Here is a 54,122-nt window from a genome sequence, read left to right as displayed (position 1 = left end):
TGCCCGATGCCGTGGCGGCCGCCCGGCGCATCCTCGACCGGCAGGACGGTCCGACCGTCTTTGTCGGCCACTCCTTTTCGGGAATGATCCTCACCGAAGCAGGTGTACATCCGAACGTCTCTTCACTGGTTTATGTCGCTGCCCGAGCACCGGATGCAGGTGAGGACTATGCAGCTTTGGCAAAAACCTACCCGACACCACCGGCAACCGCGGGCATTGTCTTCGACGGCGACGAAGGACGGCTGACGGAGGAAGCGTTCCTGCGCGATTTCGGGGGCGACCTTCCCGAGGCCAGGGCGAGGGTTCTCTATGCCGTTCAACAACCATTCCAAAAGGCGTTGCTCACCGGCAAAACCTCAAACGCTGCTTGGCGTTCCAAGCCAAGCTACTACGCCGTTTCGACGCAAGACGGAACGATAAATCCAGACCTGCAGCGTTTCATGGCCAGACGCATGGGCGCTAAAGCCATCGAACTCGAATCCAGCCATCTGTCGCTCATTTCACATCCGAACGAGATCACCAAGCTCATTCTGGAAGCTGCCGGGCAATCATGACATTGGAACCCCTGAAGCCCCGCAAGCCGATATTTCGAGCCTAATCGCTGCCGGCAAGGCCAGGGGAGCTCGCTATGAGCCGGTCGAGGCGTAACCTCCGCCGGCTGCTGCAATGCCGCAGCCATCAGGCTTGGATTATTCCTTCGCCGGCCCGCCCCGCCGCTCCAGCGCCGTCTTGCGGATGGTCTCCGCGATCTCCGGACTACTGGTCGACAACATCTGGAAATCCACGGCGTAGAGCGACAGCAGCGATACCACGGTTGCTGCGCTGACCGTCGCTGAGCGAGGTTCGCCACTGATCAGCGCCATCTCGCCAAAGAAGTTTCCGGCACCGAGTTCCACTGGATGGTCGGGTGTCGCCACGGTGACCCGTCCCTCGACAATGAAGAACATCTGATCGCCAACATCGCCCTTGCGGCAGATCACGGCACCTGCGGGGACAATGCGCGGTCGCAACGCCCGAACGATCTCGATCAGTGCAGCGGAACCAAGCTTCTGGAACAGGGGTACCGCAGCGACCAATTGCCAGTTACGAACGAAGTCTTGGCGGCGAACCTCTTCGTAAAAGCCGGTGGCGAGGATGCCGGCCCAAAGTGCAAAAATACCAATCCCGCTCATCATCACCAATCCGGCCAGAACTCGACCTGCAAGGCTCTGCGGGATCTCGTCACCGTAGCCGGTCGTCGACAGCGTCACGACCGCCCACCACATCGCCTGCGGAATGCTGCCGAACCTATCGGGTTGGACGTCTCGCTCGATGATATAACCGGCCAACGCAGCGCCAAAAAGAACGATGCCGAACACCGATGTCACGCCAAGCAGATTGCGCGATTCATTCGCGATCACCTTTGCCAGCAGCCTGAAGAAGGTCGAGTCGCGCAACGGCTTGAAAAGCCAAATGGCGCAATAGAGGTTTCGATCAGGGGACCCGACGAACAAGAATGCAGCAGCCGGAACCAGAACCGCGAGCAAATCGATCACGAGGGCCGGCATCCCGCCCGACAAGCGGTGTCGCCGTGAAAGCAATGTGCCGCTCAATTGGAGGAGATAGGCCAGCCAAATTGCCGCAAGTAGCAGCTCAAAGACAAGCCTCTCCTGTCCAGTAAGGCCGTGCGTCGTTAGTGTAGCAACGACCAAGAGACCGATTGTAGCGAACAGCGCGTTGAGCGGCGTCGAAATCTTTGAGAACGGCATTGCCGACATTACATACTCCCAACCGCCCGGCATTCGTCGACAATAGATACCTTCGGGCCACACGCAAGGGAACGGGGGACTGATGGAGGTGCCGCCCGAGGATCCCGTGACTCTCTAGGACGTCATCGAAAACCGAAGGTCGGCGAACGCCTTCAGACCGTTCTGATCGGCACTTACGTCGGGCTGGCCGCCACGCGCGTAAACGCGCCATCTTCGAGCTCAGTACATTGACAGGCCAAATCAGATCGGCCTGAACTCGACGAATTCGCACTGCATGTGATCCGACCGCGTCTTCTTCCAGCCATACAGCTTGTAACCTGCTAAGCGTTCAACGAAATCCTTGGGCCGTATGGTTTTTCGTGGGCCTTCAGGCCGAGGCCGTGCCCTTGAGCCTGCTTCCTCTATATCGATCAGCTCTTCAATTGTCATACGCGATCCCCACGATGTAGGCGACGACTATCGCGCCAACTGCCGCGCCCGCATTCTATACCCGTACTATGTACAAAATTCTGGCCGCAAACTATCATTATGACCAATTAAATGAACAAAACTTGACTTCACCCCAGCGCCATGGCATGATGTCCAAAATTCTGGACGGGAGAAACTCTCATGTCCACTCAAATGAACAAAGTAGATCATAACAGTGCCCCGTCAGAGAAGCTACTCCAGAGTCACGCACCAGGCGCTCGCCATGCTCGGCAAACTGATCCGCGTCGGGCGCGCTGAGCGCGGCCTGACCGCGCAGGAACTGGCCGACCGTGCTGGTATCAGCCGGACGACATTGACCAGCATCGAAAAAGGTGCGCCCGGTCCTGAGATCGGCATCGTCTTTGAAGTCGCGTCCCTCGTGGGCATGCGCCTGTTCGACTATGACGAGCGCACTCTCCAAATGCACAATACCCGTCTCGATGAAAAACTGACCCTGCTGCCCAAGAGTGTCCGCCACACGGTGAAGGAGGTCGATGATGACTTCTAAGGCGGACGCCACGGAAGCCTTTGTCTGGATGTGGCTGCCGGGGGCGACGGAACCGGTGGTGGCGGGCCGCCTCGACCAGAATGGCGAGCGCCTGCTCTTCACCTATGGCGCCAGTTACCGCCGCCGCAAGAACGCCATTTCCGTCTATGAGCCGGAGTTACCGCTTCAGGAAGGCATTATCGCGCCCATCAACGGCCTGTCGATGGCGAGCTGCATTCGCGACGGCTCGCCCGATGCCTGGGGCCGCCGGGTCATCATCAACAGGCTGACGGGCAAGAAGCCCGACGCTGCCGGCGCGCCGGAGATCAGCGAACTTACCTATCTGCTCCAGTCCGGCTCCGACCGGATTGGCGCTCTCGATTTTCAGGCCTCGGCAACAGAGTATGTCCCCCGCCATGCCGCGCAGGCATCGCTCGACGAACTCATGGAAGCGGCCGCCCTCATCGAAAAAGGCGTCCCCCTGACCCCGGCGCTCGAACTGGCCCTCAACCATGGCACCTCGATTGGCGGCGCGCGCCCCAAGGCGCTGATTAATGACGGGACAAAGAAATTCATCGCTAAATTCTCGGCAACCAACGACACCTACAGCGTGGTGAAGGCCGAATTCATCGCGATGAAGCTGGCAGCCGCCTGCGGGCTTAACGCGGCGTCCGTGGCGATGACCCGCGCCGCGCAAAAGGACGTGCTGCTGATCGAGCGCTTTGACCGCACGCACACAAAGGATGGCTGGAGGAGGCGCGCCATGGTCTCGGCCCTGACCATGCTGGGCCTTGATGAGATGATGGCGCGCTATGCCTCTTACGAAGACCTGGCCGAGCTGATCCGTCGCCACTTCACGGCACCCAAGGATACGCTCAAGGAACTCTACGGGCGGATTTGCTTCAACGTGCTGTGCGGCAACACCGACGACCATGCCCGCAATCATGCCGCCTTCTGGGACGGCCGGATGCTCACTCTGACGCCGGCCTATGATATCTGCCCGCAGGGACGCACGGGTAACGAAGCCACGCAGGCCATGCTGATCAAGGGCGGTGGCCGCGCCAGCACGCTCGCCACCTTGCTAGCTGGCGCGCCGGATTATCACCTGAAAGAGGCGGAAGCCGCCACGCTGATTGAAAACCAGGTCACGATGATTGCCGCAAGCTGGCCAGCGGTCTGCGCGGAAGCCGAACTGAGCCACGTCGACCGCAAGCTGTTCGCCGGACGTCAGTTTCTCAATAGCTACGCCTTTGAGGGGCTCGAAGGTCAAAAGGCGCTGCGGGATGCCTTTCGTGCCGCACGGGATGCGCTGATCGCGAGCGGAGGCGCTTGACGATGACAGCGCGACAGCAGCTCAAGAGACGCGATTGGCCGTCGGCCTTTCTCCGCTCTCTTGGCCATGCGTCATGGGCTGCGGAGCAGACTGAGGCGGGAGCGTGTGCCGAGGGGCCGCCGCCGCGGTCGCTTCAATTGCCGTTCTCGTTCCGCTCACACGGCCTCCAATGTTAATCGCGTTCCGGTGTGACATTCCCGCTTTTTAAGTCAGTGTTAGCAGGCTCGGCCACAAACAATCAGTTGCCCCAGCCAATTTGGAACCGATCAAATCGAACCTCGCTCAACGGCTGGTTGGAGACGCCTAGCCTTACCGAACGAAGAACGAGACGAAGCTCGGGGGAATAGTATTGTTCAAAAATAATCGGAGGCAATCCGGTCAGTTCGAGACGGCTGTTGACGGCCCAAACCTTGTAGGAACAAGATGCAATAGTTTCCTCTCCCCAGCCGTCGAACCTAATAATAGTAGCGCCCGAAACGGATTTTTTGCCATTGATGAAAAGCGTCGTCTCGGATTGCCAGTTCTTCTTCTGTGGTAGATCGTCTAACGCAATCGCATTCGCGTATTTCAGCTCATGCGTCCCGCTGGCACTAACTCTCTTTTCGACGAGCAAGGGATGCAAATATACAGCCGACACCGGCTGCAGTGAGCGGTTACGCTCCACTAGCTTTTGTTCGGTGAGACCCGGACCGTCCGGCTTGTAGAACACGGAATAGAAAGGCACTTCCCTGGTAAGCAGCACGCCCTGTTTGGTTTCGTTAGCGCTCAAGCAATTGCCAGAGGCAGGCGCCGCCAATGTTATTCCAAGCAACAGCGACAAACTTCTCAGCAAGATCGACATTCAAGATATCTCTCATCCAAATCTGCTACCGTGACGCTTGGGCGAAAATCCACTCTCTTGCGCATGCCGTCCCATCCTCATCGCCGACTTCATCAAGATTGCGGCAGGTAGGTGTTTTCCTCCATCCACTCGCGAACGATGAACCTGATCGTGTCATTGCGCGTTAGCCCGAGTTCGATGGTAGCATGGCCAGCGGCTATCCCGTTGCAATCGACCAGTTCAAGGAACTATGCCCGACGAGGATGCGCTAAGGTCTTGATTCACGGGGGTCCGGCGTCGCTGTTAACCAGGCGTGCTTTTTCGTCTAGTCAATTCTTACAGCTCTGAGAATGGACGACCTCGAAAGAGGGCACCATGCAAAAACTTTTCTTGATACTGTTTGGCGTAGTGGCCATGAGCGGAACTGGGACCCCCCACTCGATGAAACATCTTTTCGCAGCGGCTCTTTCCGCCCTTGTGATTTCCATGGTATCGACAGCCTTTGCTCAGTCGATGTCCGGCGTATCAGTTGGTGGCGATCGACAGCAACTTGATAGCATAGGCAGACAAGATCATATCTCCCGAGGACTGCGGAAGAGCGGTAGTAAACAGCTTGACCTGTGTCACCGCATCGACAGGATCTGGCTTCGGCGGTTCCTTGCCGTCCAGGCGGAAGCCGATGTCCTTGAAGTGCCAATGGCCATGGATCAGGAGGTCGCGATAGCCGATGTTTCGCCCGCGAACCCTGTCGTCGCCTCGTCCTTCTTATGATCCTTGTTCTCGTCGCTTGCGTTCCGGTATGCAGCGTTTCCCTAGATGTCGTCTGCCCATACCGCCGCTCTGACAAATGTGTTGCGGTCGACATCCTTGGGCTGATGGTCCGGACTGTCCGGGATAGCCGCGACCCATTGCGGATAGCCCAGATTCAATCGGACGAGCCTGTTGGCTTCAGCGCGAGCCGCGGGCGTGAGCTGTTCGTAGGCGAGGGCGGCAACCTTCATGTGCCCTTCGTCATACCAGGCGAGGGCCGTGCCGCACACCACAACATGGCGGCCGAAAAACAAGCGAGACGCGAGGTCATTTGCAGATCTCCTCAATGATTGTCAGCAGCCGTTTTCCAAGTGGAGCCGTTTCCTGAAGGCTCGGCGACGCCCCACGGCCGCTCCACTCTGGTCTAAGGCCAAGCTCTCTCCCAATCTCGCGAACTGAAGTTTTCGCCCTTGGGAGTCGCCGCTTATTATCGAATGTGATCCATATATTCGATCCAAAAAACGGCTCGATCAGTCCATTCCAATTCTCTCTTGATCGTCTACCGGGCGATGACCGGTCTCCCTTGCCCAAATTGTCCGCAGGTGGCCGCATCGCCTTTTGTTCTTATCGCAATGAGAGTCAACAGATCTTACGGAATTCCAACAACTGCCGACCAGGCTGCCCGCGCTACCAATCCGCACCAATATCGACTATACTTTCGTCGACTGAATATCTTGGCTTGTTCGTCGTCGCTCCTTCAGGAGAAGGGGCGCGTCGAAAAGTGAGTTTGCAGCAATTCGCCAGATCTCATCATCCCACCCGCTATGTGCCGTGGGTCAGCGAGGGGTGCTCGGATGAAACCGAAACGACGTCCCTTCCTCAAGCTTGCAGTCGCGCTGGCGATGAGCTTTCCTGCCATCGCCGCCGCGCAGCAGACGTCGGCCAAGACGCCACGAATCGGCCTCCTTGCCTGGTGGCCCTGCGACATACCGGGCTATATGGGTGGGTCCGGTGAGTTTGGAGTGTTTATAACTGGCCTTGGCGAACTCGGGTACGAATTGGGCAAGACCATCAGCTTCGAGTGCCGAAGCGCCGGCAAGCACAACAATGGCTTGGCCGCGGCGGCGACAGAACTGGTGCGGCTCCCCGTCGACATGATCGTCACGATGTCGCATCCGGCGGGACAGGCTGCCCACGAGGCGACCAATACAATTCCGATCGTGTCGATCCTAAGTGGTGATCCGATGGCGACTGGGTTCGTTGGTAGCCTTGCAAAACCGGGCGGAAATGCCACGGGCATCAGCTACTACGCCACGGAACTCGCCGCCAAACGCCTGGAGCTTTTGATGGAAGCCATACCGGGGCTCACCACAGTCGGCGTGCTGGCGAACCCGGTGGTCTCCGATCTGAATTTCGAACGGGACACCAAGAATGCGGCCGATCGGCTCGGCATTGCTGTGAGCATCCAGCACGTCGGCGAGCCGGACGATCTCGATGCTGCAGTCGACCGGATGGAAGCCGCGGGCGCGCAGGCCCTTTTCGTGCTGCCCGACATGATGCTGGCAGACCAGTCTAAGCGAATTGCCGCCTTGGCGATCGAGCATCGTCTGCCGACTATGGCCTGGGGTCCATGGTATGTCGCAGACGGCTGCCTGATGGCCTATTCGGCGAGATACGACGAGATGCAACATCGGCTCGCCTTTTATGTCGATCGTATATTGAAAGGCACTAAACCAGGCGACCTGCCGATCGAGCAGCCGACGACGTTCGACTTGTCAATCAATTTGAAAACAGCGAATGCCCTCGGGATCGAGCTGCCGCAGAGCGTTTTGCTGATGGCTGAAGAAGTCATCGAGTGAGGATGGTGTGTGGCGTTCGCTCCCGCTACAAGCCGCTCCGATGCGCCGATCGCTGTTCCGGAAGTACTTCCTGGCCTTGTTCGCCGCGGTCATTGTCCCCGTAACTGCCAGCGGCATCAGCGACGCGTGGTTCGGCTATCGCGACCAGCGTGCCATGCTCAGCGCCCTATTGCGGGTGGAGACCAAATCGGCGGCCGGCAAAATCCAGAGCTTTCTCGACGGCATCAAGGATCAACTGGGTTGGACGGTGCAGCAGTCCTGGGCCCAGGAGGAGGGACAGCATCGGCTCGATGCATTGCGGGTGATGCGACGAGTTCCAGCGATCGTCAGCATCACCCTTGTTGACGATGTCGGCATCGAACGGCTGTATGTCTCCCGCATCGACTTGAACAGGAGGGAAGGCGGATCGGATCGCTCCGGCGATCCTGCTGTGGTGGGAGTTCGTTCGAATGGTACATGGTATGGGCCAGTCACCTTTCACGATGGCTCCGAACCGTTCATGACCATGGCCACGGCTGGAAACCGCAAGGCAGGTGGCATCGTCGTCGCGGAGATCAACCTGAAGCTTGTCTGGACAGTCGTTTCGGAAATTCGCGTCGGTAGTAGTGGCCGGGCGTTTGTTCTCGATCAGACCGGCCGCCTCATCGCCCATCCCGATATCAGCAAGGTGTTGCAGGGTACTGACAAGAACACAGCGACGGCCCTCACCAGATTGCGGGACGAGATCGCCTCCACAGGCGGAGAGGCGACCACGGCCCGCAACGCCGAGAATGAACCGGTCGTGACTGCCATGGCAGCAATCCCAGGCGTCGGTTGGACGGTGTTCGTCGAGCAGGCACAAGCAGAGGCTTTCGCACCGCTGTATGCTTCATTGTGGCGGACGGTTGGCCTGCTGCTCGCCGCCACCATCTTCGCATCGGCGCTTGCTTTCTGGCTTGCCAGGCGCATGACCGGACCAATCCGCCTGCTGGAGGAAGGCACCGAAAAAATCGGTGCTGGACAGTTTGAGCACCGGATAGACATCGCCACCGGCGACGAACTCGAACGGCTGGCGGTCCGGTTCAATGAAATGGCGCAAGAACTCGCCATATCTCGAGATCGTTCAGAGCGGATCGCGCGGCTGAAGCGTTTTCTCGCACCTCAGGTCGCGGAACTCGTCGAAAAGTCCGGCGACGAGAGCGTTCTCGCCGGCCAGCGCGCGGAAGTCGTCGCTGTATTCTGCGATTTACGTGGCTTCACCGCGTTTTCGGCGCACGCCGAACCCGAGGAGATCATGCACGTCTTGGGCGAGTACTATAAGGCGCTCGGCGCGATCATTACACGCTACGAGGCCACGCTGACCAACTTCGCGGCAGACGGTTTGATGGTGCTCGTCAACGCCCCGGTACCGTGCACAGACCCGGCGCTTCGTGCGGTTAAGATGGCGATCGACATGCAGGATGACGTTCAGCGTCTGATCGCCGAGTGGCGACTGCACGGCCACGCGATCGGCTTCGGCATTGGACTGGCGATGGGATGGGCGACAGTCGGCCGAATTGGTTACGAAGCCCGTGTTGACTACACCGCGATCGGACATGTCGTGAACCTGGCATCACGACTCTGTTCGTCCGCCGATGATCGGCAAATCCTCGTGGATCACGCCGTGGCGCAATCCGTGCTTGGAAAAATTTTATTGGTCGCTCTCGGCCCGCGGCAGCTCAAAGGTTTCGACGAGCAAATACCTGCTTGGAAGGTCGGAACGAGAAGCGGAAGATCAAATGGCGTGCATGAACCGATTGAGGGGTTGAACGGGTAGGGGACCTCAAAACGCCAGTTTCCGTCAGCGGAGGATAGCGAGCCGTTTGTCAATCGTGCCGCGTAATTTGACAGCGAGAAATGGTGCAGTCGGTCCAGAAAATGGTTCAATCAGTCCAAAAAAATGGATCTCCCTGATTGACTTCGACGCCGGCCTTCGACCGACCGGAACTTGCCAGCACGCCCTGCGTTGTCACGCGACGAAGAGGAATGCCAGTGTCCGTTCCATTCGAACCCATAGTCCCGCCGCCAGTGCCCCCGCTCGATAATCCACCACCTGAGCCCGAGCCCATACCCGGCGAGGAACCGCTCCCCGATCTCGGACCGGACGAGGGCGCCGTCGTCTACGACGCGATCATCGAGGAGATCGGCAATCTCCGAGCTGCTTATGAGCGCGATCCAGATCCTGCCGAAGATCATCCGGAAGCAGAGTCTGATGAGCCATCGAACGACTGGCCGGGAGCTTCGCGCTGATAGGCAGGAAATAAAAAAGGCCGGGGCGAAACCGCACCGACCTTTCCAACATCGCTCTTCACACCAGTGCCAGTACATCCGTGGTCAAAAGCAGATAAGCGACTTCGGCAGTCGCGAACGCTCTCTTGGAGCACTCACCAGCAACGCCGATGGGCTGAAAATAGTCGAGCACAGTGTCCGTTTCAAGGCCTGCCATACGAAGCGGCCCGGAGATTATTGCTGTAGAACGGCTGACCCCCCGGCAATCGGCATCCTTAGCGAAGCAACCCGTCGCGTCCGAACTCCTCCCCGCCCGCCAATTTCGCGCGAGGAGCCTCGTCGGGTTTGGCGACGGCATTCGCCTTGACGGTACAACGAACGCGTCAGCTTCACCTTATATGCCGCCCGCCGTCGGTTCTCGGCGGCCGCCGCCGCATCCTCCTCGCGCCATTCTTTCGACGACGCCCCGATCGAGCAGGGCTTCCACCACGCGCGGGTCGAAGACATGGAAGGACATGGAAGGTGATCTTTCGCGCGCGACCGCGCAGTTTCACCGTTCGCGTGCCAGCACTCGGCAGGCGGCCGTCCTTCAGCCAGCGATGACGCTCGCTCGTCTTGATCGAAAGGATATCCTGGATCTCGCGCGGGATTACCGGCGGGGTTTCGATGTCCTCCGGTACCTTGACGACGACGGCCGACGCGGCATGGAATTCGGCCTTCGAACCGGCCGGCATCGACAGCGTGAGTTCTCCTTTATCGATATCGAGCGACTTCTTCGAAGCGACCGGGAGTCGTGCACGTAGTTCGAGCAGAATTCCCTTCGCGCGGATCGAAGATCCTAGGGTCGCTGCTGGTGGCAGCACCCACGTCTTTACCAGCTCGACATCGTTCTTTTCGTGTTTCGGCATGGCGCCTGGATGGGATCCCCTGCGTTCCACATCAATAATCACGATATTCGTAGGATCAGCCAGCCGCGACCGATCCCTTTTCGCTGCTCACCCGAGTTCCTGGGCAAGCCCGATGAGAAGACCTTCGGGTCCGCGGATGTAGCAGAGCTTGTAGGCGTCCTCGTACCGGACGACATCGCCGACAAGCTGAGCGCCGCGCGTGCGCAGCCTCTCAAGAGTCTCTTCAACGTCGTCGACTGTGAACATGGCTCGCAGATAACCAAGGGCGTTCACCGGGGCATTCCCATGATCCGCGACGACATCCGGCCTGAGGAAGCGCGAAAGCTCCAGCCGGCTGTGTCCGTCCGGCGTGCGCATCATGGCGATCTCGACGTGCTGATCGCCAAGACCAGTGACACGACCAGCCCATTCGCCCTCGATCGTCGCGCGGCCCTCGAGTTCGAGGCCTAACTCCTGAAAAAAGTCCATCGCCACTCCGAGGTCTTTGACGACGATCCCGATGTTGTCCATACGCTTAAGCGCCATGCTCTCCATCCTCCGGTTTTCGTTCCGATTTGCTTCTAGGACGTGGATGAGCCATCGGTCGCGACATCGCTATCGAAATCTTTAGGCAAAATTTGCGAGTGGTGTCACACCCGCTTCCAGTTCAAGATCCTTACGCAGACCTGGCAGCAGAGCTCCATGCAACGTCGCGAGCTCGCTCGATCGTGCCTATCATTCCATTCGCAAAAGCCCAGCGTGCCTTGCTGATTAAACTCCGTGCATGGATCGTTCAGGAAGATCAGGACGCAATTGGTCAGCCCGGTGGTTCCAGCTCGCCATTGCCGTTTCGAACCAAAGCGCCAAATCGGTCAAGTGGCGAGCGCTCTGCGGACTTTTCATCCGAAGCTCAGCCAAAAGGAACGCAGCATGGATGCAAACACCGGGCTCATCGGGGATAAGGTTGCCGCAGAACGTAGCCAGGAGGAGGCAGCCGTCGTTCCGCGCGCGATAGAGAACCACGGCGTCATCGGCGATTTGGCAACGATCGCGCTTGTCGCTACCGATGGTACGCTCGACTTTCTGTGTTGGCCCGATTTCGACAGTCCGACAATTTTTGCCGCGCTGCTCGACCCGGAACGTGGTGGCATGTTTCAGATCGCTCCGGAGCTTTCCGACGCTCGCGTGACGCAGCAGTATCTTCCGGATACGAACGTCCTCCTGACACGTTGGATGGGCGACAAGGCAAGCGGCGAACTTACTGATTTCATGTACGTGAAAAACAGCCGTAGCGACGGCTCGAGCATGGTCGTACGGCGCTTTCGTGCGACACGCGGGAGTTTGAAGGTGCGTATGTCGTGCACTCCTCGGTTCGAATATGCGACGAGACAGCTCTCCGCGGAGTTGGAAGAGGGCGCTGTAATCTGGCGGCAGGCGAACGGCGAGGTTCTGCGGCTTTTGGCTAATGTGCCACTCGCCGAGATCGATGGCACTGTTGTCGCAGAGATTACCCTCCAAGCTGGAGAAGGCATCGATTTCATTCTCGACGACGGTGACGCGGCAGAAGCGACTCCGGAGGAAATGGAAGATCAGACGGTCGCCTTCTGGCAGAACTGGGCGCGACAGTCGACCTATCGCGGACGCTGGCGCGAAATGGTCAATCGCTCTGCACTGGCATTGAAGCTCATGACCTCGCGCAAGCACGGGTCGATCGTCGCCGCCGCGACATTTGGCTTGCCGGAAACCCCCGGTGGCAGCCGTAACTGGGACTACCGCGCCACCTGGATACGCGACGCCTCCTTCACAGTGTATGCGTTGATGAGGCTTGGCTATCGCGACGAGGCGATGGCATTCAACGACTGGATCGGAGAGCGCGCGTCGGCATGTGACGCCGGCGGACGACTGAAGGTCATGTATGCGATCGACGGAGGCGAAGTAGCCGACGAGATTAGCCTCGAACATCTGCGCGGCTACGGCGGCGCGACGCCTGTCCGCGTGGGTAACAGGGCTGCTGAACAGTTCCAGCTCGACATCTACGGCGAGCTTCTCGACTCCATCTATCTGAGCAATAAATACGGCCACGCAATCTCGCACGATCACTGGGAAGGAGTGCGAAAGGTTGTGGAATTTGTCTGCGACCACTGGGAGGATCCTGACGCCGGGATTTGGGAGATGCGCCGCGAGCCGCAGGAGTTCCTCCATTCCAGGCTCATGTGCTGGGTGGCGGTCGATCGGGGAATACGTCTCGCGACCAAGCGATCCCTCGCGGCGCCTTTTTCCAAGTGGCACGACGTCAGGAACGATATTTACGAGGACATTTGGAAAAACTTCTGGAATGAGGAGAAGGGGCACTTTGTGCAGACAAAGGGAGGCGACACGCTCGACGCCTCGCTGCTGCTCATGCCGCTGGTGAGGTTTGTCAGTGCCACGGACCCGAGGTGGCTGTCGACGTTGACGGCGATCGGCGACCAACTAGCGGACGACGGTGTCGTGCACCGATATCGAAGTAACGACGGCCTTGACGGGGAGGAGGGCGCCTTCTCAGCCTGCTCATTCTGGTATGCAGAGTGTCTCGCACGAGCGGGGGACACCAAGAAGGCTCGCAGGGTCTTCGAGTCGGTTCTGAACTATGCCAACCATCTCGGACTATATGCCGAGGAGTTTGATACCAAGGCGCAGCTCGCTGGCAATTTCCCGCAAGCCTTTACGCATCTCGCTCTCATCAGCGCAGCGTTCTATCTGGATCGTGAGCTCGACGATCGCAATAGCCAGGAATGGCGGCCGTAGAGCCGACGAACACCGCTCCGTATCCGAGTGGGGGGCCGCCTTCCGATGGTACCAACTCAACAGGAGGAACTTCCCGATGAGAAACACCAGCCGAGGCCGCGCCCAAGATCGAGCCCGTGTCGCAGGAGGACAGGATCCCGAGGTCCGGTACGAGGCGGACAAGAGCGGGGCTCGAAGTCGAAGGTCAAGGAGACCGTCAAAAAAGTCGGCAACAGCCGCAAGAAGGTCGAAGCTAGCTTGGAAAAGTAGAGACGAGTTCACATTCCAGGAACTCGTTGCTGATGAAAGGCGGGACCGAACTCCCGAGATCGATAATCCGCGACCGTCGAGCTAGGGAAGCCGTCTGCCGCGCTCGACCATTCGTCCAAACTTCAACAGCAGGCGCTCAAGGTCCGGCTCCTCTACACGGCGGGCGGCCTCAATCGGCGTCAGCCACACGGAATCTCGCTCTGCCATTTCTGGAAAGCGCTTTCGGCTACGGCGGACCTCCAGTAGGAAGACGGCAACGACTGGTCGTGCTCCACTTCCGTCCTGCATCAGCTTGTCATAGATGAACTCGCCGAAGGGCTTCTTCTTCGCCCTCCCGATCATGCCGGCTTCCTCCCAAGCCTCACGTTCGGCGACCTTGCGCGGCTTCAGACCCGAAATCGGCCAGCCCTTCGGGATCATCCAACGCCTGGTCTCCCGTGTCGTGATGAGAAGCACTCGTGGCCCCCTGGGTGTGTTTCGGAAACACAATGCGCCATACTGCTGGATCGGCTTCGGATAGACGTCAATCTCATTCATCTGGTCTGCTCATGTTCATCGACGTTCTCGACCGTGCCGGCTAGACCGAGGTTCCTTCGCTTAAGGTTCATGGCGTCCTCATGTCAGCGCCAGAAGCGCTTCGTGTCGATGACCTCATCGACTGAGGACTGCGCCATGCGGATCAACGCATTCTTGTCATCGTGGGAAACTACAGATTCCCGAGCAGGGTGGTCGGCCAGTCCGTGCTGCTGGAGCACGTCCGGTCCCGTTGCCAGATCGTTCAATGCTCCAAGATGGTCCTGCAGCTCCTCCATCGCTGCAATGAATTTTCGGTGCCGGCGAGTGCCGCGCTTGTCGTCGAACAGGGATCCGAAAAATTCAGCCGCGTAGCGAAGCTTCTTAGCGTCCTTGCGAACCTGGTGACGATGCTCGTCGTCGGTCTCGGCCAGCGCACTGCCGTACTTTTTCAGCTTCTTACGCATCTTATCGAGGGCCCTCGCGGCAAACTCCGAAGCCGATGTGTCCTCGGAAGTTGCGCTGCCGCCAGCGCGATCGAGGTCACATTGAAGCCACTCGTTGAAATCGAGCATCAGCGCCCGCGCTCTCGCCGATTCCAGAGCCTCGACAGCGTCGCTGTAGGCCTTGTTGCGGGCATCCTTGAGCTTGGCCCGAAGGTCGGAGTCTTTCGCTTTCATCAACAGGACGTCGAGATTACGCGCTTCGCCCATGACGCCAGCGAGCCAGCGAAGCTCCTCTTGGATCCTTTTCGGCTCGTCGCCCATCAGGAGCGGCCTAAACAGGGAGAACGCAGAGCGGAGACGGCGCAGAGCTACCCGCGCCTGATGAAGGGCTTCCGAATTTCGTCGCTGGCGAAGGATCTCTTCGTTGAGACGAAACTGCCGAAAGCAGGACGCGGCGATCTCTCGAAAGGCGGCAGATGCCTTCGTGTTTCGGTCGAGATCGAGGTGTTCTGCCTTGAACATGAATTGCTGCCTGTCCAGAAGCGCGAGGCCCCGTTCGGACTTGGACTGAATGCCGAACCGGAAAGGCGCGATCGCGTCGATCTTGCGAATGAAGATGAACAGGTCCTTCGGATCGCCGTCCTTCAGTTCGACTTCGATTTCCTGAACTGGCGAGCGCCGGTTGCCAGACACTACGTCTCCCCGATCGACGACCACCTCCAGCCGAGTGCCGTTCAACTCGATGTTCCAGACGCGGCGCTCAATGAACACGGTGAAAGCGGCTTCCACCTCAAGTTCCGGTCCGAACTCGCTTATGAGAGGGCTCGTATGGTCGAGGACGGGTTCATTGCCTTCAATGGGAGTCTCCCATTCTGAACGGACAAACAGTGATTTCGCCGGTCCCGATGTCTTCACAGTCTGGATGTGGGAAGCGCCGGTAGAGCGGATACGCAGAGAGAACCCCTTCTGCGACAGCCGACGATCGCCCGTCTCGAAGTAGGTCGAAGACTGCTGCAGTGCCTCGTCAGGATCTCCGAGAAGATCGGAACCCAAAAGGCTCTCAAGGGCTTCGTTGGAGAGGTCGAGTTTGATTTCGATTTCTGATGGCAAGGCAGGCTCCACTCTGATTGGACGCTCATTAACGCTGGAGGTCTTGTCATAGTTCGGTCGCGTCACGACCTGATGAAGCAAACTGGACTCTTCAACGTTGCCCGGCTAGCTTGCGCGGGCTTCGAAACCGGAGGCGGACGATGCTCAACGAAAACGCCCAGACGGAACTTGCGAAAACCGTGTCTGGTCGCGATGTCGCGCAGGCTGGTGCTCTCTGCTACCGTCGGAACGAAAACGGTGGAGTTGAAATCCTTTTTGTGGGCAGCCGACGCAACGGTCGATGGGGCATTCCGAAGGGGCACGTCGAAGGTGGTGAGGTCAGCAGCGCCGCGGCGCTGAGAGAGGCGTTCGAAGAGGCCGGGGTCGCAGGCGTCGTCGACAAGACCGTGTTCGGTACGTTTTCCTATCGGAAGGACAACAGTCCCAACCAATACCACGTGGCCGTTCATCTTCTTAAGGTCTCGAGGATCGCGGACAAGTTTCCGGAGAAGGATGTCCGAAAGACACGGTGGTTCCCCTTGGAGACCGCGTTGCGGGAAGCGGCGCAGCCGGGTTTGCGGATGCTACTCGCATGCATCACGTCCACCAACATCTGACTGCGGAGAGTTCGATGGGCGCGTACGGTGTGAGGGGGGAGGCCTGGAATTTGACCTCGCGCATCGCCAAGCCAATCCATGATAAGGCGATGCCAGTCCTGCTGCTGACAAATGAAGAGACGTTTGGATGCGAGCACCCTGGGAGGTGGCGAAGGAACTCGCCCGTCCGCTTCCGAACGACAAACTGATAGTGACATCGAGGAAGCGCCATGGCCCGAACATCGTGACGAAGTCTGGGGAGCCGGTCTCACAGCCGAGATTGCTGTAAACGGACAGCCGGGACTGAAAGGCACCGATCAGTGTTTGAACTTGCTACGGAGCGATTGCGCGTGCGCGTATATACCGTGATCTCTTGGGCCGTTGTTTCCCTTTTCGCAATCGTCGTTTTTGCGTCGCTGCCTAAAAGCATGGGACGTCAATGGACTTCGGAATTACCGTCGCAATTCGAGATATACCAGCGCCAAGCCTACGGTTCGAGGCAGCTACCAAATGGGGCTGGAACCTGTGGGGCAGTAATTTACCAACTGTCCGAGGCGCAAACCCAAAAAATCAGACGCGACGGCGTCGCAGCATTTCCGTCTGATCTGACAGGGCCTGATGGATTGAAGTACGGGAGATGGGCAAGTACGCCAATGCCACAAGATATTTACGAGCGCTATGTTTTGAACGCCGCCTATCCAGTCGGACTAAACTGCAGCCGCGGAACTTGGCAAAAGGAATGGCGTGCTGCCGCTGAGAAAGCGGGAAACTACTATTCGACTAATGGCAAAGCTTTGATCCTGCTGTGGGCCTCAGAATTGCAATACAATCCGATATATCTGGCAGCGGTAGGATATTTCTATAATCCGTAGAGGTATCGCCCAGAACGGCACCAGCCACCATCTGGCCTCCTCGGCGATCTGCCTGCCGGAACGCATCCTAATCGCTGGCGTCCGACGACGACCTCGCCTTGGCGGAAGCGAGTCTCCAGTTCCTTGCGGTTCGAAGCATACCACTCGCGATCGGGCCGGCAGTCATCGAGACCTGGCAGCAAGGCGAACTAGACAGCCGTCTGCTGCAGACGCAGCGTCCAGCCCAGCGGAGATTCGTGAGCTGCCGAGAGCCGAATGGTGGAACTCTGACCGTGGAGTTATCCGGTGGCTGAAGGTAATGGCCCTCTGATGTGCCTATGGAAAAGAACGGACTTATGTAGATCCTATGAGGAGGGTGGATAGCGATCAGCGCTGTGGCAAAGTGAGGTCGCCAAACACAAACACCCTACCTTGGAGGCAAGCATGCCCGTTGCAGCTCACCGATCTGAAACGCCGACCGCTATACTGATCTTGGCGCAATCTTCGTCTCATTGGAACTCAGTCAATCGAAATGGCTAATCACCTCGCGGTCGCCGGGTGGCGGCGAGAAGATGTCTAAGCATACGGTGGCGGCCGGCGACATCGCCGGTATGTTGGCGCGTTTCGCCGAACTCAAGAGGACGGCGCGGGCGCGAACCGAGCGGTCCTTTCCGATCATTGTCATCCAGGAGGCTGGGCTCGACGGCTTCTGGGTCCATCGCTGGTCCGGGCATTGCTCGCCTATCAGCGGGGCGAGCCGCGGGTGTGTGCGATGGTCCGGGTGCCGACGCCCGGAAGAGGACCGTCGCCGCCTTTCGCGTGAGCGCCAGGCCTTGACGAACGAGCGGATACGGCACGTCAACCGCATCAAGGGCTTGCTGTTCAGCCAAGGCGTATCCGACTACGAACCGCTGCGCCGCGATCGCCGCCCGCTGCTGTTTGTCGGATCAGTGTGCATCCGGCCCGACCGCGGCACCGGCACCCGTGGCACTGACAGTCAAGCTGGCAAACGCGATCTCACCATCGGTAATGTAATGGTTGACCTTTCCGGTGTTCAAACGTGAGCCAGATTGGTGCCGCGCGACCTCCCCGATTACTTGCTTTGTCCTCAGTTCATTGACTATGTAGTCGCGCTCGGCGTTCGTATCGGAATCGGTCTTATGTGTGACTTGGAATGTCAGCCAGGTCAGAGAAAGCCCAGTATCTCTGGTGCCCGCCCCAACCCATAGGACCCGCTCCTCGGGCGATGGCCTGTCGGTATCCAACCAGAAGCTCGCCGCGCTCATGTCGTCCTCGGAATGGGCGAGACTAAGGGCCCAGAAACGGATGTGATGGCGCTTGCGGGGGCTATCGTCGATGGGCTCCTGGAATCCTATGTCCTGCCGTCGTCCAAAGAGATAGAAGGTGCTGAAAGGTGCGGTGGGATAGGCAGAGTTCATCAGGAAAGCGCGTATCATTCGCAACGAGCTTGCGATCCCCAAATGGTCGGCCGTGGACCAGCCCGCCGTTGCAAAGGCCTCGCGGAGTTGTTGAAGATTGCCGATGAGGGCGAAATTTATAGGATCGCCGGGCAGGCCATCGGCCGTGATCGTGTATCTGGGGATCAGCCCCCGATGAAGAACCTTCAGGGACAGTCGGACCACGTTCGGAAGAATGACGTAAGCAGCCAGGCCATATGTGAGGCACACCGCAACGAGCCATGGAAACCTCTGGTCCGAAGTATCGAAAACGACGAAGACGATGAGCCAAACGCTGAGTACGCCGAGACAGAAAACCAGAAACCTCCGGAAAAGGCGCGTCAGCAATCTCAAGACACAGTCTCCTCGTCTGGCGTCTGATGGGCTGGCATTCGCCCTCGCTGTTCGTCGCCGGGATCTTAGCACCCGAGAATATGCAATGGTAGCGCCGCCGTCGCTCATTGTGGGCCATATCGAGCGAGCCCCCATCACACGCTAGCGGAACCATGTGGCACTTGCCCCATAACGCCGTTCTTTTGTGCGCAGGGGAGGCGAACGTGTCAAATCCCTGGAAGGCGGGGACACCGTCTCCCAGGAATGTTATTCCGGCATTATGGAGCAGTTGCCACAAACCTGATTGAAGGCTCATGGCACCTTGAGGTGGGATAGGCAAATTTAAGGTGATGGTTCTCGGCGACGTGTGTTGACGACTAGGCAGGGTCGATCATGCTGACCACTCTGGCGACAATTTCGTCGGTGGTGGAGGCGTCCAGCGTGTCGACATGTTTGGCCGTCCGCGTGACAAGTTCGTCGATCGTCATGTCCTCGAGATAGGTCGTGTCATAATTTTTAGAGAAGTCTTTTAGATCGACACGAGCCGCCGTCATCCACTTCCGATCGAAGTCCGAAGTTCCTCCAATGACGAAGTGATGGCGGGCGTCTCGTTGCAGGCGTCGGGCCATCTCCGCCGTCTTCGCGATATCGAATGACGTGAATGCCCCGATCACATCCTTCGGCATGCCCATCTGCTCCGCAGTGGCGTTGCCGAACCCGGCGGCGACGACGCTGGCCGTCGGCGCGATCATGCCCCGGTGGTCGACGATGAAGCGCGCCGACTCTTCGCCGAGCGCGATGATGACGTCCGGACTGCGTGCGGCGTATTTCTCGGCGAGGTATTGTGCCATACGCGCGACATGAGCCGGTTCCGAAAATCGTCACAGATCGAGGAACTCCGAAAAGATGTCGATCCTTCCCGCCCGAGCTTGAAGCAGTTCGGCCCGCGTCGCTTCACCGGCGACGTTCGTCGCAGCTATTCTTTCGTCATAGGGGTACAGTAACGGAATGCGGGGAACGTGATCGCGGAGGCAGCATTGCCTATGGCAACAGTTGCGAACACAAGCAACGTCAGCCCGACCGCCGTTGAGGCAAACTGGCGCAATCGCTTTTCCCAATTGCGGCCCTACTTCATGGGCTCTTCCCCAGACCCCGTAGTGCACGCATCTCGGGCGTATTCTTAGGAATTTCTTCCGGTTTGTGATTCCCCAAAGGGCAATATCCCCGAGCCGCAACATTGCGTAGATTTGGGCGAGGCAGACGCTCTTCGCAGCAGGGACACCGGGATCACAAGCAGCCTAACCTGTACCGAACCGATTTCAATGCCAGGAGGAACTGGACGTGTCATCAATGATAGCTAAGACCACGGCCATGCTGTTTGCCTGCGGGCTGGCATGGAGCCCATTTGCCCCTGCCCATGCAGCCGAGACCACGAGCAAAAAGCCGAATATCCTTGTTATCTGGGGTGACGATATCGGGATTCACAACATCAGCGCCTACAACCTCGGCATGATGCGATACAGGACGCCGAATATTGATCGTATCGCCAAGGAGGGCGCTCTCTTCACCGACGCCTATTCGCAGCAAAGTTGCACGGCCGGGCGAGCATCATTCATTACCGGCGAGCACCCTTTCCGCACAGGTTTGCTGACCATCGGTATGCCGGGCTCGCCACAAGGCATCCCGGAATGGGCCCCGACAATTGCCGACCTGTTGAAAAACGAGGGATACGTCAACGGTCAATTCGGCAAGAACCATCTCGGGGATCAGAACACGCATTTGCCAACGGTCCACGGTTTCGACGAGTTCCTCGGCAACCTCTATCACCTGAATGCCGAGGAAGAACCGGAAACCTACTATTATCCGAAAGACCCGGCATTCAAAGCGGCATATGGCCCGCGCGGGGTGCTGCACACGTTCGCGTCGACAAAAGACGACCCAAACGTCGATCAAAGATTCGGCCGGGTGGGCAAGCAGACGATTGAGGACACCGGTCCGCTCACCAGCAAACGCATGGAGACAGTCGACGACGAAATCTATGGTGCCGAGCAGAAGTTCGTAGCGCAGTCCGTCAAGGACGATAAGCCGTTCTTTGTCTGGCTCAACACCACGCGCATGCACGTCTGGACTCGTTTGAAACCGTCTTCGGTCGGTCGTACAGGTATCGGACTCTATCCAGACGGTATGGTCGAGCACGATGACATGGTCGGAGAGGTACTGAAACAGCTTGACGAACTTGGCATCGCCGACAACACGATTGTGGTTTATGGCACCGACAATGGAGCCGAGACGGGCACGTGGCCTGATGGAGGAACAACACCGTTCCACGGTGAAAAGGGCACGACATGGGAAGGCGGCTTTCGTGTTCCGATGATCGTTCGCTGGCCGGGCGTCATTAAACCCGGCACCGTCAACAACGAAATCTTTTCCCAGGAGGACTGGCTCCCGACCCTGCTGGCCGCGGCGGGTGAGCCGAATATCGTCGACAAGCTGAAGGAAGGCTACGCCGCCAACGGCAAGACCCTCAAAGTCCATCTCGACGGCTACAATTTTCTGCCTTTCTTCAAGGGCGACACCGACAAGCCTCCACGCCACGAAATCTTCTATTTTGGTCAGGGCGGTGAGCTGAACGCGGTGCGCTGGGATGATTGGAAGGTGTCATTCGCTGCCGTCAATGGAAACATTGCAACCGGCGTGCGCGATGTGACGGGTTGGCCAGAGATCGTCAACCTGCGGGCCGATCCTTATGAGAAAGCGCCGCGCGAATCTGGCATGTACATTCGCTGGTACGCAGACAACATATGGCTTTTTGTGCCCATTCAGCAAACCCTGGGAGCTTTTCTCGGTACGTTGCCACAGTTTCCGTTCCAGCAAGGCAGCAGCCTGAACGCGGCCAACATCAACTACAATTCACTGCAGGCGATGGACGCCATGAAGAAGTTGCAGCAGTTGGGGACGCTATCGTCGCCCCAAAACTAAGGCACCGGCGCTCTCTGGTCGCCGTCCGCGATGGGCTTCACGCCGCAGCAGATCGACGGGTTCTTCAAGGCGGGGCTTCTCTCTGACGGTCAGGGCAAAAGATAGCCGGAATGTATGCCGTAGCGAATTGCAATCAAAAAGGCGCCGCCAATCAAGACGGCGAGCATAAGCGCTTTACGTGTTTCACTCTGTAGCAATTTTACTCTCCACAAAAACGGGGAAGTAGGCATTCCTCGGATTTTGGCAACGAACTCCTGCCGAAAATTCACAACCCGGAGCGTCCGCCTCACGATGCTTGCTCTGCTCTACATCATCTATCTCCCAGTCAACATAGCGCTCGTCCTGCTCGCCCCCGCCCAATCGCCATTCCTGGCGGCATGGTCAATGAAGCACGCCCAGTTCTTCCCGGCCGCTGGCGGTGGTTCTCGACGCTGACGCCGATCTGGACGGCTATATCCCGCAGTAGGTCGCGGGCTTCGACCCTGCCGCCAACGGCTTCAAACTCTGGTAGCAACGGACGCGTTGGACGTGGCGGAATCCATGCAACGGCTGGCAATCCGAAGCGTTGGGCGTCGAGGACATTGCTTCCGCCTTCACCGTCAAGCGCGACGTCCCGCTGCTGTTTGGTTTCCATCTCAAGCTCTGGCTTGGCTGGAACCCGGAGAAGCGGAAATGCAAAACATAGTCGGGCACGATCTGGACGATAAACAAAACCGCGAGCGCGTCGCTCTCGATTATAAGAAGACGCAATGCCCTGCCGCACGCGTCGTAAAGGAAGCTGTGAGCGAGACGGGCACATCTGACGGTCGCCCTACCCGGATCTACACGGTTTATGTGAAATGCTAGGGTGTCTGGAGTGAACGCGGCGTTTTAAGGCCGCACTGCAGCATGTAAGGAAAATAGTTGCCGCCCCGTATCTCGACGGCAGCATCCCACCGTGGTTGTCGATCGTCCTCCTGCTGCTTTCCGTCCCGGCTCAGGTAATCCTCGACGAGCAGGCAAGGCAGATCCATCTGCTCGACATGACTGTAACCGTCAGCAGCAACGTCGATGGTCAGATCCGCGAAGAAATCAAAACCCTCAAGGACACCGTCGAAAAGAACCACGAAGCGGTCGCCCCCACTCTTGAGGAGTGGAAAAAAATGAAGACTCTCGGCTACGGGATTTCAGGGCTCATTGCCTTTGCCGGCCTCACGATCGGCGGGGTTGTCGCCTATATGAGCGATGGCGCGGTAGCGGCGTTACGGCATTGGCTGAAGATCAATTGAGATATGCCAATGCCAAAAAAGACCCCGCTTCGGAGCGGGGCTAAGGTTGAGGTGGGTCGCATAGCGAAGTGTAACGAATCTCCGCACGGCCCGAAGGTTTTACGATCAACGGAGCATATTGTTCCCGTGCCGACAGATTTTCTTTAATCAGTCGCACCATTAGTTCCGCCTCTTCGGGCTCCACGTCCTGGCGCACGTTGCCAACTAACTTGATCAGGTGATATTGCCTAACCTCTTGCTGCCATCTGTATTGGATACACTGAGCGATGCCGGAAGTGATCACAACCTGTCGGCTCACGCGAGATACTGTTGGGCTGCTTGAAAACATTGCGGAAGAGGTTTTCGACCAGGAAATTAACGCCCAGCGGCTTGCGACCTATTTGAAGTCGTCAGGGCACCTGATGATCATTGCGGTTTGCGAAAAGCAGGTTATCGGCCAGATCGCGGCCTACGTTCACAGCCACCCCGATCGAGCGTCGGATGTCTACATCGACAATCTTGGCGTGGCTCCGCCTTTCCAGCGGCGTGGTGTTGCGCGACGCCTCCTCGACGAGGTCTTGGCGTGGGGCAAAACGTTGGAATGTGACCAAGCGTGGATCGTTACAGACACCGAGAACAATGCCGCTCGCGCCCTCTACGAAGGTCGGGGCGCCGCAGCCGAGCCGATTGTGATGTTCTCCTATAAACTCTGACGTGCCGCCGCATTCGCTTTCCACACCACATCGGCAAGGCACACCTCCACCACGAACAAAAATCATTCGATCTGCTGATTGACGGGCGCATCACACCAATCATTTCGCTGCTTTGGGCTCCAGGTCCACGCGAAGCCCTCCTTGAACAGCTTCATGCCGATCTCTTCCCCATTCGCTCGATAGATGTTGACGAGCGGCCGGTGTGAAGGCGTTCGGTCCACCGAGCCACTCGCGACGATCCGCAACCCCTTTTCAGCCAAAAGCTCTTTCAGTCTTCCCTTGGCGATCTGTCCTAGCTTCCGTTCCCTGATGCACTTTGCGTGCGATCCGATCTCCGGCGTATCAATGCCCGAGACGAACGGAACACCTTCCCCAGCAGTCGCATATTCTGCCCATCGCATTTCGCCGTCGACGACGCTCAGCGATGCGCAGATGATGAGTCCAGCAATCATCACAATATCTACTCGTTCATGGCCATGATTGGCTCGCCCCTCGGAATGCTCCTCATCATTTCAAGCAGCTCTTCTATATATTCTCTTGCCTGCTCACAGCCTCCTATGAGCGCGCTTCGTTGGTCTCGATCGTCGATCGCGTGGGCCGCCATCTCGATTATGGCCGCATTTCCCGCTGTCGCATGGGGCAGCGCGGGTCGACGACCGGCGGGTGGTGAGCGGCATCGTCTATGTGATCCGGAACGGCCTGCAGTGGAAGCATGTGCCGTTTATCCGAGCTAGTCGAACTTGCAATTACGAGATGAGGTGTTGAATGGCCCTTCCGACGAGCCGCAGCTCGTCGAACTGCGTCACGAATTCACAAGATATGACAAAGAAACCAGAGAAGAACAAACCTGGAAAGCGCTCCTCAACCGCTAGCACAGACAGCATCGATAGCTTCTGAAGAGGGCGCGCAACGAGAAGGGCTGTGCACACGCCTACAAAAGCGCCACCCAGGATGTCGGTCGCATAATGATACCCAGCATAGATGCGCGGCAGGCAAATCACGAACGTCGACCGGGCTAGCTGAACGACCCTGCAATGGGTGGATTCGCCAACATGCTAGACAAAAGGACGTGAACGATTCGATGTCGGTTCCGTCCCCAAAATTTACATCACTAATCTAATTTGGATTTCGACCGAATGCAGAAGTTCGCCCTTAAAGTAACCCGCACCCAAAACTTTCCTGAATGGTACCAGTCGGTCGTCCGGGATGCTGACATGGCCGAACTTTCCCCAGTGCGGGGCTGCATGGTCATTAAGCCATGGGGGTACGGTATTTGGGAGCTTTTGCAGCGCCAGCTTGATGACCGTATCAAGGCATTTGGATTTGAGAACTGCTACTTCCCCCTGTTTATTCCCATGAGCTTTATCGCCAAGGAGGCCGAACACGTTGAAGGGTTCGCCAAGGAAATGGCGGTGGTCACTCACCACAGGCTGAGGAACATCGATGGCAAGCTAGAGCTTGATCCCGACGCCAGGCTCGGAGACCCGCTTATAGTTCGGCCGACATCCGAGACAATTATTGGGGATTCCTTCCAAAGATGGATTCAGAGCTATCGGGACCTCCCGCTACGCATCAACCAATGGGCAAATGTTGTCCGTTGGGAAATGAGAACACGCCTGTTCCTTCGGACGGCCGAGTTCCTTTGGCAGGAAGGCCATTCCGCTCATGCCGATGAAGCGGAGGCGCGGGAAAGCACGCGCGACGCGCTAGAACTGTATCGCGCCTTTGCCGAAAACGTCCTCGCGATTCCTGTGGTCGCTGGCGAGAAGCCGGAGCACGAGCGTTTCCCCGGGGCTGATAATACCTATTCCATCGAAGCGATGATGCAGGATGGCAAGGCGCTTCAAGCTGGCACCGCCCATTATCTGGGAACCCATTTCGCCACCGCGCAGAACATCAAGTTCCAGAACAAGGATGGCGGCGACAGCTATTGCCATACCTCAAGTTGGGGGCTCTCGACGAGGATGATTGGCGGCATCATTATGGCCCATGGTGATGATGATGGCCTCCGGTGCCCTCCGGCAGTTGCGCCCCGTCAGGTGGTCATCGTGCCCATCCATCGCGATAAGCCGGAAGACGCGGCGGTTCTCACGTTCTGTGACGAGATTCTGCGGGGCCTTCGGTCGGAAACGTGCTTCGGCATGCCCGTCCGTGCATTTGTAGACAAAAAGCTCACCAAGAGCGCCGATAAGCGTTGGAACTGGGTCAAACGTGGTGCCCCGATTATTTGCGAAATCGGGCCGCGGGACGCCGCTGGTCATGTCGTGAGCTTCATGCGCCGTGACAAGCTCCGCGACGGTGGCGCGATGACATCCGAAACCGTGTCGTTGGCCGAGTTCATCGCCGCCGTGCCGTCCCTTCTCGTGGATATTCAGCAAGCTCTTTTTGACGAGGCGAAAGCTCGGCTTCATACCAATATCCGAACCGATATCGACAGCTTCGAGGCACTTAAATCCTATTTTGGCGAAGCATCCGACGATGACGACGATTCCAGCGAGGCGAAAGGATGGGTACGCTGCTCGTGGTCCAAACCTACGGGCGACGACCTCACAAAGATAGTGGATCTCCTGAAAAAGCTGAAACTCACAATCCGCAATGCGCCGCTCGACCAGCCCGCATCGTTCAAGCGATGCCTGTTCACCGGACAGGCAGGGGTAGAGGAGATAATTGTAGCGCGCGCGTATTAGCGTCAACCAAACCAGCTCTACGATGGACCCGCCGGGCGCTCACGAAGCATCCGACACCGGCAACCGTGATGACAAAGCCCATCGGCCACGGCGTCCCATCGGCAAGAGTTCCTGCGATCGCCGATCCGATGACGCCGCTACCGCACTGGATCGCACCCATCAGCGCGGATACCGCGCCGGCTCGCGTCGGGAAGTCTGCAAGCGCTCCGGAGATTGCATTTGCCGAGATGAGACCGTTCATCCCGGTGAAGAACCGCGTTGGCAAAAGAACAGAGCTTCGGCAAGTAGCTCTGAATTCATAGATTTCTTGCAGCGGGCAAAACCGGATGGGGTTCAGCGAAGCGAGCGAATGGATCGGGATGGCGGCTGGTCGAGGACTTTTTGTTGTGGTCTAGTCCTCGTTGACATGGCACCCAAATGTGCATCGCAAATCGACATGTAGGCAGAGCAAATCTGGCAAGTAAAGTTTCAACGAGATGGTTGGGCGAGCGTTCGATGAACGAGGACATGATCTCCGACATGGGAGGTTCTGATTTGAACGAAACTATCCAGCTGTGGGAGTGGCGCGAGAAGATCGCAAATCTCTATTACGAGATACGTTTCAGCCCAGATGCGGCTGCTGCCTGGCGGCTTTGGTGCGATACGCGTTCGACCATGTTTCGCGACCATCCTCAGTCGCCAATTGAACCGGCGGACCGCACGACGTTCAAAGGACCGACGACCTTTCCTTACGATCCCTCGTTGCGCATGACGGTACAGCTTGCCCCAGTAACGTTGGAACAGATAACCGTCGCAACAGGGGTGGATGGCGACCTGTCGATGCATGCGTTCGGCCGTACAAGCGGGCTGGAGGCCAGATTGGGTGGCGAATTGACCCTTTACTGGATTGAGGGGTACGGCGGTGGCGTGTTCCTGCCGTTTGCCGACGCGACCTCCGGGACCGAGACGTATGGCGGTGGTCGATATCTCCTCGACACCATCAAGGGAGCAGATCTCGGGATTGTCAGGCCAGACAGCACACTAGTGCTGGATTTCAACTTCTCCTATTTTCCTTCGTGCGCCTATTCGCCCCGCTATGTCTGCCCATTAGCGCCATCTGACAATCGACTGAAAGGCGCGGTAAGAGCCGGGGAACGGCTTCCTATCTCAAAACGATAGGTGCCGGGGACAGAAGCCTGGATCTTCGTAGTCGGCCATTCAAAGGTCGCGAGGAGCGCTGGTCATATCGCTCAACGTCGCTGAACATCATCGTTTTTGTTGAAGCGCAATTTGCCTACGCCCTCTGGTGAGCCGTGCTGCCGTGACAAAACTCGAAACAACAGTCAGTTGTCTGAATCGCAAAAGCTCGGAAGTGCGAAATGCCGTCGTTTTGATGACGGACAAATTTAATGGAGCTGAAATACCCATGCCTCCGGTCCCTTCGACGTAGCGATCATTCAGGGGCACCAAGGTCCTCCGGCACGGTTATGAGGTATTTCGGGTCCAGCTTCCCGCCTTTGACGAGCATACGCTTGCCGCTGCCAAGGCTGATCTCCTCGCGGTTTATCTGCCTCAGCCAGGGCGGCGCATGGCGATCGGCAAAGAAGAAGAACAGCCGCTTGACCTTTACGTTCCGGCAATCCGCAAGCAGCGTCTGCAGACGCCGCGGGCTTAAGGTATTCAGACTTTGGACCATCATGTCGACGAGGTGAAAGCTCTCGTGACCGGGTAGCTCGCCGAGGATTTCGAGTAACGCACGCTCCGGCGTCGAAGCCACAAGCGGCCAATCCGATGGCCCGGGCAATTCCCGCAGCGTGCCGGCCTGCAACCCGTCCTTCTCGGCCGCAAGAGTTGTGAACAGCACCTGCGACCTGTGAAATCGGAAGGACTCTTTCAATGGAAGTTTGGAGAGCCAGCCCGGAGGCGATTCCCTTCCATATAGGTGGATCGTTGACGGGCCAGTCGGGGACAAATAATGGCTGAAACCCTGAAGGTCCAGCGCGGTACGCCCGCCGACCGTAAGGGCGTGTCCCATAAGCCTCTGGAGAGAAACGACGGTTTTCTGCCAGTCGAGTTCGCCGAGTGGGCGCTTATATGTTCCCCTCACGGGCTGAACCAGCCATCCGGCGGATACGTACTGGCTGCGCAGGCTCGTAGAATAGCCATGCCGCTCCATCCAAGCCGCATCGGCCAGCAGGCCCTCTGGGAGGGTCCGTTCGAGTTGGTTTAGCTTTCCGACTTTTTGCTCAGCCATACTTAGTAAAATAGCATAGCCTCAAACCGACACAAGGTTTGAATTATTTGTGAAAAGCGTAGCCATGCTTAGCAAAAATAGCTGCCACCACCTGCGCAAATGATGACGACAAGGCGAAGGGTGGGGGCGCCACGGGCGGAACTGCCGGCCAACAACCGGATAAACGCCGAGAACATAGTCCGGCCGCGCAAACCAAGCGGAGACGGCCGTACCTCGTTAGGCCGGGAAAGGGTTTCGCCACGCATCGAGTTGCTCAAGCCGTTCGTACCACGCCTCGATATGGCGAAACTCGGCAAGTGGAATCTCAGCGGAACTCGCATAAGGAAGGGCAGCGGCCAATGCGAAATCTGCAACAGTCAGTGTCTTCCCCACCGCGACGCTGTTCGCGGCCAAATGGTCGTCGAGCACGCGAGCATGGAGTCGAAAACTCGTCTTCGCATCTTCGATCGCGGCGACGTCAGGCTCCCCGCCGAACAACGGTTTGATCAAGGTTTCAAACCACAGCGTTGCACCGTGCCGGGTGAAATGACTGGCGTCCCAGCTCAGCCACCGGAGGACGTCGATCTGCCTGTGGTCGTGCGGCCAGAAATCCGAGGCAACACTGTCAGATAGCCGACACATGATGGCATTCGCTTCCCACAAAGTTCCGGCGTCATCCTGTAGCACAGGGACCTTCCCGTTCGGGTTGAGAGCCAGGAATTCCGCCGTACGCTGCTCCCCGCTTGCGAGGTCAATCCTTATGAACTCGACGTCGGCTTTAAGAAAACGGGCAGCGGCGCAGGCCTTGCGAGGATTGAGCGTCTCGCAATAGTAAAGCTTCATCGCCGCCTTACTCATGATCCGACCTTTCGGATTGAGCCCCCAGAAAAACGCCCAGTCGCTCGAAGCTTTGCGACCAACCACCTTCATGACCCTTAAGTGATGATGCGCTTTCAAATCCACTTTGCCGAAACGTCATTTCCGTTCCTCCGTCGCTTTCCTTTAACGTGATGGTGACGACGGTTTCCGGGCTCGTTTCGCCGGTTCCGATCTCCCAGGCATGTGTGAAGACAAGCCTGTGCGGAGGCTCGACCTCAAGGTATTTTCCGCCAACCCAGTGCTCCTCTCCATCTGGCGCTATCAGACAGGCGCGGTGCCTGCCGCCGGGCCAGACTTCGAGCTGGTCGCCCACTGCCTTGAAACCGTGAGGACCGCTCCATTGGGCTAGCGCTTTCGGGTCGGTCCATGCCCTGAAAACGAGATCGCATGGGGCATTGAACCTTCGTACAAAAACCAGATCGCGGGCACTGTCAGTATCAGTCTTCGGATTTGTCATCTTCGTATCCTTGTACCTTGGACAAATAGCCATCGAGACGATCGAAGCTCTGATCCCAGAAGCGTCTGTAATCGCCAATCCAATCGGAGATTTTCTTCAACGCGTCCGGCTGAAGTTCGCGGGGACGCGAAGTCGCTTCACGGCCGGAGCGGATCAATCCGGCCTGTTCCAGGACCTTGAGATGCTTTGAAATGGCAGGCTGGGACAATTCGAAGGGATCTGCGAGTTCGGCCACGGTCGCCTTGCCGTGAGCAAGCCGCTGAAGGATTGCTCTCCTTGTTGGGTCTGAGAGTGCGGAGAAAATCGAATCGAGGCTGCTATCCATATATCACCATTCAGCTATATAGCCGCATAGATATATTGATCGTTGCGAGATGTCAAAGGCAGTTTTTACGAATCCCCTTCGATGAAAGCGCTGCCGATGTCTTGTGCGAACGGGCGATGTTGTTCTACGCAGAGGGGCGAGGCCAGCGTTACATACACGATCACCTCATCCGGACATTTTCAGGTCTGATGGCCACGAGGGTCAACGCTCCGTCGTTGGCTCTAAGCCACTGAGTAATTCGTTCTCTGAGTGCCACGCGGCCTGGTCAGGTGAGGGGCGGTGTAAAGCGATGACGTACATCTCTTCCTCAAGGATACCCTCATGGTGATCGGATGAATGGCTCTCAATTGCGTTTCCTTGACTACGGCGAATGGCAGTCCTAGGGCGGACTCTTCTGGACGCACAACGGCATGCGGCGATTTGACGGCGGTATTGGACAAGGGGCTCGGCCGGAATCTGGCCTGGGTGCTAAGGCGACCTGAACATGTACGACATCATGCTTCTTTTCCTTGCTGGCCTGTTAGCAGGCAGCATGAATGCGTTGGCGGGCGGCGGGTCGTTCGTATCCCTGCCTGCGCTGATATCGGTCGGAGTGCCGTCGGTAGCCGCAAACGCGACAAGCACCTTAGCCTTGTTTCCCGGCGGCATGGCGAGCTCGTGGGTCTATCGTGACGGGGTTAAGAGTGTGTGCGGCGTCAATGTCATGCCCATTGCCATCGTGACGGTGATGGGTGGTGTAGCCGGAAGCATTCTGTTGCTGCTAACCCCATCGAGGATTTTCGATGGTATCCTGCCATGGCTTTTGCTGGTGGCGACATTGATGCTGGCTGCAGGTCCGAGGCTTAGCGCCCAGTTGCAGACGCAGGCACGTTCGAGTGTTCTCGCGTTCGCAACGGTTCAGTTCTTTCTCGGTCTTTATGGCGGCTATTTTGGCGGCGCGGTGGGTCTCATGATGCTTGCGGCATGGAGCGCGCTCGGGGGCGGGGACATCAAGAGCCTGAATCCGACAAGAATGGTGATGGTCACTGCGGCTAACGCGGTCGCCGTCGTCGTCTTCGTACTTGCCGGGGCAATCGTATGGCAGGAGTGCATTCCCATGACGATTGGAGCCGTTATCGGCGGGTGGATCGGAGCACATATCGGACGAAGGCTGCCATCATCGGTCATTCGGGTGCTAACCCTCGCGGTCGCCTTTTTAACGACCGCGGTGTTCTTTTCGCGAGCTTACCTTTGAGCGAAGGTCCCGTACCCCTCAGGCTCTCAGTCAATAACTTGCAATTGAAGGAGCCGAAGTCCTCCAAGATGCTCTGCCCAAGGACGGGGAGCTCACTCCCATCAGAAAGAACGTCGCATGATCTTAGTCAGCAGCATGCACCTGAACGCCGCGGCAGAGCAGTGCCCAAGTCGGGCTTCGTTGGGCCTCCTGTGCGTGAGCTTGCGTCATCGGATCGTTGCCGTCGTCTGGCTCGGGGCCGTCCGGCGGCGGAGTCTCCCCAGGATCTCGCTCAGGTTCGGGATTGCCGATCGGCGGCGCTGGCGGCGGAACGATAGGCTCGTTGGGTACGGACATGATTTCCTCCTCGCTAGCCGGGAAAACTCGCGTGTCCTTCCGTTTATTCAAGAGGTGGCGCCGTGAACGAGATGCTTTTCTCGAGCAGCGAACTGCTCGCCGCCGACCCTACCAACAGGTGCCCCTGCTGACGCCGGCGATGCTGAGGCGACTGAAGCGCCTTTAAGAAATGTTCTCCTTTTCATGATGCGGCCTGCAAAACGAGCTTCGGGATGCTGGCGAAGATCACGGAACAGTTCTTGCACGGTTACTAATATATTTACCGTGGGAGACCTAAAGTCATGAAATGGCACACATCCGCAGAGTTTACCCCTCTGATGCTGGTTATAAGCGGGTCGGAAAAATACAAGCTTGTCGCGACCCTTTTCCAGGCTGCCGAAATGCTGACGGTTAGCTGGCCGATCGACGATGGAGAAGAATATCTCATCGCGATTAGGGCGTGCCGGAATGCAATTCATGGGGAAATTCCGGCTCAGGACGCGCGAGCAGCGCTTATTCGTGCCGCCGATGAAGCTGGCATTCCGGTGATCACCGTTCACTGAGTTCGCGGCCGACGGTGAATTGAGTCCACGGGCGCCTTCATGACACAGCCCTCTCGTTCCACTGCATGCGCAGGTCCATGCCGCTGAACATCACCTTCAGGCCGCGCTCGGCCAGCAGTTCTTCTAGCCTCTCTTTGGCGACAAGTGCCAGCTTCCGTTCCTTCATCCACTTCGCGTGCGTCTGCGGCGTGTCGATGCCAGCGACGAAGGAAGCACCTTCCCCAGCAACCGTATGTTCTGCCCGTCGCATTTTACCGTGTCGCCGTCGCCGACGGTCAAAGATGCGCAGATGATCCGCCCAGCAATGATTGAACAATATCTCCACGCTCGGCCGCCTCTAGCTTCCGCCTGAGTGCCTGTTCCTGCTCATATGACTTGTGTGGGAAATGCTCGAAGCACCACCAGCGGGTCGCCACAGCCGGGGAGGGGCTGTTGCCCCAGCCGCCCCACTCCTTGCATCCCTTTTCTTCGCAATAGTGGACATGCATTTGCGGCGCTTCCGTCAGCGGCCGTCTGTCGGTGTCGCTCATCTTTCCTCCTGGAGTTGCCAGCCCGCTTTCGGGACCGGCCACCCCTTCTGGGCCGCGCGGAAATCAGCCTCAGCTTCGGCTTTCTCCTTGGCGTCCGTGATGCCTGTTGCCCAAACTGTGATGCGCATCCGTCCGGCTTTGAATACGAAGCGCCGTTCAAGGGTGTGTTTGCCTGCCGAGTATCCGCCGCGAAAACATGCGCGGGCAACCGACAGGCTGGTGCTCTCGCGGAAAGACTGCGGTTGCGACGACCACCAGTCCCTCAGAGCAGTTTCGAACGACACGGATTTTGGTTGGGAACGGTCAAGCATAGGCTTCGGACCTGGTCTCTAGTTCAACGTTGCAGACCGGCCATCCCAGCCGCTTTCTCTCATGATTTATCTTGGGCATATCAGTCTCGATGGTAGCTCGGTCGCCAACCGCGGGCCATGCCTCGGCTCATGGCGCCTTCTGTCAATGCCAACTGCCGGCGAAGGTGACGGATATCTTCCAGCAGAGTGTCTATAGCTACGTGCGTATCGCCTCTGTGGTAGGCAATCACCTTTGCACGCTCATCGTCTTCCACGGCTTCGCCGATCGGCTGCTCTCGCATATCCGTGCTCCGTATTTCGATTTTCAGAATGGCGGCCGCGGCGCCGATGTTCTTATTATGTTCGCATCTGGATGCGAGTCAATAATCAATCTGGGTCAATTGCTTTTTTAGGCGCTGCTGATGTCATCGCGCGATGACAAAACCGCCTCGCAAGCCTTCCAAGCCGTTGCTCGGTGAAGCCGATGCGCCGCTCCGCGGCCGGCCGCGCCGTCGTCGAGATCCTGCGCAGCCGAATCTCCCCTTGGACCCTATGCCCGCGCGCATCGAGCCGTGCCTTGCGCTGCTGAAGGCCAGGCCGCCGAAGGGCGACGATTGGGTTTTCGAGATCAAATGGGATGGCTATCGCCTGGCGGTTCATATCGAGCCTACAGGCGTGCGAATCCTGACGCGGGGAGGCCACGATTGGACGTCCCGGTTTCCTGCCATCGAACGGGCGGCGAAAGAACTCCCCATCGCCACGGCGATCCTTGATGGCGAGGCGGTGGTTCTCGACGATCAGGGTCGGCCGGATTTCGGCCTGCTGCAACAATCGCTGGGCGCTCGCGGCGGCAAGGAGAGGTCAAGCACGGCGCTCTTCATGACCTTCGATCTGCTCTATTTCGATGGTCATGATCTGAGGAATTCGGAACTCGGCATGCGCCGGCATCTGCTCGAGGATCTGGTGCCGGCCGAAGGGCAGGGCGATATCCGGCTTTCCGAGGAGATCGAGGCAGACGGTGATCAGTTGCTGGCGAGCGCCTGCCAGCATGGGCTTGAGGGCATCATCGCAAAGCGCCGTGACTCGCCCTATCGTTCCGGCCGGCTCGGCGACTGGTTGAAAATCAAGTGCGTGCAGAGCGACAGCTTTGTGATCGTCGGTTTTGAACGATCCACGGTCGCGCGTGCCGGGATCGGTCGGCTTCTGCTTGCCGCGCGCAAGGGCAAGAAGCTGGTCTACGTTGGCGGGGTAGGGACAGGCTTCAACCAGCGTAACGCTTATGAGCTTCGTGAGATGCTCGATGGCCTCATCACATCCACGCCGGCCGCGTCCGTCGATCGCAAAGAAGCAATTTTCGTGACGCCAAAGCTCATCGCCGAGATCGAATACCGGGCTTGGACGGATGACGGGAAGCTGCGGCATGCGGCCTTTAAGGGGCTGCGGGAGGTCCAGGATGAGGCGGCGGTTTATGAGATAGAATAATCCACCAGCGCCGCTACGGCCCGCAATTGTAACAAGGCTTGAGGATCCCCGTCAAAACTAGAGTAATTGGGATAAAGATGGCAGAGCTAACCACCACGAAAGGAGGCCAAACGATCAGGAGTTTCTCTCTCGGCCTCGCCGTGAAGCGATCATCATCTTCGAATTCGGAAATTTTTGGGCCGAAATCTTCGCTGAAGTCGAAGCCATTGTTATAATAGAAGATGATTGACCGGACGTACCAGTTGTAGGCGAAAATGGCACCTGACGCGCAGAACACGAACCACACCCACAGCGGAGCCTGCTCTTGAGCACCCAATACGACTTCTCCCTAACGACCGAAGCCTAGTAGCGTTTGCGCCAAGAGATCAAGCCGTGCCATCAACATCGCCGTCTTCGTCGAGTTCATGCACCGGCAGATACGTGTTCTTCTCCATCCACTCCCGCACGATGAACCTGATCGTGTCGTTACGCGTCATGCCAAACTCGCCGGCTAGGTCGCGCAGGGCTTCCTCAACATCATCCTCCATCGACACAGCGCCGGAATTACGCAGCCGCAGTGCTGCCCGGCGAAGCATGATCTGCAGATCGGCGCGTGAGATATCTGCGATCCGATCGGCGGCGTCTTCGAGGAGGGTGGCGGTATCGGGGGATGTCATGGGTTCACCTGCGCGCGGTCATTAGGCATGGCGCAGCGAAATCGATGCCCCACCACGATTTGCCGGTCGAACGGACGGTCCATCCAAGCTGCCGGCCGTCCAGAGGCGCAGCCGCCGAGGAGAAAAGCTGCCGGAATTTTGCAAATGAAGCGGGTCATCAGGTGCTACTCGTCAATCTCATTCCCCTCATCGTCGTACTCCGCCCCGTGGTCGGAGTCTTCGACATAAGTCCGGCATCCCTCCTCAAAAGACGACGAATTGCCCGAACAATCGTCCTCGCTTTGAATGCCGTTCTCCTCCGCCCATTCATAGCCGGCCCTGTGACCCTCGCAGTTATCGACGCAGGAATTCCCGCCGAAGCTCTGGGCGAAGCCGGGGCCCGCGAGGCTTGACACCAGCAGAGCGCTCGCAAACAGTATTGCCATCACTCTCCGCACTACCAGCCTCCCGGACGAGACATTGCGCTTCTGCCGCCGCACCTATTGCCCGCGGCGTCATACTGCCAATCGTACTGGCAGTTGCCCGGATAGCGCCGCGGTGGAGTATATGCACCGCCGCCGCAGTTGCCATTGGCGCATACTGCCGCCGCCGTCCCGACCAATGCAAGCCCCACGAGAACCGCGGCGGCCTGCCGTTGCTGGGCGACCATCTGCTCACATTCCAACATGCTCATCCCGCGTCGGTTCACTTCCGCCACGAGCTGGAATTGAAACGCTGGATCTTGCGTTTCCAGTGCCGTCTTGCAAAGCGCGGCCTTGCTCACGGCCGACGGCTTGTTGTTGAATTCAACCGGCGTCGTTGTGCAGCTCGCCAAGGCGAGCGACATCGCCACGACGCCGAGACGTCGAGCTAACAGATACATTTTCACGGATAACCCCTCAGTTGCCCGCTGCTAACATCGCAGAATTCGGTTCCACGTCAAATTGCATATTAATCTATCGTTAACGCAGCTTTAGGATGTAGGGTGAAGGCTGCCATTGGCGTACTGCCCAGCCTGTCTTACTGTTTGCGCAAGCGCAGCGCCGCCCGACGAAGCAAACCTGGAGATCCGCTCGTGGGACATGTACGATCGGGTCGGTGGCGTCCTCTCGGAAGGGCGCGATGCTGATCATGAGCTTGTTCGATGGTCCGCATTTCGGCCGCGCGATCTTGATCTGCTTGGCTTTGGCGATCCGGGCACCGAGCCGGCCAAAGCGCGGGGCAAAATTTTCCGTCGGCTCTGTCGATTTTCGCATCAGCCGATCGTCCTTGTAATGATGTGCTGGCACCGCGTCAGCACGTCCTCAGGCAACAGAAGGAGCTATTGTCATGGATAATCAGCATCTGGTCCCTGCCGCCGTCCTTGCGGCCAAGAACGGCGTCCGGTTTCCCAATGAGAGCGAGGCGTATCGCAGCGCCCGCGACGCGCTGCTGGCCGAAGAGATCGAATTGCGCCGCCACATCGAGCGCGTGGCAAGACAGCGCCGGGCGCTGCCGCCGGGCGGCGAGGTGACGAAAGACTACCGCTTCGAAGGCAGCGACGGGCCGATCTCCTTTGCCGAGCTCTTCGCCGACAAGGACACGCTGATCGTCTACAGCTACATGTTCGGCCCGCAACGCGAGCGCCCGTGCCCGATGTGCACCTCGCTGCTTTCGGCCTGGGACGGCGAAGTGCCTGACATCCAGCAGCGCGCAGCCCTTGCGGTCGTCGCCCGCTCGCCGATCGAACGGCTGCTCGCCTTCAAGAACGAGCGTGGCTGGCATCACCTGCCGCTTTATTCCGACATGACGGACGATTACAGCCGCGACTATCACGCGATCGGCGGAGATGACGGCGATGACGCCGCCTTCAACGTGTTCACGCGGCGCGACGGCACCATCCGCCATTTCTGGAGCCAGGAGATGGGCGGGGTGACGGCCGATCCCGGTGAGGATCCGCGCGGCGCGCCCGACCTGATGCCGCTCTGGACCGTCATCGATTCGACGCCCGAAGGCCGGCCGGCGGACTGGTATCCGAAGCTGTCTTATTAAGATCAGCCGCGTCGTCCGTCGTCCGCCGTCAGCCGGTGGAACGGTTTCTTGAGGCCTCGACCCATTCGATGCTGGTGACCGCGGCATCCGGCAGCGGCGGCGGATCGATGTCGTAGACATAGCCGCTGATCATGTCGGCGGCGCGTTCCGTCGCCTTGATCTTCGCCTCGGTTTCCGCGACCGCCTTGGAGATCGCTTCGATGCGGGCGCGGAACATGTGGGCGAGCACATCGCGGCCGGACTGTTTTTCGAGCCGTTCCAGATGCAGGCCGATTCGCGAGGCGTGGCGCTCCAGCTCGCTCTTGCTGAAACGCGCCTTGCGCAGTTCTTCCGAAAGGCTGTCCTGCATGACGGCGACGGGATCGAAACTTCCGGGTGCGCGCTCGTCGAGCACTGCGTCGGTGACGAGCTTCTCGATCATCACCAGCGCCTGCAATTCGGCCGCATCGGCGAATTCGACGTCATAGCCGGTATCGTCGTAGACCTTGCGACGGACCGGATCGAGAAGCAGCCCATAGGCTTTCTGCAAATGGGCAAAGGCGTCCGAATCACCACCCGAATCGGGGTGGGCAACCTTCGCCAGGCGCCGATAGGCGGCCTTCAGCTGCGCCTCGTCCGCATCGCGTTCAACGCCGAGAATATCGTATGGATCCGTCACGCCTGCTCCCTTGCTCCCCGGCACGTTGCGGGCAGTCTAGGTCTTCTTCTGCATCAGAAGGGCGAAGTTTAGACCGAAACGAGGAATGACGTCCATGGCCCGAGAGGACGATGATTGGTGCGGATACTTCGCCAAAACCTCGATTGTTTAATGTTTTCAATTCGTTGTTCGAAGATCAGCCTGTGGTGATCGAAGCGAGATAACATCTGGCTTCGCCATCGATTTTAAGCATGGTTGCGGCCGCGTCGTCGATCAGCAGCGCATCGCCGGCCGCAAGCGCGCCGGTCTCGCCGTTTCGCCGGAATGACAGTGCGCCGCGATGGCACAGCAACAGGCATGTCGAGGGCGGCAGCGGCACGGTCTTGCTGCCATCGAGGTCGATCCGGATCAGCGTATGGGTAAGCCCGTTGCGGCGCGTCATGACGTTGAGATCGGTGATTGCTCCGTCCTCGAGCCTGGCGGCGACCGGGATATCCGCCGGGAAGGCCAGCGGATTGCTTGCCGTTGTCAGCAGCACCGGCGAGCTGCCTGCGACATCGAGCACCATGCCGTTGCCATCAAGGATCGCCAGCGTCCGGTCGATGCCGGGAAAGATCGAAAATGGCCCGTCTTCTGCGACTGTTGCCATGCTGATGCGCCAGTCGAAGTCGTTGATCGACGCGTCCGGTGGAAAGACGGCGATCTCCACCGTCTCTCCCTTGCCGTTTTTCCAGGGCATGCGTTTGTGATCGCCGGCGCGCAGGATCCTCATGAGGGTTCAGTTCCCGAGAATGCCGGGCAGGCGCAGGCCTTTTTCCTTGGCGCACTCGATGGCGATCTCGTAGCCGGCATCGGCGTGGCGCATGACGCCGGTCGCCGGATCGTTCCAGAGCACGCGCTCGAGGCGTCTTGCGGCATCGTCCGTGCCGTCGGCGCAAATGACCATGCCGGAATGCTGCGAGAAGCCCATGCCGACGCCGCCGCCGTGATGGAGCGACACCCAGGTCGCACCCGATGCCGTGTTGAGCAGGGCATTGAGCAGCGGCCAGTCGGAGACGGCGTCGGAACCGTCCTTCATCGCTTCGGTCTCGCGGTTCGGCGAGGCGACGGAGCCGGAGTCCAGATGGTCGCGGCCGATGACGATCGGGGCGGAGAGTTCGCCTGTTCTCACCATCTCGTTGAAGGCAAGACCGAGCTTGTGACGGTCGCCCAAGCCCACCCAGCAGATGCGTGCCGGAAGGCCCTGGAAGGCGATGCGCTCCCTGGCCATGTCGAGCCAGTTGTGCAGGTGCTTGTTGTCAGGCAAAAGCTCCTTCACCTTGGCATCGGTCTTGTAGATATCCTCCGGATCACCGGAAAGGGCCGCCCAGCGGAAGGGGCCGATGCCGCGGCAAAACAGCGGGCGGATATAGGCCGGCACGAAGCCCGGGAAGGCGAAGGCGTTTTCGAGGCCTTCGTCCTTGGCGACCTGGCGGATATTGTTGCCGTAATCGAGGGTCGGCACGCCGGCATTCCAGAAGGCGATCATCGCTTCGACATGCTCGCGCATCGAAGCGCGCGCCGCTTTTTCCACAGCCTTCGGATCGCTTTCGCGCTTTGCCTTCCACTCGCCCATCGTCCAGCCCTTCGGCAGATAGCCGTTGATCGGGTCGTGGGCCGAAGTCTGGTCGGTGACGATATCGGGGCGGATGCCGCGGCGGACCATCTCCGGCAGGATTTCGGCGGCATTGCCGAGCAGGCCGACGGACTTTGCCTCGCCGGCCTTGGTCCAGCGGTCGATCATCTCAAGCGCTTCATCGAGCGTTTCGGCCTTGGCGTCGACATAGCGGGTGCGCAGCCGGAAATCGATCGAATCGGGATTGCATTCGACGGCCAGGCAGCAAGCGCCGGCCATGACGGCGGCGAGCGGCTGGGCGCCGCCCATGCCGCCGAGGCCGCCGGTCAGGATCCATTTGCCCTTGAGATTGCCGCCGTAATGCTGGCGGCCGGCCTCGACGAAGGTCTCGTAGGTGCCCTGCACGATGCCCTGCGTGCCGATATAGATCCACGAGCCGGCCGTCATCTGGCCGTACATCGCAAGGCCCTTCTTATCCAGCTCGTTGAAATGATCCCAGGTCGCCCAATGCGGCACCAGGTTGGAATTGGCGATCAATACCCGCGGCGCATCCTTGTGGGTGCGGAACACGCCGACCGGCTTGCCGGATTGCACGACCAGCGTTTCTTCTTCCGTCAGCGTCTTCAGCGTCGCGACGATGCGGTCGAAATCCTCCCAGGTGCGGGCGGCGCGGCCGATGCCGCCATAAACGACGAGCTCGTTCGGATTTTCGGCGACGTCAGGGTCGAGATTGTTCATCAGCATGCGCAGCGGCGCTTCGGTCATCCAGCTCTTGGCATTAAGATCGTTGCCGCGGGGCGCGCGGATTTCACGGATATTGTGGCGTGGATTGTTCATGGCGGTTCCCCTGTCGAGTGATCGTTATCGTTTCAGGCCTGGCGCAATCTGTTCGATGCGCACCAGAATGTTTTTGAGATGCACGCGAAGTCTGTCTGCCTTGGCGGCGTCGTAGGCGAAGGGCGCCGCCTCGGTTTGGAGATGCGTCGATTGCGCAAGCTCCATCTGGATCGCATGCACACCGGTATCGGGCCGACCATAGTGGCGTGTCGTCCAGCCGCCCTTGAAGCGACCGTTGAGCACACTGTCGTAACCTTCGGCGGCTTCGACGACGGTGAGCGTCGCCTGCTCGATCGCGCTGTCGCACGTCTTGCCCTGGTCTGTGCCGATATTGAAATCCGGCAACTTGCCTTCGAAGAGGAAGGGAATGTGGGAGCGGATCGAGTGGCAGTCGTAGAGAATTGCGACGCCATGGATTGCTCTGACGCGCTCGATCTCGGCGGCAAGTGCGCCATGATAGGGCGCATGGAAGTCCCGCAGCCGTGCCGCGACGTCGCCTTCGTCAGGCGCCTGCCCATCCTTCCAGATCGCCTTGCCGTCGAAATCCGTTTCAGGAACGAGGCCGGTGGTGTTCTGCCCGGGATAGAGGCTGACGCCCGCCGGATCACGGTTGGCGTCGATCACATAGCGGTGGAAGGTGGCGCGTACGATCGTGACATTGTCGAGCAGGCCGTCATAGAGCTCATGGATGTGCCAGTCGGTGTCGGCCAGCATCCTGCCGTTGTCGTTGAGGCGGTCCGCAATCTCAGCCGGCACCTCGGTGCCGGTATGGGGAAAACCGAGGATGACGGGCGAGGTGCCTTGGCGAATTGCGCATGGCGAGGAGACTTTTTCCGTCACCATCGTCTCAATCCTCCAATACCGGCAGTATGCCAGATGAAACCGAGGCATTCAGCGCGCCCGTTGCCACCAGTTCGGCGGCGGCGGCGAGGTCGTTTGCCATGTAGCGGTCGACGTCGAGGCTCGGAACCTTGGTGCGGATGGCAGTGATCGCCTTGCCCAGTTCCGGGCTGGTCGACAGCGGCGCGCGCAGTTCGACGCCTTGGGCGGCGGTCAGCGCCTCGATGCCGATGATGCCGAACAGGTTCTCGGTCATGGCGAGCAGGCGGCGGGCACCATGGCAGGCCATCGAGACATGGTCTTCCTGGTTGGCCGATGTCGGCGTCGAATCGACGGAGGCCGGGTGCGACATCTGCTTGTTTTCGGACATCAGCGCCGCAGACGTCACCTCGGCGATCATCAGGCCGGAGTTCAAGCCCGGCTTCTTGGCGAGAAAGGCCGGCAGGCCGTAGGAGAGGGTCGGATCGACCAGCAGCGCGATGCGGCGCTGCGAAATCGCGCCGATCTCGCAGACGGCAAGCGCAATCTGGTCGGCGGCGAAGGCAACGGGTTCGGCGTGGAAATTGCCGCCGGAGACGACGGAATTGTCCGAGAGCACCAGCGGATTGTCGGTGACCGCATTGGCTTCGATCTCAAGCGTGCGGGCAACCGAGCGCAGCAGGTCGAGGCAGGCGCCGTCGACCTGCGGCTGGCAGCGGATGCAATAGGGATCCTGCACGCGCTCGTCGCCCTCGATATGGCTCTGGCGAATGATGGAGTTTTCGAGGAGCGCGCGAAGCGCGGCTGCCGTGTCGATCTGGCCCTTATGGCCACGCAATGTGTGAATATCCGGATGGAAGGGGGCCGAAGAGCCCATGGCGGCATCGGTAGACATGGCGCCGGTGATCAGCGCTGCCTGTGCGGCACGATGAGCGCGGAAGAGGCCGGCAAGCGCCAGCGCCGTCGAGGTCTGGGTGCCGTTGATCAGCGCCAGGCCCTCCTTGGCGGCGAGCACGACCGGTTCGAGGCCGGCCCTTTCGAGGGCTTCAGCGCCCGAGAGGCGTTCGCCGGCGAAGAAGGCTTCGGCCTCGCCCATCATCACCGCCGCCATATGGGCAAGGGGTGCAAGATCGCCGGAGGCGCCGACCGAGCCTTTTTCCGGGATCAGCGGGATGACGCCCTTGTCCAGCATGTCTTCGATCAGCCGGACCAGCTCCAGCCGCACGCCGGAAGCGCCGCGCCCGAGCGAGACCAGCTTCAACGCCATGATCAGCCGCACGATATTCTCAGGCAGCGGCGCGCCGACGCCGCAGCAATGCGACAGGATGAGATTGCGCTGCAAGGTGGTCACATCGGCACTGTCGATCTTGATCGAGGCGAGTTTGCCGAAGCCGGTATTGATGCCGTAGACCGGCGCATTGCCGGCGGCGATCTCGGCGATACGGGCAGCGGCCTTGGCGATCCCGGTATCGAAGGAGGGATCGAGCCTTGCCGGTGCGCCCGTCCAGTAGATGGTTTCCAGTTCCTTGAGCGAGACGGAGCCCGGGTGGAGTGTGATGGTCATCGACCGTTCCTTTCGCCCTTGAAGACGCGTGCGTGAAGCGGATTGAAGCCGATGCGATAGACGAGCTCGGCGAGGCTTTCGATATTCCAGATGGCGAGGTCGGCGGATTTGCCGGCTTCGAGCGTTCCTGTCTTGTCGAGCAGACCGAGGGCGCGGGCGCCTTCGCGGGTGGCGCCGGCGATGCATTCCTCGACGGTGAGGCCGAAGAGCGTCGCCGACATGTTCATGGTCAGCAGCATCGAGGTCAGCGGCGAGGTGCCGGGATTGCAATCGGTGGCGATCGCAATCGGCACGCCTGCCCGCCGCAACGCCTCTACCGGCGGCTTCTGCTTTTCATGGATGGCGTAGAAGGCGCCGGGCAGCAGCACGGCGACGGTGCCGGCTGCGGCCATCGCCGCAACGCCATCTTTGTCGAGATATTCGAGATGATCGGCCGAAAGCGCGCCATATGACGCGGCGAGCTTGGCGCCGCCAAGATTGGAGAGCTGCTCGGCATGCAGCTTGACCGGCAGGCCGAGCGCCTTTGCCTTATCGAAGACGCGGGCGATCTCGCCCGTGGAAAAGGCGATGCCCTCGCAAAAGCCGTCGACGGCATCGGCAAGACCGAGATTATACATGTCGTCGAGACCGGGCAGGACGACATCATCGAGATAATCGCCGTTACGACCCTTATATTCGAGAGGCGTCGCATGGGCGCCGAGATAGCTGGTGGCAACGCGGACCGGTCTGACATGGCCAAGCAGGCGGGCGCTCTGCAGCATCTTCACTTCACCGGTTCGGTTCAGCCCGTATCCGGACTTGACCTCGATCGTCGTGACACCTTCGGCAAGCAGCGTGTCGAGCCGCGGCAGAGCCCCGGCGACGAGCTCTTCGACCGACAGCGCATTGGTCGCCTTCACCGAGGAGACGATGCCGCCGCCGGCGCGTGCGACCTCCTCATAGGTGGCGCCTGCAAGGCGCATTTCGAACTCGCGGGCGCGATTGCCGCCGTGGACGATATGGGTGTGGCAGTCGACGAGGCCCGGCGTCACCCAGCGGCCTTCGAGATCGACGATTTCGGAGTGTTCGATGGCCGATGCCGGCAGGTCGCTTTCGGCGCCGGCAAAGACGATGCGGCCGTTTTCGACCAGCACGGCGCCCTTTTCGACGATGCCGAGCCCTTCTTTACCAGGCGCCAGCGTGGCCAGCCGCGCATTGCGCCAAAGCACTGGGTGGGCTTCGGCGGAGGAGGCTTCCTCTGAAAAATTGTTCCCGGTCATCAGCTTTGCGCCTTTCCTTATGCCAATAACATGTATATACATAATCAGCGGGTGACAAGAGAAATTTTGCGCGCTTTTCTGGAAAAGAAAGATCGGCGACGCGGCAAAAGGAGAGGGAAGGCCATGACCACACTTCACGCAGACACGGCTCTGACCCTGCAAGGCTGGCAGAAGGACGTGCGGCTGACGCTCGAAGCCGGGCGCATCGCACGGGTCGAAATCGGCACTCCTCCCGAGCCTGGCGACGAACGCCACGCTCTCCTCGTTCCCGCCATGGCGAACCTGCACAGCCATGCCTTCCAGCGGGCGATGGCCGGCCTTGCCGAAGTGCGCGGCCCGGCCAATGACAGCTTCTGGAGCTGGCGCACTGTGATGTACAAGTTTGCCCTGGCAATGACGCCTGATCATGTCGAGGCGGTCGCGGCCAAGCTTTATGCGGAAATGCTGGAGGCTGGTTTTTCCCGCGTCGGCGAGTTCCACTATCTCCACCACGACAGGGATGGCAGCACTTACGCCAATATCGCCGAGCTTGCCGAACGCATCGGCGCGGCGAGCGAAGAGACCGGGATCGGCATGACGCTGCTGCCGGTCTTCTATGCCCATTCGGGCTTCGGCGGAGCTGCCCCCATCGATGGTCAGCGGCGTTTCATCAATTCGCTCGGAAGCTTCGAAAGGCTGATGGAGGGATGCCGGGCAGTCACCGGCCGGCTCGACGGCGCCGAGCTTGGGCTGGCGCCGCACAGCCTGCGCGCCGCCACCCCGGATGAGCTCGCAAGGCTGGTGCCGATGGCGGGCGACGGTCCCATCCATATCCATGTCGCCGAGCAGGTGAAGGAGGTCGATGACTGCATCGCCTGGTCCGGCGCGCGGCCTGTGGAATGGCTGCTCGATCATGCGCCTGTGGATGAGCGCTGGTGCCTGATCCATGCGACGCACATGACCGAGGACGAAACGCGGCGGGTGGCGAGAAGCGGCGCGATCGCCGGCCTCTGCCCGATCACCGAAGCCAATCTCGGCGACGGCGCCTTTGCCGCGCCGCTTTTTCTCGAAGAGGGTGGCCGTTATGGCATCGGCTCGGATTCCAACGTGCTGATCTCCGTGCCGGAGGAACTGCGCCAGCTCGAATATTCGCAGCGCCTGGCACTTCGCGCCCGCAACGTCGTCGCCGCACCCGGCGGTTCGACGGCGCTTTCGCTGTTCACACATGCACTTGCCGGCGGCGGCGCCGCGCTGAAGGCGCCGGCAGGCCTCGTTGAGGGCCATTCCGCCGATATCGTCTCACTCGACACCAAAGCTGTTCCCTATCTCACAGGCGACCAGATCCTCGACCATTGGCTGTTTGCCGGCGGCGTTGCCGTCGATTGCGTCTGGGCGCATGGCCACAAGCAAGTGGAGGGCGGACGCCATCTCAGGCGCGATGCCATCGATCGGCGTTTTCTGGCTGTCATGGGCGAATTGCTGGCCGCCTGAAAAAGAGCTTTTCCTGTCCGGACATTCGAATTAGAGCAGTTCCAGCAAAAATGTGGAGTGGTTTTTTGTCCGGATTTTAGTAAAAACAAAGAGATAGCGGGAGACCAATCGGAACGTGGCGATGAACCAAAGCAGGGATCCCACCTTGCATCAGCGCATCCTCAGCGACATTGAGGGCCGTATCGTCTCGGGCGATTGGCCGCCGGGGTACCGCATTCCCTTCGAGGTCGATCTCGCCACGCAGTATGACTGCTCGCGCATGACGGTCAACAAGGTGCTGACCCAGCTCGCCAAGGCCGGCCTGATCGAGCGCCGCAAGAAATCCGGCAGCTTCGTCACCCAGCCGCAGGCGCAATCGGCTGTTCTCGAAATCCACGATATCAAGGCCGAGGTGCAGTCGCTGAACCTGCCCTATTCCTATGCAGTATCGAAGAAGACCAGCCGAAAGGCCAAGGCGGAAGACAGCCGAAGGCTAGAACTGCCTGTGGCCTCCTCGGTCGTCGAGGTCGTCTGCATCCACAATGCCGGCATGCGGCCGTTTTGCCTGGAGGAGCGGCTGATCAGCCTTGCGACGGTGCCGGAGGCCGCCAATGCCGATTTCCTGACGACGGCGCCGGGTCCCTGGCTACTCAACCAGGTGCCGTGGAGCACAGCCGAACACCGCATTCATGCCGTCTCCGCCAGTGCCGAAGTCGCCGCCGTCCTCGACATTGCGCGCAACACCGCCTGCCTCGTGGTCGAACGCCGCACCTGGAGCGGTGCCGGCCCGGTGACGCATGTGCGCTTCACATATCCAGGAGATCGTCATGCATTGGTCGCGCGTTTCACGCCGGCGTCGCAATAACGAGCCCGATCCAACCGGCTGGTGCCCGGTGACGAACCTGGTGGATCGGTCGAAACCCCGCCCATGGCTGGCGGTCGGAATTGCTGGGCATGATGGCGGCCGACAGCATCACCGTCCGCCATGTGATCAGCAAGATCCCTAAAAATCAGTGGTACGTCGTGCAGGGGCAAGGGCATGCGTTTCTTCTGCTGGAAGCGCGATCGGCCGCTGTTCGGTGGCTTGCCTCAAGCTCTGGCTGGGCTGGGCGAATAAGGATTGGCCGAAGATCAGCTGACTGCGGTGGTCGTATAGAGGCGAATGGTTGAGCCGACCGCGATCACGGGCGACCGTTCAAAACATGTTGTGAAGGTGATTGATCGTTCATGTGGAGGGGAAGAAGCGACGGCCGCGCCGAGGTCTCGATCAGCCGCTCGTACTCCTGCTCCGGCACCCCGTAGCAGCCGCCGGCGATCTCGATCAGCATGTTGCGATCAAGGATGCGGACATTGCCGCGCGTCGACTTGATGGCGTGCATGCCTTCCAGAATGTGCAGCTCATTGGTGACGCCCGCCCGCCTGACGCCCAGCATCAAGGCCAGCAATTCATGCGTCAGTGGCAGATCATTGCCGCCGATGCGGTCGTGACACATGAGCAACCAGCGCGCCAGCCGCTGATGCATGGTGAACTTGGCGGCGGCCAGCGCGCTGTGGGCAAGCTGAAGCTCGCAGGTATGAACATAACGCAGCAGCAATTGCCGCACCTCGGCATGCTCAAGGATTGGGACAAAGTCCGGGGTGGCAACCTGCAGGCCGTAGCCCGCCACCTGCATGAAGATATAATTCGGCGTCCGGTCGACGCCGAGAACGACGGGGTATCCGGCAATCCCTTCGCGCCCGATGTGGCGGATTTCGGCGCTTTTGCCGTCAGCGCTCTCAGCGACCATCGAGGCAACACCGCTTTCAAGAAAATAGACATGTTCGATCGGCTTGCGCGGTCGCACAAGCACACGTTTCACAGGAAGATCGACAGATTCAAGCCGCGGCGCCAGAAGCTCGAATGCATCCTCGGGAAATCGCCGCAACAGTCTGTTCTTGATCTGGCTCTGTGCGATCATTGCCATGATCCTCCAAGCTTGGAGGATCAACGCGAATCCTCGCGCTGCGTTTCATCCCGGCGGTGCTCTGTCTGTTTCTGACAATTGCAACGACCAGGGCGCCCGCTCGAGGGCGTTAGTTCAACTGAACAGCCGACCGAAAGGGAACCGTCGCGACCGTCGTGCCGTCTTCCGTCGTGATCTCGAATACGCCTCCGTCTGCGGGGTCACCCATTCGGATCCGCTCCGCCACGATTTCGCGGGCGGCGGCCGTTGCTTCCTCGCATGCCTGTTCAGGTGAGGCCAGGTCTATGCCCTCCAAATCTTCCTCGAAGACATCGTTCCTGCGGACGTGGAAAAAATACTTCGGCATGGTTTGCTCCATCAAAAACAGAATCTAACCTCTTGAGAGGCGAAATTGTTCCTCCCGGCCCCCATGCCCAGGCGACGAGGGCGATGACAACGCCGACGATGAGGGAGGTGATCGCACTGGCGCTTGTTTCGGTGAAAAGATGAGTGACCAGGAACGCCGCAAGCCCAGCAACCAGAGCGTCAACTTCAGATAATTGGGAACAGAAGGGTGATCTTGATGTTCGGGGGCCGCAACGTAACCTACGAAGGAAATGAAAAAATGAATATCAAGCTCATCTGCGCGTCGCTGCTGGCGGCTGGTATGGCCACAAGCGCTTTCGCCCAGTCCAGCATGGGAACTGGAACTACAATGGAACCCAATGCCGTTGGTAGCGATGGTGGTGCTAATGTCCAGACAATGCAGCCGATGACTTCCGACCCAACCCAAACCGGCAGCACGATGAATGGATCAAAGGGTTCGACCATGCCAGGCGGTTGCAGCGGCGGCAGTGATCCTGCAAGCTCCACCGCTTCGGGCTCGGTCCAGACCCAGGGCGGTTTGAGCGACGCGACTCCTCAGGGTCAGGCGTGCGCTCAGTAAGTAGAGAGACCTTCTCGGCGAGACGAAGGGCGGCGGGCTTGATGGCCAGTGGAATCCCCCGCCGCTGCTTCACTCGCATGTCCTGGTCTGCTGCCGCCGGTGTGCTTTCAGCTTCGCAATTGCTGCAATCCTATTGTCATAACAATCGCAGAACGCTGATGAAAAAACCGGGCTGCCTGATCATCTTCCCCGCGTCATTTCGACGTCAGGGCGCGCATGCGCGTCAAATGCAAACGAAGGTCCGGCGGGATCTTTGCAGCCGTTCGCTTAAGGTGCCCGTCCGGCCCCTGCTTTGAATAACCGTCGGAAGGGTATTGACTTCATCGTCATGTGGAACAAATAAGGAACATAATCTCCGCCGGTACGATGCGATGTTGGACAAGGTCAAGAAATTCTCAAAGAAGAAAACAGCGTTCGACATTTGGTGGTCGGCGCTGCCGTTGGACATTAGGCAGAACAACGACCTGGCGTTTGCAAGGCGTTGCTTCCGTGCCAGCCACGTCGTTGGGGCAAAGCCCGGCAAGACCAAGTACACATTTCGCGCGGGTCGGCTGGTCGTGTCCGTATGGGCGACGAACAGCGGGGAAGCGGTGAAGGAAGCCGCTGTCGAACTGGACGATAGGATTGCAAAACCTGAAAAGCGCCCGCCAGCATCGGGGTGGAGGTTGACGCCCGTCTCCGATGCCTGAGATCCACCCATTCAAGCGGCTGCGGCTGTGGACCGTGAGGGCGGCCGGCGACCAAGGACAGATCCTGGTCGTGACCTGCAATCTGTGTAGGGTGACCCACCACTATCTTCCGGCCGACATCGAAAAGCTGTGCGGAAACATATCTCTCGACCGGGTGCTTCAGAAGTTCAGGTGCGACGGCTGCAGCAAGAAGAACTACCTGCAGATGAAGCTGCATTTTCCGCACGGTAGCGAATACGGAACGCTCAAGATCCGCAGGTTGAAACGCATTCGGACCGTTACATTGCCTGTCTGGGCCGATGAGCTTCTCCGTTAGTGACGAGTCCTGCTGCACCTTCCGCGGCCACGACCCGTCCTACGGCAACGTCGACGCGATAGAAGTGGCGAGCAGTGGTTTGGCTGTTGGCGCGCGCCCAACGAATTTGTCGCTGGTTTGGGGGATCCCTTACAAGCGGATCACGAGCTATGTGGCTGGCGACAAGGTCTAGTGTGTTCACGACGCGGAGGAAGCGGAGACAATCTACCGCCATGCGCGGGAAGGGGGCTTCCCCGCCGACCTCGTCGCCTCGATGATCGGACCCGAGACAGGTCGGCAGATGTGAGATTTCAATGCGGTGGACACGAACTGTCCGCCGCATCAGTCAAATCCGGCGATCGCGCCGCCGGCCACTTCAGATCTGATCACGCAGAGACTTGAATGAGGCCCTGAGTTCGGCTGTAAACAGCTCCGGCTGCTCCCAGGCGGCGAAATGCCCGCCCTTCGCCGGCCGGCCGTAGTGGATGAGTTTCGGATAGGCCTTTTCGGCCCAGCTCTGCGGCGCCTGATAGATTTCATTCGGGAAGGCACTGACGGCGACCGGGATCTTGATGCCGTGCGGATCGAAGAAGCCGCCGGAGGGGAAATGCGCGTTGTCCCAGTAGAGGCGAGCCGAGGAGATCGCCGTATTCGTCAGCCAGTAGAGCGTGACGTTGTCGATCACGTCGTCGGGCGCCAGGCCTTCCTTCTCGCCGTTGAAGGAACGAGATCATCCGGTACCTGCGGATGTCGTGATCGAGCATCCAGGAGGCAAGTCCAATAGGCGAATCCACAATGCCGTAGAGCGTCTGCGGCCGATTGTTCATCACGGGTGACTGGCAAGTCCACTTGCTCCAGGCGGTCGTGGCACATCGGAGGTAAATGAGCCGGGCGCCGATGCGATCTCACGCCGAGCCGCGCTCTGACATATCGTGTTGGTTTCCACACGGAACTGACCCGGTTTTTCCACCGAGAAGTGAGCCACCTCTGAGTATGGTTTTCTGATCAGGGTTTGGTCAAGGGATTGGCTTTTTCTCCTCGCTTCTGTGCTGCGGCAGCCGAGCTGGCTTTAAACCGGAAGCTGTCGTTCCGTGGTCGGGCATCCTGGACGTTCTTCTCGACCTGACCCTTCTCCCAGCCTGCCGCTGAATTGCAGGACTCAGGCGCAAAGACCTAATGGTTCGCCATCGCGAGGAAACGGATATTGACCTGTCGCTCCTTGCCGCGGCCGACGCGATCGACCGCTGTCTTCATGTTATCTTAGATGCCACGACCAGGTACGCCGCCGAACACACGCGTGCGAGTGGGTGTCGAACAGCATCTCATTCGTTTGCAACAAATAGGCCCGGAGCAGAAAGGCGCGGCTGCCTGGCTTGAGTGTTGGCTCGCACTCCTCTTCCACCTCGACGATTACGAGTTCCAAGAGATGGGCCACCATCCGGTGGCGGGGGTCCCTTTCAGCCAGCCGCTTGACGGCCGTCAGGTGGTGTAGGAGCCGGGGGCTTCTCGGGTCCATACGGGTGTCAAATCCGGAAGGCATGGACGCAGGTGCAGCAACAGTTGCGCCGTCCTCATCGTAGTTGACCGCCACAATACGAGCGCAGCAAAATGAACGAGTTGCTTTGCCGGATTGGTCTGTCCCTCAACCGCCGCGACGATCAAGTCATGCGAGCCGATGCTGCTGGCGGCCGCGAATCGGGTTCCTCTCTAGCTGCTGATGACTGTTTCGCGTGTGAGACGGACTGTCCAAATTGTTGCTCTATTGGATCAACAGTGAACCAGTCATATTCGAGGTCAGCTAACAAACCCGGAGACATCCCATGACTATTCTCATTGCCGGCGCCACAGGCGATGTTGGCCGCCACCTCTCAACCCCGGGCCGCTGCTGTCTGCACTTGAAGAGCAGGCGGAGTAGACGCAGCTCGAGAGCGACGAGGGTTGCAAAGCGGCCCTGCTGTCGACGCTGAAGCGAGCCGTGAGCCACTCCGAGGGCGGGCTCTGACTATCCCCAAACAAACCCAACAGGGCGGCCTCCCGAACAGGCGCCCTGCCTGTCAAGAGGACCGTAACAATGACCACGTCTGTTACTGAAACACATCGCGCCGCTGCACCGAAGATTCTGGTCCTCGGCGCGACCGGGCCGACCAGCCGCCACATCGTCAGCCAGGCTGTAAACCGCGGTTATGATGTCACCGTACTGGTGCGCTCGCCGGAAAAAGCCACCGATCTCAAAGGAGCAAAGCTTGTCGTAGGCGATGCCCGTGATGAGAAAGCCTTGCGTCAGGCGATCAAGGGCCGCGATGCCGTGATCACTGCGCTCGGCACTCCCGCAAGTCCGTTTCGTGAGGTCACCCTACTTTCGACCGCCACTCGGGCGCTTGCGAACGCAATGAAGGCGGAGCAGGTCTCGCGCCTGATCGCTATCACCGGGATGGGCGCGGGCAATAGCGCTGGACATGGTGGCTTCCTGTTCGACAAGCTAATTTTCCCGCTGCTTCTGCGCAAGGTCTACGCCGACAAGAACCGCCAGGAGGACGTCATCAAGCGCAGCGATCTCGATTGGACCATCGTCCGTCCTTCGATCCTCAACAACAAGCCCGGGGGCAACGCGATTCGGACGCTCACAGACCTAAATTCCTTCCATGGCGGTTCGATCTCGCGGGCAGATGTTGCAACGTTCTTACTCGATCAGGTCACTAGTGACGCTTGGTTCGGCCAGTCGCCGTTAATCACCTCGTGAAGTCGACGGCCACGCAACCGTGTTCCCCGCCAACGATTTCTTTAAGGCCGCCCAACGCTTCTTCGCCCGCCGCATATGGTACACTTCGGTACAAAAAAAGCCCCGCGTTTGCGGGGCTTGGAGTTACTGGAAAGGGGATGACGACACGCAAAAGCTTATCACATCCGCGCTCGAAACCCATTGGGACGAGAAAAGTTCCAATGAGGGCGAGAAAAAACCCGCATCACAAAGCGGGTCGATAAAAGGGGTATTTCCTCGAATATGAACGGCTCATCGGATTTCCGATCAGACGGACCTAACTTTTACCGCAGCCACAAACGGGCTGAGTGCCGCCTCGGCATCAAAAGGAACCGCTCCGTACCAACGGGTAGAGCATGTTCGGAGGGAATATGGCTCGGTATTATTTCCACATCCGGCGAGGCGAAACCACCACCGCACAGGATCTGGAGGGCCTTGAATTCGCCACTCCTGAAATGGCCATTGAGGAGGCGATAAAAGCCGCTCGTGAAATAGTTGCGGAGATGGTACTTGCCGGTCGCCGGGTCGAGGAACAAGAGTTTGAGATAAGAAGTTCAGATGGCGCAGTTTTGAAGATCGTTTCCTTCAAATCTGCGGCTGGTTTGGATTGAAATCCCTGAGGGGGGTTGCGTGATCATAGAGACAAGTTCATCGCCGTAAATGATCCGATAACCATGCGCTCCTGGCTGCTCGGCGATCTCGATCGCGCGGACCTCCCATTCGGTGGCGTTTCGCAAGGAGAAGTTCATCGACGAGGACATACGGAACGCACGGGCGGGGCCCGTCGATTCCGCCTCCCTTCGGCCGCTAGCGGAGGCTCCCGCGGCTGAATACCGCATCCACGGTGGTCGCTGGATCAACGCATTGATGGCGGATGATAGCGGTGCCCTCGACTATCCCGACTTGGTTCTGTTGGATAATGAGGAACTGGGTTCGCTGGCGCCGATCACCCGGGCGATCCGGATCGAAACCGGCCTTGCTGTCCGGGCCAGTCGTGTCGAAGACGGCACCGTTCGGCTTCTTCATCCGGACTTCCGCGCACGGCCTTCGCCGCGCGTAAACAGCAGGAGTTGAGAGGCGGCACCGTATGCCTGTCAGCGACTGCTTCTCAAGCAGACCATGCGGTGCATTTTAACGAACGGCGCCGACTGGAATTAAGCAGCCACTCAGCCAAGGCTTGCTGTAGTGCGTTGGGATTCGCATTTATAGCGAATGCCGACCCGCCGCTCATTCTCACCGAGATACACGACCAAGAAACGGGCCCGCTCACGGTTCACGATGGAGGCGTTCTACTTGGCTGTCATCGGGGCAGGGGGGTCGGATACTTCGGCGTCGAAGTTGCTGATATATTCGCTCAACTCGCTAATTTTCCAATGGCATGCAGTATCAAAGGCAATGTGAGCATCGGTAGCCGTGAGCGCATTTATCATATGCCCGGCCAGGAATACTACGACGAGACCAAGATTTCCCCTCAGCACGGGGAGAGATGGTTTTGCGCGGAAGCTGAAGCCCGCGCAGCCGGGTGGCGTCGCGCAATAGCGCCAGTCCCATTTCTCTTGAATTGGCAACTGCCTCTGACAACGGCCGGTGGCCTGTCGTTGCCGCCGCATTCCACAGTCGGATCGTCAAAGCAGGAATCCCCGTGGCTGTGATATGCGAGCGAACGTGTTCACCGATAATTAGTAGCATCGCATATATAGGGCACTGGATCGTTGTGGATCCGAAAGTGTTAAGAACATTGAAAAAGCTGACAGCATCAAGCTGGTCGTTCCTCGATGTGTATTTCGTTCTCGATATTATCGAGAAGGTTCT

Annotated in this window: 58 protein-coding genes and 10 pseudogenes (1 of these 68 running past the window's edge); 34 read left to right on the top strand and 34 right to left on the bottom strand. The window is 59.1% G+C overall.

Annotated elements, in window-relative coordinates; translation table 11 throughout:
* Positions 1-554: the 3' portion of an alpha/beta fold hydrolase gene (locus tag C3Y91_RS25180; protein ID WP_130767659.1), read on the top strand. It extends 226 nt beyond the left edge of the window; the window shows 554 of its 780 coding nt (coding positions 227-780); the start codon falls outside the window, past its left edge; the stop codon is at positions 552-554.
* A gap of 135 nt (positions 555-689) precedes the next feature.
* On the opposite strand, the gene C3Y91_RS25175 is transcribed toward C3Y91_RS25180, so the two are convergent.
* Positions 690-1,757 carry a cyclic nucleotide-gated ion channel gene (locus tag C3Y91_RS25175; RefSeq protein WP_168575979.1) on the bottom strand — a complete coding sequence of 356 codons (1,068 nt, stop codon included), beginning with the start codon at positions 1,755-1,757 and terminating at the stop codon, positions 690-692.
* Positions 1,758-2,439: 682 nt separating this feature from the next.
* Between C3Y91_RS25175 and C3Y91_RS25170 the strand changes: the two genes are divergently transcribed.
* Positions 2,440-2,724, top strand: coding sequence for a helix-turn-helix transcriptional regulator (locus C3Y91_RS25170; protein ID WP_164586115.1), 285 nt, complete (start codon positions 2,440-2,442; stop codon positions 2,722-2,724).
* The gene (locus tag C3Y91_RS25165) at positions 2,714-4,036 is read left to right on the top strand and encodes a type II toxin-antitoxin system HipA family toxin (protein WP_168575978.1); all 1,323 of its coding nucleotides are present in this window, start codon (positions 2,714-2,716) and stop codon (positions 4,034-4,036) included. Before C3Y91_RS25170 ends, C3Y91_RS25165 begins: the two co-directional genes overlap by 11 nt.
* 238 nt (positions 4,037-4,274) lie before the next feature.
* Here the strand turns inward: C3Y91_RS25165 and C3Y91_RS25160 are convergent, their stop codons facing one another.
* On the bottom strand, positions 4,275-4,877 hold the full coding sequence (locus C3Y91_RS25160) for a hypothetical protein (RefSeq protein ID WP_130655349.1): 603 nt from the start codon (positions 4,875-4,877) through the stop codon (positions 4,275-4,277).
* 354 nt (positions 4,878-5,231) lie between these two features.
* Between C3Y91_RS25160 and C3Y91_RS25155 the strand changes: the two genes are divergently transcribed.
* Positions 5,232-5,627, top strand: a complete 396-nt coding sequence (locus C3Y91_RS25155) for a hypothetical protein (protein ID WP_168575977.1) — start codon at positions 5,232-5,234, stop codon at positions 5,625-5,627.
* A gap of 41 nt (positions 5,628-5,668) precedes the next feature.
* Here the strand turns inward: C3Y91_RS25155 and C3Y91_RS25150 are convergent, their stop codons facing one another.
* Complete coding sequence (locus tag C3Y91_RS25150) at positions 5,669-5,857, bottom strand: hypothetical protein (protein ID WP_130655351.1); 189 nt, start codon at positions 5,855-5,857, stop codon at positions 5,669-5,671.
* 651 nt (positions 5,858-6,508) lie between these two features.
* On the opposite strand from C3Y91_RS25150, the gene C3Y91_RS25145 reads away from it, so the two are divergent.
* The 3 genes from C3Y91_RS25145 (at position 6,509) to C3Y91_RS25135 (ending at position 9,733) form a co-directional block, all read left to right on the top strand.
* Positions 6,509-7,465, top strand: a complete 957-nt coding sequence (locus tag C3Y91_RS25145; protein WP_245494009.1) for an ABC transporter substrate-binding protein — start codon at positions 6,509-6,511, stop codon at positions 7,463-7,465.
* A gap of 40 nt (positions 7,466-7,505) precedes the next feature.
* On the top strand, positions 7,506-9,260 hold the full coding sequence (locus tag C3Y91_RS25140; RefSeq protein ID WP_174827126.1) for an adenylate/guanylate cyclase domain-containing protein: 1,755 nt from the start codon (positions 7,506-7,508) through the stop codon (positions 9,258-9,260).
* Positions 9,261-9,550: 290 nt separating this feature from the next.
* A complete protein-coding gene (locus C3Y91_RS25135; protein WP_343227744.1) occupies positions 9,551-9,733 on the top strand; it encodes a hypothetical protein in 183 nt (60 codons plus the stop codon).
* Between the two features lie 254 nt (positions 9,734-9,987).
* Here the strand turns inward: C3Y91_RS25135 and C3Y91_RS25130 are convergent.
* Positions 9,988-10,620 (bottom strand): annotated as a pseudogene (locus C3Y91_RS25130) (hypothetical protein).
* A gap of 87 nt (positions 10,621-10,707) precedes the next feature.
* Positions 10,708-11,145, bottom strand: coding sequence for a VOC family protein (locus C3Y91_RS25125; protein WP_168575974.1), 438 nt, complete (start codon positions 11,143-11,145; stop codon positions 10,708-10,710).
* A gap of 384 nt (positions 11,146-11,529) precedes the next feature.
* Between C3Y91_RS25125 and C3Y91_RS25120 the strand changes: the two genes are divergently transcribed.
* A complete protein-coding gene (locus C3Y91_RS25120; RefSeq protein ID WP_130655356.1) occupies positions 11,530-13,386 on the top strand; it encodes a glycoside hydrolase family 15 protein in 1,857 nt (618 codons plus the stop codon).
* 76 nt (positions 13,387-13,462) lie between these two features.
* Positions 13,463-13,635: pseudogene (locus C3Y91_RS38145) on the top strand (DUF3606 domain-containing protein).
* 81 nt (positions 13,636-13,716) lie between these two features.
* On the opposite strand, the gene C3Y91_RS25110 reads toward C3Y91_RS38145, so the two are convergent.
* On the bottom strand, positions 13,717-14,172 hold the full coding sequence (locus C3Y91_RS25110; protein WP_130818593.1) for an NUDIX hydrolase: 456 nt from the start codon (positions 14,170-14,172) through the stop codon (positions 13,717-13,719).
* A gap of 83 nt (positions 14,173-14,255) precedes the next feature.
* A complete protein-coding gene (locus C3Y91_RS25105) occupies positions 14,256-15,704 on the bottom strand; it encodes a CYTH and CHAD domain-containing protein (RefSeq protein ID WP_174827125.1) in 1,449 nt (482 codons plus the stop codon).
* Positions 15,705-15,844: 140 nt separating this feature from the next.
* Between C3Y91_RS25105 and C3Y91_RS25100 the strand changes: the two genes are divergently transcribed.
* The 4 genes and pseudogenes from C3Y91_RS25100 to C3Y91_RS38765 all read left to right on the top strand — a co-directional run.
* On the top strand, positions 15,845-16,300 hold the full coding sequence (locus tag C3Y91_RS25100; protein ID WP_130665787.1) for an NUDIX hydrolase: 456 nt from the start codon (positions 15,845-15,847) through the stop codon (positions 16,298-16,300).
* Between the two features lie 62 nt (positions 16,301-16,362).
* Positions 16,363-16,568 (top strand): annotated as a pseudogene (locus C3Y91_RS38140) (SOS response-associated peptidase); the annotation flags it as partial.
* Between the two features lie 31 nt (positions 16,569-16,599).
* Complete coding sequence (locus tag C3Y91_RS25095; RefSeq protein ID WP_168575973.1) at positions 16,600-17,151, top strand: hypothetical protein; 552 nt, start codon at positions 16,600-16,602, stop codon at positions 17,149-17,151.
* A gap of 423 nt (positions 17,152-17,574) precedes the next feature.
* Positions 17,575-18,068, top strand: a pseudogene (locus C3Y91_RS38765) (IS110 family transposase); the annotation flags it as partial.
* Between the two features lie 9 nt (positions 18,069-18,077).
* Here the strand turns inward: C3Y91_RS38765 and C3Y91_RS25085 are convergent.
* A complete protein-coding gene (locus tag C3Y91_RS25085) occupies positions 18,078-18,941 on the bottom strand; it encodes an LssY C-terminal domain-containing protein (RefSeq protein ID WP_168575972.1) in 864 nt (287 codons plus the stop codon).
* A gap of 431 nt (positions 18,942-19,372) precedes the next feature.
* A pseudogene (locus C3Y91_RS25080) lies at positions 19,373-19,930 on the bottom strand (sensor histidine kinase); the annotation flags it as partial.
* A 340-nt stretch (positions 19,931-20,270) separates the two neighbouring features.
* Between C3Y91_RS25080 and C3Y91_RS25075 the strand changes: the two are divergent.
* The 3 genes from C3Y91_RS25075 to C3Y91_RS25065 all read left to right on the top strand — a co-directional run bounded on the left by C3Y91_RS25075 (position 20,271) and on the right by C3Y91_RS25065 (position 23,859).
* Entirely contained in the window at positions 20,271-21,899 is a 1,629-nt protein-coding gene (locus C3Y91_RS25075; protein WP_210267750.1) for an arylsulfatase, read from the top strand.
* Between the two features lie 929 nt (positions 21,900-22,828).
* Positions 22,829-23,167 carry a hypothetical protein gene (locus C3Y91_RS25070; RefSeq protein ID WP_343227743.1) on the top strand — a complete coding sequence of 113 codons (339 nt, stop codon included), beginning with the start codon at positions 22,829-22,831 and terminating at the stop codon, positions 23,165-23,167.
* Between the two features lie 266 nt (positions 23,168-23,433).
* The gene (locus tag C3Y91_RS25065) at positions 23,434-23,859 is read left to right on the top strand and encodes a GNAT family N-acetyltransferase (protein ID WP_168575970.1); all 426 of its coding nucleotides are present in this window, start codon (positions 23,434-23,436) and stop codon (positions 23,857-23,859) included.
* Between the two features lie 62 nt (positions 23,860-23,921).
* On the opposite strand, the gene C3Y91_RS25060 is transcribed toward C3Y91_RS25065, so the two are convergent.
* On the bottom strand, positions 23,922-24,311 hold the full coding sequence (locus C3Y91_RS25060; RefSeq protein ID WP_168575983.1) for a thermonuclease family protein: 390 nt from the start codon (positions 24,309-24,311) through the stop codon (positions 23,922-23,924).
* A gap of 175 nt (positions 24,312-24,486) precedes the next feature.
* Here C3Y91_RS25060 and C3Y91_RS25055 point away from each other — a divergent pair.
* Positions 24,487-24,579: pseudogene (locus tag C3Y91_RS25055) on the top strand (IS5/IS1182 family transposase); the annotation flags it as partial.
* Positions 24,580-24,605: 26 nt separating this feature from the next.
* Here the strand turns inward: C3Y91_RS25055 and C3Y91_RS38760 are convergent.
* A complete protein-coding gene (locus tag C3Y91_RS38760; protein ID WP_168575969.1) occupies positions 24,606-24,860 on the bottom strand; it encodes a phosphatase PAP2 family protein in 255 nt (84 codons plus the stop codon).
* Positions 24,861-24,995: 135 nt separating this feature from the next.
* On the opposite strand from C3Y91_RS38760, the gene C3Y91_RS25045 reads away from it, so the two are divergent.
* Positions 24,996-26,546: an aminoacyl--tRNA ligase-related protein gene (locus tag C3Y91_RS25045; RefSeq protein WP_168575968.1), complete on the top strand. Its 1,551-nt coding sequence runs from the start codon at positions 24,996-24,998 to the stop codon at positions 26,544-26,546.
* A gap of 495 nt (positions 26,547-27,041) precedes the next feature.
* A complete protein-coding gene (locus tag C3Y91_RS25040) occupies positions 27,042-27,704 on the top strand; it encodes a DUF1684 domain-containing protein (protein WP_168575967.1) in 663 nt (220 codons plus the stop codon).
* Between the two features lie 274 nt (positions 27,705-27,978).
* On the opposite strand, the gene C3Y91_RS25035 is transcribed toward C3Y91_RS25040, so the two are convergent.
* The 4 genes from C3Y91_RS25035 to C3Y91_RS25020 form a co-directional block, all read right to left on the bottom strand.
* Positions 27,979-28,779 carry a type IV toxin-antitoxin system AbiEi family antitoxin domain-containing protein gene (locus C3Y91_RS25035; protein ID WP_168575966.1) on the bottom strand — a complete coding sequence of 267 codons (801 nt, stop codon included), beginning with the start codon at positions 28,777-28,779 and terminating at the stop codon, positions 27,979-27,981.
* A gap of 216 nt (positions 28,780-28,995) precedes the next feature.
* Complete coding sequence (locus C3Y91_RS25030) at positions 28,996-29,616, bottom strand: glutathione S-transferase family protein (protein ID WP_174827124.1); 621 nt, start codon at positions 29,614-29,616, stop codon at positions 28,996-28,998.
* Complete coding sequence (locus C3Y91_RS25025; RefSeq protein WP_130687960.1) at positions 29,609-30,094, bottom strand: SRPBCC family protein; 486 nt, start codon at positions 30,092-30,094, stop codon at positions 29,609-29,611. The genes C3Y91_RS25030 and C3Y91_RS25025 overlap by 8 nt, the downstream gene beginning before the upstream one ends.
* Complete coding sequence (locus C3Y91_RS25020; RefSeq protein ID WP_130703368.1) at positions 30,075-30,419, bottom strand: ArsR/SmtB family transcription factor; 345 nt, start codon at positions 30,417-30,419, stop codon at positions 30,075-30,077. The genes C3Y91_RS25025 and C3Y91_RS25020 overlap by 20 nt, the downstream gene beginning before the upstream one ends.
* A gap of 484 nt (positions 30,420-30,903) precedes the next feature.
* Between C3Y91_RS25020 and C3Y91_RS25015 the strand changes: the two genes are divergently transcribed.
* Positions 30,904-31,653 carry a sulfite exporter TauE/SafE family protein gene (locus C3Y91_RS25015; protein WP_164592018.1) on the top strand — a complete coding sequence of 250 codons (750 nt, stop codon included), beginning with the start codon at positions 30,904-30,906 and terminating at the stop codon, positions 31,651-31,653.
* A gap of 123 nt (positions 31,654-31,776) precedes the next feature.
* Here C3Y91_RS25015 and C3Y91_RS25010 read toward each other — a convergent pair whose 3' ends face one another.
* Positions 31,777-31,989, bottom strand: coding sequence for a hypothetical protein (locus tag C3Y91_RS25010; RefSeq protein ID WP_168575964.1), 213 nt, complete (start codon positions 31,987-31,989; stop codon positions 31,777-31,779).
* Positions 31,990-32,270: 281 nt separating this feature from the next.
* On the opposite strand from C3Y91_RS25010, the gene C3Y91_RS25005 reads away from it, so the two are divergent.
* Positions 32,271-32,531 (top strand): DUF982 domain-containing protein, encoded by a 261-nt coding sequence (locus tag C3Y91_RS25005; protein WP_018069830.1) that lies wholly within the window; start codon positions 32,271-32,273, stop codon positions 32,529-32,531.
* Positions 32,532-32,568: 37 nt separating this feature from the next.
* Here the strand turns inward: C3Y91_RS25005 and C3Y91_RS25000 are convergent, their stop codons facing one another.
* The 4 genes from C3Y91_RS25000 to C3Y91_RS38130 form a co-directional block, all read right to left on the bottom strand.
* Positions 32,569-32,781, bottom strand: a complete 213-nt coding sequence (locus tag C3Y91_RS25000; RefSeq protein ID WP_245278410.1) for a hypothetical protein — start codon at positions 32,779-32,781, stop codon at positions 32,569-32,571.
* A gap of 25 nt (positions 32,782-32,806) precedes the next feature.
* Positions 32,807-33,061: a hypothetical protein gene (locus C3Y91_RS24995; RefSeq protein WP_168575963.1), complete on the bottom strand. Its 255-nt coding sequence runs from the start codon at positions 33,059-33,061 to the stop codon at positions 32,807-32,809.
* Positions 33,058-33,372, bottom strand: coding sequence for a hypothetical protein (locus tag C3Y91_RS24990; RefSeq protein WP_018069831.1), 315 nt, complete (start codon positions 33,370-33,372; stop codon positions 33,058-33,060). The genes C3Y91_RS24995 and C3Y91_RS24990 overlap by 4 nt, the downstream gene beginning before the upstream one ends.
* Before the next feature lie 80 nt (positions 33,373-33,452).
* Complete coding sequence (locus C3Y91_RS38130; protein WP_168575962.1) at positions 33,453-33,653, bottom strand: hypothetical protein; 201 nt, start codon at positions 33,651-33,653, stop codon at positions 33,453-33,455.
* 133 nt (positions 33,654-33,786) lie between these two features.
* Here C3Y91_RS38130 and ligD point away from each other — a divergent pair, with 133 nt between their 5' ends.
* The gene (ligD, locus tag C3Y91_RS24980; protein WP_168575961.1) at positions 33,787-34,833 is read left to right on the top strand and encodes a non-homologous end-joining DNA ligase; all 1,047 of its coding nucleotides are present in this window, start codon (positions 33,787-33,789) and stop codon (positions 34,831-34,833) included.
* Positions 34,834-34,846: 13 nt separating this feature from the next.
* Here ligD and C3Y91_RS24975 read toward each other — a convergent pair whose 3' ends face one another.
* From C3Y91_RS24975 to C3Y91_RS24965, 4 genes are all read right to left on the bottom strand, one after another.
* The gene (locus tag C3Y91_RS24975; RefSeq protein WP_168575960.1) at positions 34,847-35,149 is read right to left on the bottom strand and encodes a hypothetical protein; all 303 of its coding nucleotides are present in this window, start codon (positions 35,147-35,149) and stop codon (positions 34,847-34,849) included.
* A gap of 49 nt (positions 35,150-35,198) precedes the next feature.
* On the bottom strand, positions 35,199-35,489 hold the full coding sequence (locus C3Y91_RS24970) for a CopG family transcriptional regulator (protein WP_075225169.1): 291 nt from the start codon (positions 35,487-35,489) through the stop codon (positions 35,199-35,201).
* Between the two features lie 164 nt (positions 35,490-35,653).
* On the bottom strand, positions 35,654-35,926 hold the full coding sequence (locus C3Y91_RS38125) for a hypothetical protein (RefSeq protein ID WP_130674103.1): 273 nt from the start codon (positions 35,924-35,926) through the stop codon (positions 35,654-35,656).
* Positions 35,926-36,351, bottom strand: a complete 426-nt coding sequence (locus C3Y91_RS24965; protein ID WP_168575982.1) for a hypothetical protein — start codon at positions 36,349-36,351, stop codon at positions 35,926-35,928. The genes C3Y91_RS38125 and C3Y91_RS24965 overlap by 1 nt, the downstream gene beginning before the upstream one ends.
* Positions 36,352-36,797: 446 nt before the next feature.
* Between C3Y91_RS24965 and C3Y91_RS24960 the strand changes: the two genes are divergently transcribed.
* On the top strand, positions 36,798-37,499 hold the full coding sequence (locus tag C3Y91_RS24960; protein WP_168575959.1) for a DUF899 family protein: 702 nt from the start codon (positions 36,798-36,800) through the stop codon (positions 37,497-37,499).
* Positions 37,500-37,527: 28 nt separating this feature from the next.
* Here C3Y91_RS24960 and C3Y91_RS24955 read toward each other — a convergent pair whose 3' ends face one another.
* The 6 genes from C3Y91_RS24955 to hutI all read right to left on the bottom strand — a co-directional run bounded on the left by C3Y91_RS24955 (position 37,528) and on the right by hutI (position 44,230).
* Entirely contained in the window at positions 37,528-38,157 is a 630-nt protein-coding gene (locus C3Y91_RS24955; RefSeq protein ID WP_024319880.1) for a J domain-containing protein, read from the bottom strand.
* Positions 38,158-38,332: 175 nt separating this feature from the next.
* Positions 38,333-38,908 (bottom strand): HutD/Ves family protein, encoded by a 576-nt coding sequence (locus C3Y91_RS24950; protein WP_168575958.1) that lies wholly within the window; start codon positions 38,906-38,908, stop codon positions 38,333-38,335.
* A 6-nt stretch (positions 38,909-38,914) separates the two neighbouring features.
* Positions 38,915-40,588, bottom strand: coding sequence for a urocanate hydratase (gene hutU, locus C3Y91_RS24945; protein WP_128409836.1), 1,674 nt, complete (start codon positions 40,586-40,588; stop codon positions 38,915-38,917).
* A gap of 24 nt (positions 40,589-40,612) precedes the next feature.
* The gene (gene hutG / locus C3Y91_RS24940) at positions 40,613-41,431 is read right to left on the bottom strand and encodes an N-formylglutamate deformylase (RefSeq protein ID WP_168575957.1); all 819 of its coding nucleotides are present in this window, start codon (positions 41,429-41,431) and stop codon (positions 40,613-40,615) included.
* A 4-nt stretch (positions 41,432-41,435) separates the two neighbouring features.
* The gene (hutH, locus tag C3Y91_RS24935) at positions 41,436-42,971 is read right to left on the bottom strand and encodes a histidine ammonia-lyase (protein ID WP_168575956.1); all 1,536 of its coding nucleotides are present in this window, start codon (positions 42,969-42,971) and stop codon (positions 41,436-41,438) included.
* Positions 42,968-44,230, bottom strand: coding sequence for an imidazolonepropionase (hutI, locus tag C3Y91_RS24930; protein ID WP_168575955.1), 1,263 nt, complete (start codon positions 44,228-44,230; stop codon positions 42,968-42,970). Before hutI ends, hutH begins: the two co-directional genes overlap by 4 nt.
* 123 nt (positions 44,231-44,353) lie before the next feature.
* Here hutI and C3Y91_RS24925 point away from each other — a divergent pair, with 123 nt between their 5' ends.
* The 3 genes from C3Y91_RS24925 to C3Y91_RS38755 all read left to right on the top strand — a co-directional run bounded on the left by C3Y91_RS24925 (position 44,354) and on the right by C3Y91_RS38755 (position 46,849).
* Positions 44,354-45,700: a formimidoylglutamate deiminase gene (locus tag C3Y91_RS24925; RefSeq protein WP_168575954.1), complete on the top strand. Its 1,347-nt coding sequence runs from the start codon at positions 44,354-44,356 to the stop codon at positions 45,698-45,700.
* Between the two features lie 121 nt (positions 45,701-45,821).
* On the top strand, positions 45,822-46,544 hold the full coding sequence (gene hutC, locus C3Y91_RS24920; RefSeq protein ID WP_130773570.1) for a histidine utilization transcriptional repressor HutC: 723 nt from the start codon (positions 45,822-45,824) through the stop codon (positions 46,542-46,544).
* 89 nt (positions 46,545-46,633) lie between these two features.
* On the top strand, positions 46,634-46,849 hold the full coding sequence (locus C3Y91_RS38755) for a hypothetical protein (RefSeq protein ID WP_425523617.1): 216 nt from the start codon (positions 46,634-46,636) through the stop codon (positions 46,847-46,849).
* An 11-nt stretch (positions 46,850-46,860) separates the two neighbouring features.
* On the opposite strand, the gene C3Y91_RS24915 is transcribed toward C3Y91_RS38755, so the two are convergent.
* Together C3Y91_RS24915 and C3Y91_RS24910 are read right to left on the bottom strand one after the other, a co-directional pair.
* Positions 46,861-47,637, bottom strand: a complete 777-nt coding sequence (locus tag C3Y91_RS24915) for a Crp/Fnr family transcriptional regulator (RefSeq protein WP_425523616.1) — start codon at positions 47,635-47,637, stop codon at positions 46,861-46,863.
* Positions 47,638-47,752: 115 nt separating this feature from the next.
* Positions 47,753-47,989 (bottom strand): DUF6894 family protein, encoded by a 237-nt coding sequence (locus tag C3Y91_RS24910; protein ID WP_130773584.1) that lies wholly within the window; start codon positions 47,987-47,989, stop codon positions 47,753-47,755.
* A 216-nt stretch (positions 47,990-48,205) separates the two neighbouring features.
* Here C3Y91_RS24910 and C3Y91_RS24905 point away from each other — a divergent pair, with 216 nt between their 5' ends.
* The 4 genes and pseudogenes from C3Y91_RS24905 to C3Y91_RS38750 form a co-directional block, all read left to right on the top strand.
* Entirely contained in the window at positions 48,206-48,568 is a 363-nt protein-coding gene (locus tag C3Y91_RS24905; protein ID WP_245495600.1) for a hypothetical protein, read from the top strand.
* A gap of 371 nt (positions 48,569-48,939) precedes the next feature.
* Positions 48,940-49,257, top strand: a complete 318-nt coding sequence (locus tag C3Y91_RS24900; protein WP_130773568.1) for a hypothetical protein — start codon at positions 48,940-48,942, stop codon at positions 49,255-49,257.
* Positions 49,250-49,573: a hypothetical protein gene (locus C3Y91_RS24895; protein WP_130773567.1), complete on the top strand. Its 324-nt coding sequence runs from the start codon at positions 49,250-49,252 to the stop codon at positions 49,571-49,573. The genes C3Y91_RS24900 and C3Y91_RS24895 overlap by 8 nt, the downstream gene beginning before the upstream one ends.
* Positions 49,574-49,694: 121 nt before the next feature.
* Positions 49,695-49,859, top strand: a pseudogene (locus tag C3Y91_RS38750) (nickel-binding protein); the annotation flags it as partial.
* Positions 49,860-49,928: 69 nt separating this feature from the next.
* Here C3Y91_RS38750 and C3Y91_RS24890 read toward each other — a convergent pair.
* A pseudogene (locus C3Y91_RS24890) lies at positions 49,929-50,379 on the bottom strand (epoxide hydrolase); the annotation flags it as partial.
* 262 nt (positions 50,380-50,641) lie between these two features.
* Positions 50,642-50,918: pseudogene (locus C3Y91_RS24880) on the bottom strand (IS21 family transposase); the annotation flags it as partial.
* Between the two features lie 705 nt (positions 50,919-51,623).
* On the opposite strand from C3Y91_RS24880, the gene C3Y91_RS24875 reads away from it, so the two are divergent.
* The 4 genes and pseudogenes from C3Y91_RS24875 to C3Y91_RS38120 form a co-directional block, all read left to right on the top strand.
* The gene (locus tag C3Y91_RS24875; RefSeq protein ID WP_168575953.1) at positions 51,624-52,292 is read left to right on the top strand and encodes an NAD(P)-dependent oxidoreductase; all 669 of its coding nucleotides are present in this window, start codon (positions 51,624-51,626) and stop codon (positions 52,290-52,292) included.
* Positions 52,293-52,681: 389 nt separating this feature from the next.
* Positions 52,682-52,921, top strand: coding sequence for a DUF6894 family protein (locus C3Y91_RS24870; RefSeq protein ID WP_130773565.1), 240 nt, complete (start codon positions 52,682-52,684; stop codon positions 52,919-52,921).
* A gap of 112 nt (positions 52,922-53,033) precedes the next feature.
* Positions 53,034-53,384, top strand: coding sequence for a hypothetical protein (locus tag C3Y91_RS24865; RefSeq protein WP_168575952.1), 351 nt, complete (start codon positions 53,034-53,036; stop codon positions 53,382-53,384).
* Between the two features lie 138 nt (positions 53,385-53,522).
* Positions 53,523-53,845, top strand: a pseudogene (locus C3Y91_RS38120) (sunset domain-containing protein); the annotation flags it as partial.
* Positions 53,846-54,122: the final 277 nt, after the last annotated feature.

The organism is Rhizobium ruizarguesonis, from assembly GCF_012349115.1.
GTDB classification, from domain to species: Bacteria; Pseudomonadota; Alphaproteobacteria; order Rhizobiales; family Rhizobiaceae; genus Rhizobium; species Rhizobium ruizarguesonis.
The sequence above is the reverse complement of the archived record's forward strand: the minus strand, read 5'-3'. Positions and strand labels throughout refer to the sequence as shown.

Bases quoted from the DNA above. Each gene is read 5' to 3' on its own strand.
- C3Y91_RS25175 (WP_168575979.1), bottom strand. From the start codon at position 1,757: ATGTCGGCAATGCCGTTCTCAAAGATTTCGACGCCGCTCAACGCGCTG.
- C3Y91_RS25170 (WP_164586115.1), top strand. From the start codon at position 2,440: ATGCTCGGCAAACTGATCCGCGTCGGGCGCGCTGAGCGCGGCCTGACC.
- C3Y91_RS25165 (WP_168575978.1), top strand. From the start codon at position 2,714: ATGACTTCTAAGGCGGACGCCACGGAAGCCTTTGTCTGGATGTGGCTG.
- C3Y91_RS25160 (WP_130655349.1), bottom strand. From the start codon at position 4,877: ATGTCGATCTTGCTGAGAAGTTTGTCGCTGTTGCTTGGAATAACATTG.
- C3Y91_RS25155 (WP_168575977.1), top strand. From the start codon at position 5,232: ATGCAAAAACTTTTCTTGATACTGTTTGGCGTAGTGGCCATGAGCGGA.
- C3Y91_RS25150 (WP_130655351.1), bottom strand. From the start codon at position 5,857: ATGAAGGTTGCCGCCCTCGCCTACGAACAGCTCACGCCCGCGGCTCGC.
- C3Y91_RS25145 (WP_245494009.1), top strand. From the start codon at position 6,509: ATGAGCTTTCCTGCCATCGCCGCCGCGCAGCAGACGTCGGCCAAGACG.
- C3Y91_RS25140 (WP_174827126.1), top strand. From the start codon at position 7,506: ATGCGCCGATCGCTGTTCCGGAAGTACTTCCTGGCCTTGTTCGCCGCG.
- C3Y91_RS25125 (WP_168575974.1), bottom strand. From the start codon at position 11,145: ATGGCGCTTAAGCGTATGGACAACATCGGGATCGTCGTCAAAGACCTC.
- C3Y91_RS25120 (WP_130655356.1), top strand. From the start codon at position 11,530: ATGGATGCAAACACCGGGCTCATCGGGGATAAGGTTGCCGCAGAACGT.
- C3Y91_RS25110 (WP_130818593.1), bottom strand. From the start codon at position 14,172: ATGAATGAGATTGACGTCTATCCGAAGCCGATCCAGCAGTATGGCGCA.
- C3Y91_RS25100 (WP_130665787.1), top strand. From the start codon at position 15,845: ATGCTCAACGAAAACGCCCAGACGGAACTTGCGAAAACCGTGTCTGGT.
- C3Y91_RS25075 (WP_210267750.1), top strand. From the start codon at position 20,271: ATGATAGCTAAGACCACGGCCATGCTGTTTGCCTGCGGGCTGGCATGG.
- C3Y91_RS25065 (WP_168575970.1), top strand. From the start codon at position 23,434: ATGCCGGAAGTGATCACAACCTGTCGGCTCACGCGAGATACTGTTGGG.
- C3Y91_RS25060 (WP_168575983.1), bottom strand. From the start codon at position 24,311: ATGATTGCTGGACTCATCATCTGCGCATCGCTGAGCGTCGTCGACGGC.
- C3Y91_RS25045 (WP_168575968.1), top strand. From the start codon at position 24,996: ATGCAGAAGTTCGCCCTTAAAGTAACCCGCACCCAAAACTTTCCTGAA.
- C3Y91_RS25040 (WP_168575967.1), top strand. From the start codon at position 27,042: ATGAACGAGGACATGATCTCCGACATGGGAGGTTCTGATTTGAACGAA.
- C3Y91_RS25035 (WP_168575966.1), bottom strand. From the start codon at position 28,779: ATGGCTGAGCAAAAAGTCGGAAAGCTAAACCAACTCGAACGGACCCTC.
- C3Y91_RS25030 (WP_174827124.1), bottom strand. From the start codon at position 29,616: ATGAGTAAGGCGGCGATGAAGCTTTACTATTGCGAGACGCTCAATCCT.
- C3Y91_RS25025 (WP_130687960.1), bottom strand. From the start codon at position 30,094: ATGACAAATCCGAAGACTGATACTGACAGTGCCCGCGATCTGGTTTTT.
- C3Y91_RS25020 (WP_130703368.1), bottom strand. From the start codon at position 30,419: ATGGATAGCAGCCTCGATTCGATTTTCTCCGCACTCTCAGACCCAACA.
- C3Y91_RS25015 (WP_164592018.1), top strand. From the start codon at position 30,904: ATGTACGACATCATGCTTCTTTTCCTTGCTGGCCTGTTAGCAGGCAGC.
- C3Y91_RS25010 (WP_168575964.1), bottom strand. From the start codon at position 31,989: ATGTCCGTACCCAACGAGCCTATCGTTCCGCCGCCAGCGCCGCCGATC.
- C3Y91_RS25005 (WP_018069830.1), top strand. From the start codon at position 32,271: ATGAAATGGCACACATCCGCAGAGTTTACCCCTCTGATGCTGGTTATA.
- C3Y91_RS25000 (WP_245278410.1), bottom strand. From the start codon at position 32,781: ATGCGACGGGCAGAACATACGGTTGCTGGGGAAGGTGCTTCCTTCGTC.
- C3Y91_RS24995 (WP_168575963.1), bottom strand. From the start codon at position 33,061: ATGAGCGACACCGACAGACGGCCGCTGACGGAAGCGCCGCAAATGCAT.
- C3Y91_RS24990 (WP_018069831.1), bottom strand. From the start codon at position 33,372: ATGCTTGACCGTTCCCAACCAAAATCCGTGTCGTTCGAAACTGCTCTG.
- C3Y91_RS38130 (WP_168575962.1), bottom strand. From the start codon at position 33,653: ATGCGAGAGCAGCCGATCGGCGAAGCCGTGGAAGACGATGAGCGTGCA.
- ligD (WP_168575961.1), top strand. From the start codon at position 33,787: ATGACAAAACCGCCTCGCAAGCCTTCCAAGCCGTTGCTCGGTGAAGCC.
- C3Y91_RS24970 (WP_075225169.1), bottom strand. From the start codon at position 35,489: ATGACATCCCCCGATACCGCCACCCTCCTCGAAGACGCCGCCGATCGG.
- C3Y91_RS24965 (WP_168575982.1), bottom strand. From the start codon at position 36,351: ATGTATCTGTTAGCTCGACGTCTCGGCGTCGTGGCGATGTCGCTCGCC.
- C3Y91_RS24960 (WP_168575959.1), top strand. From the start codon at position 36,798: ATGGATAATCAGCATCTGGTCCCTGCCGCCGTCCTTGCGGCCAAGAAC.
- C3Y91_RS24950 (WP_168575958.1), bottom strand. From the start codon at position 38,908: ATGAGGATCCTGCGCGCCGGCGATCACAAACGCATGCCCTGGAAAAAC.
- hutU (WP_128409836.1), bottom strand. From the start codon at position 40,588: ATGAACAATCCACGCCACAATATCCGTGAAATCCGCGCGCCCCGCGGC.
- hutG (WP_168575957.1), bottom strand. From the start codon at position 41,431: ATGGTGACGGAAAAAGTCTCCTCGCCATGCGCAATTCGCCAAGGCACC.
- hutH (WP_168575956.1), bottom strand. From the start codon at position 42,971: ATGACCATCACACTCCACCCGGGCTCCGTCTCGCTCAAGGAACTGGAA.
- hutI (WP_168575955.1), bottom strand. From the start codon at position 44,230: ATGACCGGGAACAATTTTTCAGAGGAAGCCTCCTCCGCCGAAGCCCAC.
- C3Y91_RS24925 (WP_168575954.1), top strand. From the start codon at position 44,354: ATGACCACACTTCACGCAGACACGGCTCTGACCCTGCAAGGCTGGCAG.
- hutC (WP_130773570.1), top strand. From the start codon at position 45,822: ATGAACCAAAGCAGGGATCCCACCTTGCATCAGCGCATCCTCAGCGAC.
- C3Y91_RS38755 (WP_425523617.1), top strand. From the start codon at position 46,634: ATGATGGCGGCCGACAGCATCACCGTCCGCCATGTGATCAGCAAGATC.
- C3Y91_RS24915 (WP_425523616.1), bottom strand. From the start codon at position 47,637: ATGATCGCACAGAGCCAGATCAAGAACAGACTGTTGCGGCGATTTCCC.
- C3Y91_RS24910 (WP_130773584.1), bottom strand. From the start codon at position 47,989: ATGCCGAAGTATTTTTTCCACGTCCGCAGGAACGATGTCTTCGAGGAA.
- C3Y91_RS24905 (WP_245495600.1), top strand. From the start codon at position 48,206: ATGTTCGGGGGCCGCAACGTAACCTACGAAGGAAATGAAAAAATGAAT.
- C3Y91_RS24900 (WP_130773568.1), top strand. From the start codon at position 48,940: ATGTTGGACAAGGTCAAGAAATTCTCAAAGAAGAAAACAGCGTTCGAC.
- C3Y91_RS24895 (WP_130773567.1), top strand. From the start codon at position 49,250: ATGCCTGAGATCCACCCATTCAAGCGGCTGCGGCTGTGGACCGTGAGG.
- C3Y91_RS24875 (WP_168575953.1), top strand. From the start codon at position 51,624: ATGACCACGTCTGTTACTGAAACACATCGCGCCGCTGCACCGAAGATT.
- C3Y91_RS24870 (WP_130773565.1), top strand. From the start codon at position 52,682: ATGGCTCGGTATTATTTCCACATCCGGCGAGGCGAAACCACCACCGCA.